This is a genomic window from Burkholderia sp. FL-7-2-10-S1-D7 (assembly GCF_001524185.1).
In the GTDB taxonomy this organism is placed as follows: domain Bacteria; phylum Pseudomonadota; class Gammaproteobacteria; order Burkholderiales; family Burkholderiaceae; genus Burkholderia; species Burkholderia diffusa.
This window is the reverse complement of sequence record NZ_LOWY01000030.1, coordinates 115344-168581: the sequence shown is the minus strand read 5'-3', so window position 1 is coordinate 168581 and position 53238 is coordinate 115344. Positions and strand designations below refer to the sequence as shown.

The following is a 53238-nucleotide window of genomic DNA, read 5'->3' as shown; positions in this document are numbered from 1 at the left end:
CACGTGCGCTTCGCGCAAATGCGGTGTCGTGCCGTCAAACATCATCGCAAGCATGCTCGCCTCCCTGCGCGACCGGTTTCGCGCGCTTCGCTTCCCAAGCGTAGTCGTCGAAGACCGCCTGCGTTGGACCCGATGAAGGGCGCTTGACGTGGGTCAACGGCCGCCGGACGGTTGCTGACACGATGAAGTGGCATGACGCCGCCCGCGCGGCAACCTGGAGATGATCGATGATATCCGTTCCCCCGCTTGCCGCAAGCGCCCATCCCGACCATCAGTTGAGGGAGTTGCTGGGCTACGCGGTGCTGGCTCCGTCCAGCCACAACTCGCAGCCGTGGCGCTTCCTGGTCAACGGCGCCACGATTTCCTTGTGCGCGGATCGCGTTCGCGCGCTGCCCGTGGTCGATCCGTTCGATCGCGAACTGATCATCAGCTGCGGCGCGGCGTTGCTCAACCTGCGCGTCGCGCTCGATCACGCCGGGCTAGCTCACACGATCAGCACGTTCCCTTCCGAAGTCGACCCCGATCTCCTTGCGACGGTCCGGGTCTGCGACGACGGTTATTCCGATGCGTCGCTCGGCGCGCTGTTCGATGCAATTCCTGACCGCGTCACGACGCGCGCCCCTTTCGAATCGACGGCCGTGCCGGACGAGATCCAGCAAGCGCTGATCGAGGCCGGTGTCGCGGAAGGCGCCGACGTCGCGTGCGTCGACTCGATCGCGCATCGCGCACGCGTCGCGGAGCTGGTCGCCGAGGCCGATCGTCAGCAGTTCGCGGACCCGCGCTTCAGGCGGGAGCTGGCGAGCTGGATCGATCCGCGCCGGCGCGTCGACGGCATGCCGGCATTCGCGGCAGGCGTGCCGACGTTGCTGGACTTCGCCGCGCCCGTCGTGACGATGGCGGTACGGACTTTCGATCTCGGCAACGGGCTGGCCGCGCTGCATCACCAGCTCGTCGGCGCATCACCGTTGATCGTGTGCATCGCGACCGTGCGCGACGATCGCGAAGCGTGGCTCGCCGCCGGCCAGGCGCTGGAGCGCATCCTGCTCGTTGCGACGCGCGCGGGCTATACCGCGTCGTACCTGAACCAGCCGATCGAGACGGCCGGGTTGCGTGCCCATCTATGCCACATGCTCGGACTGCGCGGCCAGCCGCAGTTGCTGCTGCGCGTCGGGCGCGGTCCGCATACGCCGCATTCGCCGCGTCGCCCGCTCGACGAAGTGATCTCCTTCTCCTGATCCCGACGAGGAAACGAACATGAGCATCATGCGTTACGCCGCCCTCTGCGCGATCGCCGTGACGGCCGGCATGGCCGGCATGGCCGCCGCGCAGACGACCGTGCCCGAGCCGACCGAGCTCGTCAACGCGCAGCACTGCATGTTCTGTCATACGCAGGACATGACGTTCCTCGGGCCGTCGTTTCACGAGATCGCCGAGCGGTACCGCGACGATCCGCACGCCGCCGCGGAACTGGAGACCAAGCTGCGCGTCGGCGGTCGTGTGCATTGGGGCGACACGCCGATGCCGGCGGCCATCGATCGCGGCGGGCCGCTGTCTGCCGACGACGCGCACCTGCTCGTGCAATGGGTGCTGAGCCAGTGACCGTCGCACGGCGCTTCCGTTGATGTCGACCACCGTCAAACGCGCTCCCGCCGGCAGGGCAAAAAGCAACGCACGCCGCCGTCCCGCCCCCGTCGCGACGATCGCGAAGGCGCGCGGCAAACAGCTACGCACGAAACCCGATGCCGTCGGCCGCAACGATGGCACCCAGCACATCTCACGCCGCACGCGGCGCACCGCCAACATCCCGGACCGCACCCCGGTCAACGACGATGCGACCCTTCTGGAGGGGTCTGGCATGCGCGGTATCCGGCTGCAATTCGATTACTGGAAAGCCGAGGAGCGCCTGCAGAACGAGCGGATCGGCCATGCGGTCGTGATTTATGGCAGCACGCGTATCGTCGCGCCGTCGGTCGCTAACGCGCGGCTGGACGAAGCGAATCGCCTCCTCGCGGAGCGTCCGTACGACCCGAGCCGGCGGCGCGCCGTCACGATTGCCAGCCGGCTCGTCGAATTCAGCGTGTATTACCGCGTCGCGCGCGAGTTCGGGCGCATCGTCGCCCATGCCGACCGGTGCACGCGCACCGCGCGGCTGGCCATCGTCACCGGCGGCGGCCCCGGCATCATGGAAGCCGCCAACCGCGGCGCCTACGAGCGCGGCGCCCCGAGCATCGGCTTCAATATCGAGCTGCCGCGCGAGCAGGCGCCGAATCCGTACATCACGCCGGATCTCTGCTTCCGGTTTCACTATTTCGCGATCCGCAAGCTGCACCTGCTCGAGCGCGCGAAAGCGGCCGTCTTCTTCCCTGGCGGCTATGGCACGTTCGACGAGCTGTTCGAAGTGCTGACCCTGCTGCAGACGCACAAGATCGCGCCGCTGCCGGTCGTCCTCGTCGGCGAGGCGTACTGGCGCCGCGCGGTCGACCTGGCGTTTCTCGCGGATGAAGGGATGATCGACCGCCGCGATCTGGAACTGTTTACGTATTGCGAATCCGCCGCGGCGATCTGGCACGCGATCGGAAGCTGGTATGCGCGGCGCCGGGAACGCGCGCCGGCTCGCTGCAAGGCGTCTTCGAAGCGACGCGCAGTGTAGGAATCCGCCGACGACGCGGGCGTGTTTCCTACCGCGACTTCGGGGCCGGCTGATTGAATCGGGGGAGCGCGGCAACGATACTGAAACCACGGATACCGGCCGACCGGCACACCGATCGCACAACAACCAGGAGAGACGTCATGTCACACGCCGACTATCGTTCCGATTCGGAGATGCGGGCCGCCGCATCCGACACGTCCGACACAGCCGCGCTCGACGCGGTGGCACTCGTCGCACTCGCTCGAGACGCCGGCATGCTCGTGATACTCGACGGGCAGATCGGGCGCGAGCGGTACGAAAGCGTGACGGGATCGATCGCCACACTGGCCCGCTTCGCACAAGCGCTGCAGCTGTCCACGCTCAAGGTGGTGTGATGCCCGGCGTCGTGGCGTCGTGCGACGGCCCCTGTCGCTGCGCGGTTTCACGCGTCTGTTCGGGGGCGGCCACGTTCCGATGACCGCCTGCCTGTCGGGGCAAGGCACCCCTTTCGCCCCGACCTTTCCGCGGTGAAGCCGCGATGAACCGCGCGTTATCCGGACGGATCACCCGCATGCTCCCGGGTGTAGCGCTGCTCGCGCACTATCGTCGAGCGTGGCTTTCGCGCGACCTGTACGCGGGGATCGCGCTTTCGGCCGTCCTGGTGCCGGTCGGCATGAGCTACGCGCAGGCAGCCGGGCTGCCCGCCATCACGGGCCTCTATGCGTCGATTGCTGCATTGCTCGCCTATGCGCTGCTCGGCCCGAGCCGGATTCTCGTTCTCGGCCCGGATTCCGCTCTGGCGGCTTTGATCGCGGGTGCCATCGCCCCGCTTGCCGCCCATGATCCGCAACGCGCGATCGCGCTTGCCGGCGCGCTGGCGCTGTCGGCCGGCGCGATCTGCATCCTGCTCGGCGCGCTCGGTCTCGGCTTCGTCACCGATCTGCTGTCGCGCCCGATCCAGTACGGTTACCTGAACGGCATCGCCATCGCGCTCGTGGTCGGGCGGCTGCCCGAACTGTTCAGCATGCCGGTGTCGGGCAGCGACGTGTTTTCCAGCGTGCCGCACATCGTGCATGCGTTCGTCGACGGTCGCTTTTCCACCGCTGCCGGTTTGCTCGGCGTCGGAGTGCTGGCGGCCATCATCCTGATCAAACGCGTGACGCCGCACTGGCCCGGCATATTGATCGCCGTGCTGGCGGCAACGCTCGCCGCTCGCCTGCCGTCGTTGCACGGCGTCGCCACGGTCGGCGCGTTGCCGGCCGGCATGCCCGCCCCGCGCCTGCCGGCCGTCTCGCTTGCCGACGTGGGCGCACTTGCGTCCGGCGCGATCGCCGTCGCACTGGTGTCATTCGCCGACATCAGCATGCTGTCGCGCGCGCTTTCCGCACGGGCAGGCGATGCGCCGGACCGCAACCAGGAGCTGATCGCACTGGGCGCGGCCAATCTGCTCGCCGGCGTGACGCAGGGCTGCGCGGTCAGCAGCAGCGCGTCCCGCACACCGGTCGCGATCGCCGCGGGCGCGCAAAGCCAGGTCACGAATGTCGTCGCGGCCGCGTGCATCGCGATTCTGCTCATCGGCGCGCCGATGCTGCTCACGTTCGTCCCGCGCACGGCGCTGGCCGCTGTCGTGATCTATGCGGCGTTCGGCATCGCCGACGTGCGCAGCGTCGTGCGGCTATACCGCATGCGCCGTGGCGAATGTCTGATTTCGATGCTGTGTTTCGCCGGCGTGATCGGCATGGGCGTCGTACCCGGCATCCTGCTCGCCAGCGCGCTGTCGCTGCTGTCGTTCGTCTGGCGGGCCTGGCATCCGTACGACGCGTTGCTGGGCCGGCTGACGGGCGTGCGCGGCTATCACGACGTCGCGCGGCATCCGGACGCGGTGCAAACGCCCGGGCTCGTGCTGTTCCGCTGGGATGCCCCGCTCTTCTATGCGAACGTCGAGATCTTCTGCGAGCATCTGCTCGCGGCGATCGCGCGAGCGGCGGATCCGGTCACGCGAATCGTGATCGCCGCCGAGCCCGTCACCGACATCGACGTCAGCGCCGCGGACCGGCTCGTGGCACTGCACGCGGAACTCGGGGAACGCGGCATCGCGATGAATTTCGCGGAGATGAAGGGGCCGGTGAAGGACCGCCTGCGCGCCTACGGCCTGTTCGACGTGTTCGGTGAGGCCAGCTTCTTTCCGACCGTGACCGATGCGGTTGCCAGGCATGTTCGGCAGCCGGCGCGACATGCGCGTGGCTGCAAGAGGAAGCGCGCGCAGCGCCGGCGCGTCTCGCACAAGACGCGGTAGACGACAGTGGCGCGAATCGATGTGGCGCTCGCCGCATCGCGCGACGGGGCCGATGCCTTCGTCGACCCGCCCCGCCCACCGCTTCAGAGCGTGAAGGTGTTCGACTTCTTCATCTCGATCCACGTCATCCCGGCTCGCAGCGCATCGATCGCGGCTTCGCGCTCGGTTGCATGCGTCCTGCTGTGCGCGAACGTTCGCTCGCAAGCGCCGTCCGGCGAGTTGAGCGTCACGTGGATCCGGCAACAGAACCCGCCGGATTCGGCCGCGACCGTCTCGATCGCGACCGACCAGTCCGCTTCGTGAAGTTCGCCCGTAAGTGTCATCCGACCGCCCTCCTGACTCGCCGCGAATCGCACATCCGCCAGCCGGACTTACTCGACCACCAGATCATCGACGACGGCGCGCACGCCGCGCGCCGACCACGCGGCACCGCGCACGGCCTTGCGCTCGGAAAACGAGCCGACCTTGCCGGACAGCCGCACGGTGCCGTCGTGCACGTCGATGGCGATGTGCTTCGCCTCACGCTCCGCGTGACGCATGATCGCGCGCTTGATGTTCCCGCCGATGTCGTCCGCACCGACCGTCCCCTGTACCGCGATGTGGTCGGTCACGCCCGTCACGCTGCGCATCTGCGAGATCGTGCGCACGGCCAGGTGGCTCTGGTACGCCCAGTCGACCTTGCCGGACAACGTGATCCAGCCGCGTTCGACCTGCACCTTGACCGCGTCGTCATGCAGCCCGACCGTCCAGTGCAGCACCGAGCGCACCGCTTTTGCGATGTCCTCGTCGGTGCGCACGTCGTCGTCCGGCAGATGCACGGTCATGTCGACGACGAGCGCCTTGACCCCGGCCACGCGGTTCGCCGCGCGCTCGATCGCCAGTTTCTCCGCGTAGCTCGGCGGGTGCCCCGAAAGCGTCACGATCCGGTCGGTCACCTCGACGCCGATGCGTGTCGAATCGATCGACGGGTCGGACTCCAGTTCGTCCTGGACATCCTGCTTCAACTGCTTGTCGGTTTTCATCGTCTGCTCTCCTGTGAGCCGCGGCGTGCCTGTGCGCCGCACGTAGCCAGATTTGCACACGCGCGGCACCCGATCGCTGATGCAAGTCAACGGATGCCGCGCGCCGCACATCGTGTGCCGGCCGGAACGCCACTTGACGGAAGTCAAGCCGCTACGGCCCGGCCGTCTTATCGTGAGATCGCCGATGCGCGACGTTCCAGGCACGCGCACTCACGCTTCAAGGAGACTCGAATGACCGAACAGCAGCTGTTGGCCTATTCGCCGGCGCCCGTGATGCAGCCGGCGCCGCCCGAGGGCGACTCGCCGGCGATCGTCGATCTGCCGCGCCCGATGCTCGACAACGACGTGCCGCTGATGGCGGCGCTCGCGACGCGAATGAGCACCCGCGAATTCGCCTCCACACCGCTCCCGCCGATGACACTCGGCACGATGCTGTGGGCAGCGGACGGCATCAACCGCCCGGCGAGCGGCGGTCGTACCGCGCCGTCCGCGCACGCATTCAATGAAATCGACATCTACGTCGCGCTGCCGTACGGGGTCTATCGCTACGATGCGCCCGCGCATCGGCTCGTGCTGAAACACGCGGTCGATGCACGCAACCTCACGGGCTATCAGGACTTCGTCGGCCGCGCGCCGCTGGATCTCGTCTACGTCGTCCGGACGGGCGCGATCCTCGACATGCCGCCGCAGCAACGCGACGTGTTCTCGGCGATCGCGGCCGGCGCCATCGCCCAGAACGTCTCGCTGTATTGCGCGGCGGCCGGCCTCGGAACGGTCGTGCGCGGCTGGATCAATCACCGCACGCTCGCCGACGCGCTGCGACTGAACGAGGACGAGTTGCCGATCCTCGCGCAGACGGTCGGCTATCGGACCGGCAGTACGCCATCGCATGCGTGAGGGCACATGCTTGCGTTCCGACGAAACGGCGCGCGGATCGCTCCGCGCGCCGGATCCTCCCGATGGGCGATGCGTGCCTGCATCGCCCGTTGCCCGTCGTCCGATCAGCTGATCGTGAGTTTCTTCTGCCCGATCTGCGCCTTCTTCGGCAGCGTCAGCGACAGCACGCCATCCTGATACGCCGCCGTCGCGCTGGCATCATCGATGTCGCCGGGCAGCGAGAACGAGCGGCTGATCGCACCGCTGTAGCGCTCGCGCCGGATCACGCGTTCGCCGTTCTTCTGTTCGGTGTTGCGCTCGATCTTCGCGTTGATCGATACGGTATTCCCCGTCACCTGGACGTCGATGTCGTCCTTTGCGACGCCGGGCAGTTCCGCTTTGACCGTATACGTCTTGTCGTTTTCGGTGACGTCGATCTTCATCGACGCAAGGTCGGGCTCGTCTGCCAGTGCCATGCCGCGCAGCGGCCTGAACAGCCCCTGGAACAGATCGGATACGGGTTCCATCGAAAACGGATCGTAACGCGTCATGTTGCTCATGGTTCGTACTCCTCATACGGTGACATGCGACCGGCGCTCTCGTCCCGACAGCATCGGCCGCAATGAAGATCGGATGGCGCGACACCACATGCCGCGCATGGGACGAATGATCTTTGGAAATACAGCGTACCCGCCCGCCCCGGCACGCGCTTGATGCGCGTCAAGGGTGGCGGTCGATTACGTACAGAACCGGAAATGGCCGCTGTGGAGCAGGATCGGCCGTCCGCCGATTTCCTCGAGCAGGCGGCGGGCAGCGCGCTCGATGGCGGGACGATGGCGCGCAAAGGCGTCGACGAGATCCTGCTCGCGCGGCGACGCCGCGCGGAAGTGGTCTTCCAGCGCGGCCGAGGTGATCGCGCAGCGCACGCGGCGACCTTCGACGAGCGCCGGAAAGCTCAGCGCGGAATCGAGGTCGCAATACGTCGGATGTTCGGAAGGAAACGATATCTGCATGATGATCACCTGGACAGGTGGCGCACTGGCCCTAGGCCGCGACCGTGGCGTGTGACGCATCCTCGCTGCGCACGAGCATGACCGCGCAACTCGATGCGCGAAGGAAGCGTTCGGCGACGCTGCCGAGCACCAGCCGCCGGACACCGCGTCGACCGTGCGTGCCGACCACGGCCAGATCGATCGAATGATCGACGACGTAGCGCTGCAGGCGCTCCGCGACGTCCTGACCCAAATCGGTCTCGATGATTTCCGTCTCGCCGTTGACTGCCGCGCGCGAAATCGTCCGGTCGGCGTCCCGCAAGATCGCGGCGCCATGGCGCCGGATCTCGTCGAGCAACGCTTCCGTCTCCATGCGGCGGCTGTAGGCGAACAGCGTGGATGTGTCGACGACGAACACGGCAAACAGGCGGGCGCCGCATAACCTGGCCATCCTGAGGCCTTCGTCGAGCGCCTGATTCGCCGAAGGACTACCGTCCGTGGCAACCATGATATTCGTGTACATGCGAACCTCGCGGATAAAGCGACGCGCCGGCGGCGTCCGGATTCGCTTCCATCATCGGTGCTCGCCGCAAGCAGGCGTTGACCGAGGTCAACGGTTTGGAGCCGCTACGAAACCGGCACGAGAAGAAGCGGGCGGCCGTTGGCCGGCATCCGGCCGACCGAGAGGCGATACGCCGCATTGCCGAAGGCTGACGGCATCTGCCGCTAGCCCGGCGGTTTCTCGTCTGACCGAAAGCCTTGCTCGATTTGAAGGATTTTTCTGGCGCACACATCGTATTGCCATCCCGGGCCGCCGTTGCTGTCATACATGCCCTTGCACATCGCCTTGAGCCGGATCACCGAGCCGCCGCCCGATTCCGCGCGTGATGCCCAAAGATAGACTTCTCCACCCAGATACGGTTGCGCCGTTTCGATCTGGTCCGCACTGAATCGCGTGATTCGGGTTGACGAATGATCCTGGACGTAGCGCCGCGTGCGGCTCCACGCACGGTCGCACTCGGACGGGGTCGAACACTGCAGCGACGCCGCCTGACGCATCGCAAGCAGTTGCGTCTCCGTCGACCTGAAGGCCGCGAGCTGGTCCGATCCTGCACACGCACCCAGCGCAAGCACCACGCCAACCATCAACATCCGTCTTTTCATCGCCAATGCCTCGCGGGGCCGTGAGTTCCGCTCGCAACGGAACGGCATGATCGCGCTCGGCATCAAGCCACCGTATCGCGACTGGCATGCGGCATTTCGCATGCAGTCACGCGCCACATTGCGCAAGCGCTGAATTCAACTGTATTGCCCCGCCACCGAACGCCGTTGACGTGTGTCATCGGACGCGTTCGCGCGCGACGGACAGCGCATCATCGCGGCCCGTGTGGAGGCGGCGGCCGGCCGACGCAGCCCGCCCTCCCAGTAAGCCCTGCTTGACGGACATCAAGTCGAAACATGCGTGGGTCGGCTGCAATAGGGGTCGTCGAATCGGCGACCCTTGGCCGGTCAACCCGATCCAGTGACATCGAGCTGGCGAGAATGTGCCATGCCCGATGCTCGTTTCGAACCCACTCCAGCGGGTGCGGCAACCCGAACGCGCGCCCGTATAACCGATCCGTTCATCATGCCCCGATCGCCGCATGTTCCGTTCGCGCTGAGTCGCGGAGATGCACGACGAAAGTCGACGCAATTCGATCGCGCAATGCGCCGACCCGCCACCTATCCCCACCCCGCGGGCCGGATCGAGCGGATCGAAACCCATCTGTCCGTCGTTTATCTGGCCGGGCGCTACGCGTACAAGCGCATCAAGCCGGTGCACTTCGCCTTCGTCGATCTCATGCGGCCCGCACTGCGGCGCCGCTGCGCGCTCGCGGAGTGCACGCTCAATCGGCCGTTCGCCGGCCCGCTGTATCTGGGTGTCTGGCCGCTCGTCCCGCACGGCCGGCGATGTGCGTTCGCTGCACCGGTGCCGACCGGCGGGCGCCGACGCCGACGCCGGCAGCAGACGGTGCCGGGCGAGTACGTGGTACGCATGCGCCGGTTCGACGCGCGGGCGATGTTGTCGGTTCGCAGCGCATCGCACGACGACGGTCTGGCGGATGCGGACGCCCTCGCCGATACGCTGGCCCGCCATCATCTGCACGCTTCGCGCCGTCCGCCACGCGGCCATCCCGGCAGCGCAGCGAGCGTCGCCGCCCAGTGCCGGCCCTTGCTCGACACGCTCGACGTCACGGTGCCGGACGAATCCGCGCTGCGCGCCTGGTACGAAGCCGAACTGACCCGCATCGCACCGCTGCTCGCCGATCGGCATGCGCTCGGCTTCGTGCGCGCGTGCCATGGGGACCTTCATCTCGACAACATCGTCTGCTGGCGGAACCGGATCCTGATGTTCGACTGCATCGAATTCGACGACACGCTGCGCTGGATCGACGTGGCGAGCGATCTCGCGTTTGCGCTGATGGATTTCTCCGCTCACGGACGCGCGGATTGTGCCCACCGCCTCCTTTCCGGCTGGCTGGCACGCACGGGCGACCATGCTGCACTGGGCGTGCTGCCGTGCTACTTCGTCTACCGTGCGCTGGTACGCGCGCTGACCGCCCGACTGCGCGGTGACGAAGCGGCGCGCGCCGGCTACTTGCGCATTGCGTCGGCGATGGCCGATGCACGACGCGAAGCGCAACCGGTGCTGCTCCTGTGTCACGGGGTTTCCGGCTCGGGCAAATCGCTGGCCAGCCGGGCACTGGCCGCGCAACTCGGCGCCATCCGGTTGTCCAGCGACGTCGAGCGCAAGCGCGTGGCCGGTGCATCGGCCGACACCCGCCTGTCCCCCGGCGCGTATTCGGACACGGCGATCGACGAGATTTACGAAAGGCTGCTTTCGGAGGCGCGCGTGGTCCTCGACAGCGGCTACACGGCGATTGTCGACGCGACGTTCCTGCGCCGGCACAACCGTGCGGCGTTCGTCGCCCTCGCCGCACGGCTCGGCGTGCGCGTCGCAATGCTCGATTTCACCGCGAGTCGGGCAACGCTCACCGCGCGTGTCGCTGCCCGGGCGGCGCGCGGACGCGATGCCTCCGATGCCGACACCGCCGTGCTGGCCCGGCAGATCGAGCATGCCGACCCGCTCACCGAAGCCGAGGCCGCGATCGCGATTCGTTTCGACACCGATTGCGATGCCGCGGCGTACGAAAGCCGCGCGTTCTGGGCGCCGTTAATCGCCACGCTGCGCACGTGAGCGCGCGGGGCGAATGCCTCGGGCAAACGGCCCGGCCGCGCCGGGCGCCGGCCCCGCAACGTCACGCGCGGAAACGCTGCTCCTCGATCTGCTGCAGCTTGCCGACTTCCACGACGCCGCCGAGCAACCCCGCGAGATGCTCGACGATATCGTCGAGCGTCACGATACCGACGAGGCGGCCTGCATCGTCGACGACCGGCAGTCTCCGAATGCCCGACCGACGCATCTCCTCGAGCGCGACGCCGATCTCGTCCGTGTCGGACACGACGACGAGACCCCGCGACATGATCTGGCCGGCCTTCACCTCGCCCGGATCGTCGCCGCGGGCCATCACCTCGATCACCAGGTCGCGGTCGGTAACCAGGCCGATCGGAATGGCTTCGCCATCGCGGTACTCGATCACGACGATGTCACCGACATGCGCGTGCCGCATGCGATCGGCCAGTTCAAACGCACTGCATTCGGCCGTGCACGATTCGACCGGTTGGGTACTGATTCTTCCGATGTGCATGATGAGGCTCCCATTGCCCTTTGCATGGACGGTACGCATGCGCACCGCGCCGCGGCGACGCATGTTTCCCGAGTTCAGGGTAAGCGCGGCGCCCCGGGCCGGCTTGACGCACGTCAACCTGCCGCTCGCCGTCGGGGCCTGACGAGGCGCGGACGGCGAGGCGGCGACCGTCCATGATCTGCCTCAACGGCCACGCACGTGCCACCGATAACGTGACGTTATGTCGTGCAATTCGATTCCGGCCGCACCGCTGGCCGGCAACGCCACATCCGTCCCGCGGATTCCGTCGCCATGACCTACGCATTGATTCTGGTGAACTTCGCCGTGTTCATCGCCGAGGCGACCGGCTGGCCGGTGCTCATCGATCTGTTCGCGCTATGGCCGCCCGCACGACCGGGCGTGCCGGCGACACCGGATTTCCACGTCTGGCAGTTGCTGACCTACAGCGTGCTGCATGCCAGCCTCGCCCATATCGCGTTCAACATGTTCGGGCTCTACATGTTCGGACGCGACGTCGAACGCGTGCTCGGGCGCGCGCGCTTTCTCGCGCTCTATCTGGCGAGCGTGCTGGCCGGCGCGATCACGCAACTCGCGGTGATCCAGGCCCTGCCGCCCAGCAATGCACCGACCGTCGGCGCGTCGGCCGGCGTTTTCGGCGCGCTGATCGCCTATGCCGTGCTGTTTCCGAAACGACGCGTCGTGCTGCTGTTTCCACCGGTACCGATGCCCGCATGGCTCTTCGCGACCGGCTATGCGTTGACCGAATTGCTGTCCGGCCTCAGCGGCGACACGAGCGGTGTCGCGCATTTCGCCCATCTCGGCGGAATGCTCGGCGCGCTCGCGTGCCTCGCCTTCTGGCGAACACGCGCAAACGAGCACACGTGACGCCGGTTCCCGCCGATGGCGGGAACGCGCTTTAGATGCTGAGATATCCCTGGAACAGCCACGGTGGACCGGCTTTCTCGCCGGCCGCGCGACCGCTCGCGGCGGGCACGCAAACGCCCGAGAAACCGGGCGAGCCGTCCTGCCAGAACGACGGCACGAAGGAAAATTCGCCGTTGACCGTCACGACGAAGTCGCGATTGAACTGCGACGGCGCGAAAATCGTCACCTCGTGGAAGAACGACACAGCCTCGTCATGCGCCGTGCTGCGCGCGGCTAGCAGCCCCCGGGAGTCATAACGGGCCGGCAGCGTGTAGATCTTCCCGCCGCGCTCGACCGCCTCCGCCGGTGTGAAAACGAGTTCCACGCCCGGGTACGGCAGGCGGTAAGGCTCCCGACAGACCGGGCCGTCGGGCCCGAGCGCGAGCGGCGGATGGACCCAGAGCGAAAGCGACAGCGGGCTCGTGCGCTGGGCGAAGTATTCGGAAAGCCAGTTCATGGTCAGTCCTCCCGTGAACGGTCATTGACGTCGAGTTGCGGAGCGTGTCTGCCGGATCGACGCGGTTGCGTCGACGGTTCGTCCAGCGTCGCACGCCCCGCCGGGCGACGCTTGACGCCGATCAAGCACGCGACCGACATGCAGCCCGAGCGGTCAGCAGCCGAACGTGCGGGTATGGTCGTCGTAGTCGAACAGTCCCGCGTGGCGGCCCCAGTCGATCACGACCCGCAGCGCCTGGTCCGCGCTGCGCGGATCGAGATGATCCTCGAGTTCGAGTTCGAAACGCTCGCGCGGCGCGCGATGCCCTTCGCGTTCGCCCAGCACTTCGTCGATATGCTCGGCGAGCGGCACGAACCGGACGACATGCTCGCGAAACAGACGCCGCCGGGCATCGTCGTCGCTTTGTACGAACACGTGGCCCGCGGCACTCAGCCGGATGGTCCGGTCGTGCCATTCGGCAAACGCGAGCAGATGGAGCGCGGCCGCCGTCGAATACAGCGCGTCGGTCCGGAGCGCGAGCGCCGATGCAATCGTGCCGAGCAGCGCCCGCCGCGCACTACCTCCGCATGGTGCTCCACGACGCCTCTCCCCGCCGATGATGGCGGTTCATCTTCCCGGGCGGGGCGGCCGGCAGGCTTGACCTGCGTCAACCGCCCGGCAATGCGCGGCGCCACGATTGCAGCGAGTCCTGCCGCGCAACGGCCACCGTTCAGGAGCATCCGGATGACACCCGTTCCGGCTACGCCATACCGCACCGACGAGCGCGCCTGCGTCGGCTCACGCGGCGGGGTACGCGTTCGCGAGCGCCTCGACGAACGCGTCGAGGCGCTCCGGGGCGAGCCGGTTGATGCCGGCCGCCCCTTCCCGGCCACCGCCCTCCGGAAATGCGCGACAAAGACGATCGGCGCCATACGGTGCGGCGATGGGCGCGCGAACGCTGACGGTGTACCCACCCGAGGCCGACAACGTCAGCACCGCGTGAGCGCGTGCTGCGTCGCCCCGCGCGAGCCGATTGGCGAAAACGCCGCGCACGCGACGCGCCCAGCGCGTGGCCGGGAGGATATAGACATCCGCCCCCGGCAGCGCGATGTTCGGGCGCTGTCGCTCCGCACGCGCGATATCGCGCCGCCGGTTGGCATCGAGCCGCCGCGCGAGGGGCGACCTCGCAAACTCGAGCGGGTTCGCATATTCCCGCACCACCGCATACACGGCCAGCGGTGCCATGAGGAGATCGTCCGGGCGATCGCCGTAACCGTTGTAGTTGACGGATTCGCCGAGCACCTGCAGACAGTAGGCATCGGCATCCGTCAGGCCGCAGGCGGCGGCGAGCCTGCCGGCCACGCCGAAGAGATTGTCGCCATAGGCACCGACCACCGCCCAGAGTCGCTGCCGGCCCGCCAGGTACCGGTCGACGATGATGCTCGTGCAGGTGTCCGGCGCCGTGTCGATATGCGCGTGAAGGTGCGGATGAGTGGGCACGGCGCCGGGCATGTGGTGATCGAAATAGTCGACGTCGACGCCGCGCGCCAGCAACGCATCGAGTGCCGCGTGGTTCGCGTCGAGCGAAACGTCCAGGACCGTGACGATGTCGCCTCGGGCGGCCGGCACGCGCGCGAGCAGCGCGATGTCGCGCTTGGGGCCGGTCACGAGCACCGACTCGGCCGGCATCTCGAGCCGGAGTTGCTGAAGCGAACAGATGCCGTCCGCATCACCGTTGAACACGTCAAAGCGCGTCATGATTCGCAACGCCCGATAACTGCATGAATCGAGGTAGCCATGCCATGGAACAACTCCCTTTCAGCCTATTTGCCTTCGCCTCGTGTCGCGCCTTCGGTGAACGAATCGCGGCCCGTCTCGGCGTCACGCTCGCCGCGCACGAGGAACGTCCGTTCGAGGACGGCGAACACAAGACGCGTGCGCTTGTCAGCGTGCGCGGACACGACGTCTACGTCGTGCAGTCGCTGCACGGCGAGCCAGGCAGTTCCGTCAACGACAAGCTGTGCCGGTTGCTGCTGTTCATCGGCGCGTTGAAGGACGCGTCGGCCGCACGCGTTTGTGCGGTGACGCCCTACCTGTGCTACTCGCGCAAGGACCGCCGGTCTCAGCCGCGCGATCCGGTATCCACGCGCTATGTCGCCACGTTGCTCGAAGCGGTGGGCGTCGATCGCGTCGTCACGATCGACATCCACAACATCGCGGCGTTCCAGAACGCGTTTCGCTGCCCTACCGAGCATCTCGAGGCGAACGGCATGCTGGTCGAATGGTTCGCCGGGCAAGCCGGCGACCGGCCGGTCGTGGTCGTATCGCCCGACGCAGGAGGCGTGCGGCGAGCCGAGGATTTCCGTGCACGGCTGGAAGCGCGCATCGGGCGCCCGGTCGACGCGGCGTTCGCCGGCAAGCTGCGCAGCGGCGGCGTCGTGACACCCAAGCCGATCGTGGGCGAGGTCGCCGGCCGTTGCGCCGTCATCGTCGACGACCTGATCGGAACCGGGACGACATTGGCCCGCACGGCCGAGGATTGCCGCACGCTCGGCGCGCAATCCGTCTATGCGGTCGCGACGCATGGGATGTTCTTTGAAGACGCGGCCGACCTGCTCGGCGGCGACTCGCTCGCCGGCATCGCCGTGACCGACACGGTGCCGCCCTGGCGCGTGCCGGCCGGGCCGCTCAGGGACAAGCTCGCGATACTCGACAGCGCGCCGCTGTTTGCCGAGGCGATTGCGCGTATCCATCGCGGCGGCTCGCTCACGGACCTGCTGCGGCGCTGACGTGGCTTGCCACCCATGTGAGCTCGCAGTCGTCAGCGTGCCGCCGGGCGAGCGCGATGTACGTGCTCGCCCGATCGCGCCAGACCGGCGTCGCCCTGAATGCGGGCTCGCGCAGGTGCCACGCGGCGAGCCGCGCGCGCGTCATGGCCCGGCAGCTCTGGTAGAAATTCACGCATCCGTCATCGACATCGTCGCCGCTCGCGGAGTGATAGGCATTGACGAGCGCGTCCGCAAAACCCGGTGCGCCGAGACGCTCGCATTCGAGCGCGAGAAAGCCGACCTCGTCGGCCGCATCCTGGACTCTCAGTCGTCTGCAGAATTCGAGGCAATCGATGATCGCGACCGGATCGTCGATGCAGACGTGTTCGGGACGCAGATCGCCGTGCCCTTCGACGACATGCCCCTGTCGCACACGCAGGTCGAAGCGCGCGGCTTCACAGACGAGCAACGATCGTTGCCGTGCGCAGAGCGTCCGCACGGTATCGGCGGACTGGCCCGCGATCGGCTTGCACAACGCGCGTTCATTGGTGTCGATCGTGCAACGCAGCGCTTCGCGATAAGCCGCACCGTCGATTCGCGCGGGTGCCAGGGTATGGTAGAAGGCGCTCAGGCGAGCCGCGATGCGACACGCGTCGCCTGCCGTAGCCATGCCACGCGACAACACGCGGTCGAGCATGCGTGCAGCCGGCAGGCGCCGCATCCTGACCAGCCAGTCGACGATTTGGCCAGGTCCGTCCGCATGCAGGCAACCGCGGGCGTCGACGACGAGCGGCACCACGTCGAGATAGACGTCGGCCGCAAGCCGACGGTTCAAACGCACCTCCTCGCAACAGAAGCGATGGCGCGCGGCCATCGTTCGAAAATCGAGTTGCGGCGCGCGCACGGGCTTCTTGAGCTTCCACGCGTACCGGTCCGTCAGGAATACCCACGACATGTGCGTCTCCACGGCCTCGACCGATCTCGTGCCGTCTGGCCAGGCTGCGGGCATGCGTAACGCGGACACCTTGTCGCTCAGCGTGATCGCGCGACCGACCGGGATAGGGGCATCGTTCATGCCGCTTGCTGCCCCGCGTGCGTGTCCGTCCTGGCATTCTCCTGCGCGACGAGTGTCGACAGCGCCGGAGAAATCGCCGGCTGCAGCGGCATGACGGGCATCAGTGCATGCATCGGGTCGGGTAGCGTGGACAGTTCGCGCATTGCGTGAATGCGGCTCTCGCCGAGCGTGGGGGCAGCGAGTCGCGCCCCTCCGATCATGACGGGCCGCAACAGCGGGGTTCCGTCGATGTGTTCGCCGTCGAGTCCGATGCTGTCGGCGGCGATTCGCCCGTCCGGGCCGTATTCCCGAAACACCTGCTTGCTGCCGGGCAGCGTGGCCTTGCCCTCCGAGCGTTTGCAGCGCGCCCGGCCCGCATACTCGACGAGCTTGTACGCGCAGTCGAGGCACGGTGCGTCCGCCGATGTACTCATCTGTGTGCCGATTCCGAAACCGTCGATCGGCGCATGCTGGTGGATAAGCTCCAGCAGCCGGTTTTCGTCGAGATTGCCGCTCGCGAAGATCGTCGCGTCCGTCAGGCCGCCGTCGTCGAGAATCGCGCGCACGTTGCGCGCATGCGCCGCCAGATCGCCGCTGTCGATCCGGACCCCCTTGATGCGCACGTTCTCGGGCGCAAGCCGCCGCGCCAGTTCGACGACCTTGTGCGCCGCGTGCTCCGTATCGTACGTATCGATCAGCAGCAACGCGTTATCCGGCTGCGATCGCGCGAAATGCTCGAACGCGAGCGCTTCGTCGTCATGCGCCTGGACGTATGAATGCGCCATCGTGCCATAGACGGGAATGTCGTAACGCAAGCCGGCGAGCAGGGTCGCCGTGCCGGAGAATCCGGCAAGGTAGCTGGCCCGCGCGGACAGCATCGCCGCCTCCGCGCCATGCGCGCGCCGCAGGCCGAAGTCGACCAGCAACCTGCCATGCGCGACGAGCGTGGCGCGTGCGGCCTTGCTGGCAACCAGCGTCGCGTAATGAAGCAGGTTCATCACGCGACTCTCGACGAACTGCGCCTCGCGAAGCGGCGCCGTGATCCGCAGGATCGGCTCGTCGGCGAAAAACACCGTGCCTTCCGGCATCGCGTCGACGGAGCCCGTAAAGCGGAAGTCGGCAAGCGACGCGAGGAAATCCGCTCGCAAGCGCCCGGTCGCGGCCAGTCGCTCGAGGGCAACGGCCGTAAAGCACAGGCCCTCCAGATAGTCGAGCACGTGCGCCAGTCCCGCCGCCATCAGGAATGCCCGATGCTCGGGCAGCGCCCGTACGAAGAACTCGAAGCTGGCCATGTCGTTCATTCCGACATCGAACGCGGCCTGCATCATCGTCAGTTCATACCAATCCGCCAGCAGCACGTCGTCGGCGTCAGCGTCCGGCCAGGATCCGTTCATCATGTGCCCTCCCGCGTCGCTCGCGCGCAATCGTGCGGCCGGTATCCGGCCGCTTCGTTGCAGACAAGCGTCGCTTCCGTCATTGCGGCGCGGCCCCCGGAGTCGATGGAACCGCGGTCCACACGCCATTACACGACGCGACATACGGATAGTATCCGCGCGGGTCGTTGCAGTAGTACCACGCGCGAGCCGGCGGCAGCCGGGCCGGGGTCGGTGGCGGCCGCTGCACGACGATCGCAGGCGGAATGTAGGTCGGATACGGATACATCGGTTCCGGATAGATGTACCAGTATCCGTCGACGATCCACCACCACGCGTAACGCCCGCCGTGCCATTCCTGCACCCATCGACCGCGCTGCCATCGCGCACGCTCCCTCGGCGCGAAGTGGCGAAAGTCCCGCCCGTGGAAATCCCCGCCGTGGACATCCTGGCGGGGTACATGGCGAGCATGCTGGGCATGTGCCGGCTGCGTCGGCACGCAGCACGCCGACGCGCACAGCACGAGCACGCGGCATGCGCGTCTGAGCCTGTTCATGGTCGTCATTCTTCGCGGAGATGCGATCCATCGTATTGAGGCCGTGCCGCGCGGCTTTGACCGGGATCAACGCGTGCCCGCGGCCCGGCGGGATGCCGGCGATGCCGCATTCGCAGGCCTCGGGTCATGCCGCGCGCGCAGGGTTCGTGTCGCCGCGCTCGCCGGTTCGCATGCAGCGCAGATGACCGTGAGCACCGCCGTCGGTCAGTACGTGAAGGTGTCCGATTTCTTCATTTCGACCCACGTCATTCCGCTGCGCAATCCCTCCAGCGCTGCTTCACGCTCGGTCGCGAATACCCGGTGATGCGGAAAGACATGCTCGCACTTGCAGTCGGGCGAGCGGACCATCACGTGGACACGGCAGCGGTAGCCGCCGGTCGCAACGTCAACCGTTTCGATCGCCACGGTCCAGTCCGCCGCGTTCAATTCACCGGAAATCGTCATGATTACCCCCTTGCTTGCCGTGCGAGCGCATGCCGCTTCCATCATCGGTCGCGCCACGTCGCGAAGCGCGATGACGATATCCGGCCCGCCGCCGCAAGATCCATATCGGGCCGGCGACGAGGCCCAGGATCGCGGCCCACAGCAGAAGCACATAGCCGAACAATTGCCAGAATTCACCGACCCGCTGCTGCAGGATCCAGGTGCGGTACGACGCGACGTCGCTCGCGGCATCCGGATACGATGCGCGATAAACGAACAGCGGCAGGCAGACGTCGTATTCGGGAATCGGTGTCATCAGCAGCGATCCGGCCGGCCGCGCACTCACGCCCCCGCATTCCGGCGCGGTCATGCCGGTCAAGACACCGGTGCTCACCGGATGGTCGTGGATCGCCCCGAGCCACGTCGTCGCGCTCGACAGCAGCAGGCAGAGCCCGATTGCGCCGAGCCACCAGCGCATCGGCGTGCGCGGACCGGTATGCCGGCCGCGTGTCATGGGATCGCGCGCGTCCGAGGGGCGCATCGCACCTGCATCGAGACCGCCGCTGCGTCATGCACGGCGCGACGGAAGCTGGCACCGACCGGATCAGCCACGCTGTTTCTCCTCGAAATACGGCTGGCGGGCCGCCACGAGCCGCAACTCATCGAGCAGCGCCGCGGCAGCGCGCAGCAGATCGTCGAGCGAGACGATGCCGATGAGTTCGCCGTCGCCGCCGACGACCGGCAATCGACGGACGCCGTGCTGGCGCATCCGCTTCGCGAGCAGCCAGATGTCGTCGTCGGCGTTCGCGGTCGCGACGGGCGCCGTCATGATGTCACCGACGAACAGCGAGCCGGCCTGCGCATCGGGGCTGACCACCGTCAGCACGATGTCGCGATCGGTCACCATGCCGACCGGCACGCGTCGCCCCTCCTGTTCGCGCACGACGATCAGATCGCCGACGTGCGCGTCTCGCATCATTTCCGCCGCCTCGACGACGGTTGCTCGTGCCGAACACATGGCGACATCACGGGTACAGAGCATCGCGGCATTCATGTTCGTTCTCCCGGCCGGGGCAACGCGGACCATCGATCGATGTCCGCCGCCGCCCGAACCGTCATGCAACGGTAAGTTGATCGACCACGTCGCGCACGCCCGGCGCCGACCACGCGGCATCGAAGGCAAGCCGCCGTTCGCTCAGCGAGCCCACCTGGCCAGTCAACGTGACGTAGCCGTCCTGGACGGTAATGGCGACGTGTGCGGCCTCCTCCGTTGCATGCCGAATCAAGGCCGCCTGGATCTTGCCCGCGATGTCGGATTGCGTCGGATGCGGCCGGACATGGATCTCGTTGATGATCCGTGTGACGCCGCGCAGCCGCTCGACGGCCCGCTCCGCCTCCTGCATCTGATAGCTCCACATGACCTCGCCAGACAGCGTCACGCACCCGTTCTCGACCGTCACGTGCACGGCCTGCTCGCCAAGCCCCGCATCCCACATCAGGAGCGAGCGCGCTGCAATGGCGACGTCCTCGTCCGAGCGACGCTTGCCGTCGTCCGTTTGCACCTCGAGTTCCAGCACGATGCCGCGCACGCCTTCGATACGCTCGACGGCCTTGCGCACCGCGACCTTTTCCAGATAGCTGGCGACGTGCCCAGTCAACGTCACGATGCGTTCGTGCACTTCGACGCCGATGCGCACCGCATCGATCGACGGATCCCACTCGAGTTCCTGCTCGACGTCCCGCTTCAGGTCGCTGTCGCTTTTCATGGCCATCGACTCCTGTCCGCAATCGATGAAGACAACGGTAATTCCCGCTGCACCGCGTGGAATTGATACAGGTCAGCGCGCGGCGTGGTGCGCGATCGCGGCCGATCTCTCCGCCGCGATCGCGCGAAACGCAATCGTGACACCGACGTTGCGCTCTTGCCTGGTGCGATCGCCTCTGGCGAGTCGCAACACCATCTGGCGCCCGTCGGCCGATAGGCTGGCGGGCGCCTCGGCAAGCGATGCTGCATCCAGTCGAACGAGACCGCGATCGACGAGGTAGCGCAGGTCGACGGGGTCGCCCTGCTGGCGAGCACCATCAGGATCGCGATTTCGTGCGGACTCAGCAGCCGTTCGCCATCGGCATCGATCCGGTCATGCCGGTGCGGGGTAGCAGCCGACTCGCTCGGTGCCGAGGCTTCGGAACGGGAAATGATCTGGCGATTCGACGTGTTCGTAAACAAGGCGAGCATGATGGTGTCCGTATCATGAACGTGAAGACGCTGACGGCACGGCACATGTCGAGGTCGACATGCGAGAACATCAATATTCGCTCCTGCCGGGCAATCGGTCTTGACGCAGGTCATCCAGCAGACCCGAGCGATCGAAACGCTCTCCGTTTCGTCTGATGCAAAGCCATCGAAACACCGATGCGCGTGCCTCGCGGAACAGGACCGGATTGCTTGCCGGGTCGACGCGTCGAACTTCCCGTCGCCAGGTGCGGCGTGAAATCCCTCCCTGGCAATACCACGCGGCGTATTGATACAGGGAAGCATCCTCGCGATGCGCCTGCATGGCGACCTCGACGTCGTGCTGGTGCGCAAGTTGCGCGCGCCATGGCAACCGGGACTCGCGATTGGCGCGACCCTGATTGCCGCGCTACACGCGGCGCGCATGGGGCACCCGAGACTGCTCGTCTGCGCGGTACCGGTGGCCTGCGCCCGAGGCCTCGATGAAGTCCGCCCCCATGCCGACGAGGTGGTATGCATCGAACAGTCCGACGAAGCCTTCTCGGTCGGCGCGTTCTATCGATCGTTCTCTCAGGTGGACGACGACGAGGCCGTCGCGATACTGGCAGCGGCGTCCCGGTCTCGGGCCGGAGTGTGCACGGTGCCCCGCTGACAGAATGGCAGGCACTCGCGCTGCTGAGGCCATCGAGGCCGATATGCCGAACGGTCCTGACTGCTTTGGTTGACCGCCATCAACGTTCGCGCGCGACATCGCTCATAGATTTCAGGAAGCACGCGGAGCCATCCGTTCCGCCAATCCGGACGCCACCCATGCCAAACGAAACCGAAGCTCGCCGCGCCTTGCTCGTGCACCTGGGCAGCATCCTGCGAACGCTCAGTTGCGTGCTCGAATACGAGCCGGATGACAGGACGCTAGATTCGCTGCTGACCGCGCAGCCGATACTCGCGGACATTCCACTGCTGAATCAGGTGTTCGCGCACATGACCGTGCGTGAATTCACGCGCGCGATCCTCCACGCATACTGTCTGTGGCCGCAGCTGTTGCTCGACGAGCCGCTCGATCGCGATGCCCTCGCGGAGCCCGTATGCGCGTGGCTGTTCTCCGGCAATCCGGGAGGCTGGGCACGGTATGTCGCGTCGCTCCGTGCCGAGATTCCGTGGTTCGGGCAAGGCATGGGACCGTCTTCGTCGTCCGCCAGACGACCGGCTCGCACATCGCCGGTCGGGTGATTGCCGTCCTTCCCTTGCTCCGTCACGGGGCGACACCTTGGGGATTCGTCATGCCTACCTTTGTCATGCTTACACGCCTGTCGCCGGACGCAGTCAAGACGCCGGACAAACTGGCCGAGCTCGAGCATCACGCCGTCCACCGATTGCAGAAGACGTGCGGTCAGATCGAATGGCTGCACAATTTCGCATTGATGGGTCGCTATGACTATCTCGACGTTTTCACCGCCCCCGATCTGGACACCGCCTTCAGAATTTCCGCCGGCATGCGCACGCTGGGCCACGCGAGCGTCGAAGTCTTCCCTGCCCTGGAGTGGAAAGCGTTCAAGGCGTTGATGGCCTCGGTCGACTAGGCCGGCCGGCCAGGCCCCCGAGCGGTTCCGTCGCGTTGGACGCGAGCACGGCGAGCGCCGCGCTGCGGCCTAGTTCGAACAGCGCTGCAATCGATGTATCGGAAAAATCGAAGTCGCGCGCGAAAGTGCCCCTGGCTCCGACCTGGCCATCCAGCGCGATCCTGAAGATCCGTACGGGCGCACGCCCCCCCATCAGCCGGATGTATTCCGGGAGTTGTCGCATGCGCGCCGCCGTTTTGGGATCGAGCTGGTTGGTTATGCGTTCGACGAGATCGCGAAAGTCGTTCGCGTTTTCCTCGAACCGCAGGTCGTTACGAACACGATCGGCATAGACGAGCTCGTCGCGCCGCAGCATGACCTCGATCAGGTTCGACGGCAACGGGCGCGACCCTGAAAACAAATCAACGACAAACACGCGCCCTGCTATCCGCCCGCACCGTTCGATCACGAGATCGAGCGGCGAGTTGCTGATGATGCCGCCGTCCCAGTAAGCGCGGCCGTCGATGCGCGTCCACGGCATCGCGGGCGGCAGACTGCCGCTGGCGAGCAGGTGCTCCGGTGTGATGCGATCCACATAGCTGTCGAAGATGCGCCGTTCCCCGCTCTCCACGTCCACGGCTCCAAGCAGCAGGCGCGTCGCGCTGCCCGCCAGTGCGTCGAAATCGACATGCCGGCGCAGTAGCGCGAGCATTGGTTGCGTGTCGTAGCAGCTCGTCCACCATGGCGCAAGGCCGAACGGCGGAATCCCGTCAAGAAACCAGTGCGGCCGAAGGAAATTCGGAACGCCGAACAGCGCGATATGCCACGCGAGAAACGCATGTCCCGCATAGGCGGACGATGGCACGCCCACCGGACTCCTGATCGACAGTTCGCGCCAGAATGCGTCGAGTGCTTCGGCCGCATGCCCCGGATGGCTCGCGGCGATCGCGCCGTTGAACGCGCCGATCGACACGGCCGCGATCACATCGGGACGGACGCCGCGCGCCTCGAGCGCGGCGATCGCGCCGCTTTCGAATGCGCCGAGCGCACCGCCACCCTGCAGGATCAGGACCGTTCGCGCGGGCAGTTCGCACAGCCGCAATTCGTCGTGCGTCGCAGCCTCGACTTGCGCGCCGAGGTTGACCCGATGGCGGATCGCCTCCTCTGCGGCGGTCATTTCATCCGCGCGCACACCGATCGAGAACATCGCGCGCAGGACATGATGTCTCAGATAGAGCAACGAGTACGGAGCATGCGGGAATCGGCCCTGTTCGACGACTTCGGTCGCATCGGCAGCGTTGCCGAGGAAGTTGTACGGTACATCGAATACGCTTCCGTAGAAAATCGATACATCCCGATAGGGCAAGCGCGCACCGCGCATGTTCCTGGCGGCCAGGCGACCCTGACGCACCGCGTTGTCCCAGTGCTCGATACGCCTCTGCACGCCGAATACCGGATCGTGAAACCGCGCGACGTCGCCGGCCGCATGGACGTCCGGATCCGATGATTGCAGGCATTCATCGACAAGCACGCCATCCATTATCGCGATGCCACTGCCCGCGAGAAACCCGCAGTTCGGCTCGACGCCCACGGCAATCACGACGAGGTCGCATTCGATGACGCGGCCGTCGGCGAGCACGGCCGCCTCGATCGATTGCTTTCCGATGAAGCGCTCCACCGTCATTCCGGTTCGAACGTCGACGCCGCGCGTCGCACATAACCCGGCAAAGTGATCGGATAGCCGAACGGAATTCAGCCGCGGTAACAGCCGCTCGCAGCGTTCGACGAGCGTGACCTCCAGACCGCGCTCGCGCAGCGTGGCCGCCGCCTCGAATCCCGTGAAGCCGCCGCCCACGACAAGCAGGCGTCGTTGGCGCGCAGCGTGGGCGCGAAGCACAAGCGCGTCGTCGAGGTCGTGAAGGTGACCGATGCCCGCCAGCGTTGCCCCCGGCACCGCCAGACTGCGTGGCGACGCACCGGTTGCAATCAGCAGTTTGCCGTACTGTATCGCGGAACCATCCTCCAGCCTGACGACATGCGCGCCGCAGTCGACCGACGCGACCCTCGCCCCCAGAAGCAGGTCGATCCTGCGCATCTCGTAGAACCCCGCCGGGTGTATCGCGATTGCCGCCGGGGCGAGGTTTCCTGCGAGAAATTCCTTTGTCAGCGGCTGTCTTTGATACGGCAACACGTGTTCGCCGCACAGGATCGCGATGCGAGCGGACGGATCTTCGCGCCGCAACGCATGCGCCGCGGATACGCTGGCAATGCCGCCGCCAACCAGCAGATGATCGTAGTCGCGCTTGCCCCCAGACCGCGCCGTCACGTTGCCCGCTCCGCGCTCAAGTGCCGTTCGCGGGCGGCAAGCCGGCGGTCGATCGCCCGCGCAAAACGGGCAAGCTTCCGAGCGGCCAGGCCGCGACCGATATCGCGCCCGGAAATCGCGCACGTCGCGATCGGCCTTTTCCGCGCCAGCGCCTGCATCTGCCCGAATGCTGTCAGGTCGCCGCGCAGGCCCATCGTGCAGAAGAATGCGGTCGCGCGCAGTTCGCTCCCGTGCCGCGCGAGCCAGGTCGAAACCGGCGTCGATGCGCGGCCCGCCCAGACCGGTGTGCCTATCACAACCGCATCGTATGCCGACGGCGAAGAGGCAGTCGGCCGCAGGTTCGCGGCACGATCGCGGATCACGTCCGCGAGCGAACGCAGGAAGCCGACGGCCCCCGCCCGCCGCCGATCGTCGGCTTCCTGAAGCCGTTCGCAATCCGCGTCGAGTTCCGAAGCAAGCCGCCGCTCGACCGCCGCCGTCGTTTCACTGCGCGAGTAGAAAACGACGAGCATGCTTCGAGACGTGTCCATGTTCCACTCCGTGCATCCGTCCGGGATCCGTACACCAGCTTATGCACCGGCGATCGGGGCGATGCTGATGCAGGTCAACCCGTCGCCGCACGATCCGGCGACAGTAGGCTTGTCCGAATTTCACGCGACTTCCCGCCCATGCGCCATGTGGTATGACCTGATCGAACAGCAACGGCAATGGTTGCGAACGTGGGACACGGCGGCGCGGTTCACATGCGGCCTTTGGCCCGATGCCGCTTCGTCGTACTACACCGATCTGTTCGAACCCCTGCTCGACCTGCAGCCCGACGCGCCACGGTTCGCCATCGAGTCGATCGACGTGGGCGACCGTCGCGTCGACCTCGACGAAACGATCGTCGCGCACACTCCGTTTTGCACGCTGCGCCGCTTCTCGCACGCGGGTACGCAACGCGTGATCCTGCTCTGCGTGCCGCTGGCCGGCCATGTGGCCGTGATGATGCGGGAGACGGTCGAGACCCTGCTGGCCGACGGCGACGTCTGCATCACCGACTGGATCAATGCGCGCGATGTGCCGCGCGACGCGGGCCGATTCGGCCTCGACGAATACGTGTCGATGCTCGACGGTTTCATCGATACCCTGCTTGCGGACGCGCGACCGGTGCACGTCGTCGCAGTCTGTCAGGCGACGTTTCCGTCGCTCGGCGCCATCGCGCTGCGCGCACAACGCGATGCCGCGGTGCCTGCGAGCCTGACGTTGATCGGTGGCCCCCTCGATGCCCGCATCAATCCGAGTGCGCTCGGGATCGCGGCCCGCTCGCATTCGCTCGACTGGTGTCGCGCCACGCTGATCGATACGGTGCCGCACGGCTTCGCCGGATACGGACGACAGGTATTTCCGGCCTATCTGCAGCGTGCCGAGATCGCGCTCGCCTATCCGCAACACTACGTGGCGCTGGTCGATCGCTATCGACGAGCGGTGTCGAGCGGCGACGCCAACGCACTCGCAACCGCACGCCGCGCGCTGCGGGAATACCTGACGCTCCTCGACATGCCCGCCGAGTACTTCCTCGATACGGTCGACATCGTGTTCCAGCGGGCATGCCTGGCAAACCGGACTTGGCACGTTCACGGCCAGCGCGTCGAGCCCGCCGCACTGCGCTCGATCGTGTTGCTGACCGTTGAAGGCAAATGCGATGCCGTCACCGGTGCCGGCCAGACCCATGCCGCGCTGGCCATGTGCAGCAGTCTCGCAGCGAATGCGCGGCAACGCGTCGACATCGACGATTGCGACCACTACGGACTCTTTACCGGCGATCACTGGCGCACCGACGTGCATCCTGAACTGCAGGTGGCATTCGCTCGCTCGGAAGATGGCCGGCCGCGCACGGGCATGGCGTGACGCTGCGTTCATTCCGATCCGGTACGGTCGTGTGCGCACCGCCACGCTCGGGAATCGGTCGGTCCAGCCGAATCCTGCCGAGCGCCGGATCTGCTGACCTTCCAGGACGGCACGCGGCGCAATGCGACCGCGCGGGAATGGCGTGAATCGCGACACGCGCGGCGCGAACTGGCGCGCACATTGCTGCGTGCCCGCGAGGCCGAACGGACCCGTCTCGCTTCCGATCTTCACGAAGGGCTCGCGCAGGATTTGTTCTCGCGATATGGCATGAAGATTGATACCGAACCGAGACCGGTGTGGACGCCGCGGCAGCCTCCGTCCTTTATCGGATCGCACGGGACGCGCTCGAGTACGCGAGGCTGCGCGTGCCGGTCTCGCGCATTTCCGTGCATTTGCTGAAATCCGGCGGCTTCGTCAGCGTGACGATACGAGAGGACGGCGCGATCGACGATGCGTTCGGCAGCGGCGAACGCTCGTCGGCGCTCTTTTCGATACGCGAGCAGGTCGCGAGAATTGGCGGCGACGCAGACTGGATACGGCTCATTCCGGCGACGCACGCTCACCGGGCGCAGCCTTTTCCGCGACGGCCATGCGCCGCTTGACCGCGATGAAGCTGTCGGGGCTGACGGAAACCGAGTCGATGCCGCACGCCACGAGAAAATCGACGAATGCCGGATGATCGCTCGGCGCCTGGCCGCACAAACCGACCTTCGCGCCCGCGTTGCGGGCGGACTCGATCACGCGGGCAATCATCCACTTCACGGCTTCGTTCTGTTCGTCGAACAACCCGGCCAATTCCGCCGAGTCGCGGTCTACGCCGAGCGTTAGTTGAGTCAGATCGTTGCTTCCGATCGAGAAGCCGTCGAAGCGCTGCGCAAACTGGCTCGCCAGGATGACGTTCGACGGGATTTCGCACATCACATAGATCTGCAATCCGTCTTCGCCGCGCTTCAGGCCGTTGGCGGCCAGGACCTCAAGCACGCGGTCCGCCTCGTCGAGCGTCCGGCAGAATGGGATCATCACGACCACGTTCCTGAATCCCATGCTATTTCGCAGCCGCGCGATGGCCCGGCATTCGAGCGAGAATCCGTCACGGTAGCGCGGCGAATAGTAGCGTGACGCGCCGCGAAATCCGAGCATCGGATTTTCTTCCAGCGGTTCGAACTGCGCGCCGCCAACCAGATGCGCGTACTCATTCGTCTTGAAGTCGCTCATGCGGACGATCACCGGCGCGGGATGACAGACCGCCGCGATACGCGCGAGGCCATGCGCCAGCCGGTCGACGAAATAGTTCGACGGGTCGTCGTACCCCGACGTCAGGGCAGCGATCTCGCGCTTCGCATGCGCGTCCGTCAACGCATCGTAGTGGGCCAGCGCCATCGGGTGGGCCTTGATATGGTTGCTGATCACGAACTCCATGCGTGCGAGCCCGATTCCATCGGCGGGCAGTCGCCACCACCTGAACGCTGCGGCCGGATTCGCGAGATTCAGCATGACCTGCGTACGGGTGGCCGGCAGATCGGTCAGGTCGATCGCCTCCACCTGGTATTGCGCGATGCCTTCATACACAAACCCGGCCTCGCCCTCCGCGCACGATACCGTCACTTCCTGCTGATCGTGCAGCATGCGGGTCGCATTGCCGGTGCCGACGATGGCCGGCAATCCCAGCTCGCGGCTCACGATCGCGGCATGCGACGTGCGGCCGCCATGATCGGTGACGATCGCCGCGGCGCGGCGCATCACCGGCAGCCAGTCGGGATCGGTCGTGTGCGTCACCAGTACCGCGCCGTCGACGAATCGCCCCATGTCGTGCGGACTTTCGATCACGCACACGCTGCCGGCCGCGATCGCCTCGCCGACACTGACGCCGGTGAGCAGCTTGCGGCCGGTCTGACCAAGTCGGTAGGTCTTGATGGCGCTGGATTCGCGCCGGGACTGCACCGTTTCGGGACGTGCCTGCACGACGAACAATTCTCCGCTTACGCCGTCCTTTGCCCACTCGATATCCATCGGCTGGCCATAGTGCGCCTCGATCGCGCAGGCCCACTTCGCCAGCGCCAGGATGTCGCGGTCCGCCAGCACGAAGGTGGCACGCTCGGCTTTCGAGGTCGGCACGTTTCGGGTCGGTGCATTCTCGTCGCGCGCATAAATCAGCTTGCATGCCTTGCCGCCGAGCGTCTTGCCGATGACCGGTGTGCACGCCGGATCGCCGAGCAAGGGCTTGAACACCTCGTATTCGTCCGGGTCCACGGTGCCCTGCACGACATTCTCGCCAAGCCCCCATGCCGCACTGATCAGCACCACCTTGTCGAATCCTGTTTCCGTATCGAGCGAAAACATCACGCCGGCCGCGCCGAGGTCCGAACGCACCATCCGCTGCACGCCGATCGACAGCGCGACGCGCAAGTGATCGAAGCCCTTTTCTTCGCGGTAGGAGATCGCGCGGTCGGTGAACAGCGACGCATAGCATCGGCGGCACGCCGCGAGCAGCGCACGCTCACCGCGCACGTTCAGATAGGTTTCCTGCTGGCCCGCGAAGCTCGCGTCGGGAAGATCCTCGGCGGTCGCGCTCGAGCGCACGGCGACATCGACGTCGTCTCCGCCGGCCTGCCGGCACAGTTGCCGATACGCGTCCCGGATCGCGTCCGCGATGTCGTCGGGCCAGTCTCCACGGAGGATCGCCTGCCGAATCGACGCACCGGCCTCGGCGAGCGCCATCTTGCGTGCGCCGAATGCCTCGAGCGTGCTGCCGATGGCTTGCCTCAATTCGTTTTCATCGATGAATCGCCAGTAAGCGTCCGCTGTCGACGCGAACCCGGGTGGCACGCTCACGCCCTGTGCGGACAGGTTGCCGATCAATTCGCCCAGCGACGCATTCTTGCCGCCGACGCGCGCCACGTCGCCGCGCCGCAGGTCGTCGAACCATACGACGTACGCATTCTCGTGATCCATGACGAGCCCTCCGATGGCCGCGGCCGAGTCGCGAGCGACAGGCGCGGGCCGGCATTGGCCGGCGCTGTCGGCCGAACACGTTCATCCTGACCCGACGCTTCGGCGTCTCACGTGACCTGCATCAAGAACGGCGGCCGACGCGCGAACGGTGCTGCCTCGCGCGCGGCTTCATCTCCGTGGCCGGGCGGCATTGACGGTGCAAGCCGCGCTGAGGCCGATCTCACGCCTGCGGGGCGACATGCGTCCGTGTGGATATCCGGCTCGGGATGATCGATCGCCTCCTGAACAATGGCGTCTCGGATTCCTGTCTACCGATTTCGCGGCTGACCGAGCCCCCATTTCACTGAAAGAACTTCGAAAGCCACCCCGGTGCCGCCGCACGATCGAAAACCACGTGCGTTTCCGGGCTGAACGAGCCAAATTCGAGCCCAAGCTGCGTCGCCAGCAGCGTCAGCGCCTGGCTCGTATGAAAGGAAATATGCCCGTTGCGCGGCACGCAGTACCACCATTGCTCGATCCCACGCGCAAGGATCTCCGGCGTGATCAGGGACGTCTGAAACAGCAGTGCGCTGGCGGGCCCCTGCACCGGACGATATCGGCGAACAGGCTGCGGGGATCCGGATGATGCTCGAAGACTTCGAACGACAGGATCGCATCGAATCGCCCCTGCGGCGCGACGGGATCAGCACACCGGCCAGGACATTGATCGGCAATACTTTGCAACTGCACGCGCGCTGTCGAATCGAGTTCAGATCGGGTTTTCCGGCCTGAGCGGTGTGTGGTCGAGTCCTTGTCGTTCGCTGATCGCTGCCGCTCAAGCCGCCCGACGCGCGTCGCCGGCGTACCGCGCCGTGCCGCGTCGCGCACGATACCCGGTTTCCATCGAACATTTGTTAAATAGCTTGAATAGCCGGTAACCGGTCGACAATTTGCTTTAACATCCGGCCACACGATCGACCATGGCCTCCGACACGGACCGCGGTCGCCCTTTCAGCCGCTCGCAAACGGGTGCGGCTTTCATTCGAACGGACGGACGACCATGCTCCAATCACCGGGAGACTCCTTCGTCGGCGGATCGCTCCTCGGCCTGTGCGTCGAGGTGCCGCTCGCCGTGCTTGTTTCGCTGATGATGCATGGCGTCGACTGGAACGGTCCGCGCATCGCGATGCTCATCGCGACACCCGTGTTGATCGCATGCACCGTGCTGCTGACCCGTCCGGTGGCATTCAGCACGGTATGGAAGCACAAGCGCTCGCCGTTCGAGCTGGACGACAATGTGCGCGCATCCATCTACGGCCGGCTGACCGGCATCGCGCTCGGCCTGGTGTTCGGCATCATGGTCGCGACGACGTTTTCCTGATGTCAGGCGTTCGCGCGTCGCGCATCGGCCTCGCGCCGCGCGGCACCCTGTTGCATAAGAACATGCTCCCCCCGTGACCAGGCGCGCGTCCATCCGACGATTCCATCGATCGATAGGACCGCGAGCACCGGTCGCCGCGCGTCGCACGGGGTGCGCGTAAAGTTCTGAGCATTTGGCCGTCGGGCGCCAGGCATGACGCCGCGATCCGGCGCCGGGATTGCGCCGCGCCACCCTGATCGCACATCCGTCCTGCGATTCGAGGCAGAATTTACAAACGCACTGTCATCCGGCACCGCCCGCGCATGCCGGGCTCGTGCCGCACGGCCCTCGGACCTGGGGGCGCGCGCGGCACGCGGCTTGCTCGCGACGGCCCGGATATGGCCGCGGCACGGAATCACCGGCCGCCAACGGCATTGTCTGGTCGTGAGCGATGAAAACTGCATCTCCCCTGCTGGAATCGGCACCGATGCGGGCCGATCACTTCGTCCAGTTCTACGAGTCCGATGCGCAGCTCGTGTCGGAAGTCGCACTGTTCGCGGCCGATGCGCTGCGCGCGGGTGGCAGCGCGATCGTGATCGCGCGACCCGACTGCCTCGCGGCGGTGCACGAACGCCTGCGCACGCTCGGCGCACCGATCGGCCACGCGGCCCGCGAGCGCATCTTCATGTCGAACGCGCAGACGCTGCTCGACAGCTTCATGGACGGCAACCTCCCTGACCCCGCGCGCTTTCGCCGCTCGATCGGCACGATCGTCGAAGCGGCGGTCCGCGCCGGCCGACCCGTGCATGTGTTCGGCGAAATGGTCGCGCTGCTGTGCGCGCAGGAGCGGTACGCCGGTGCGCTGCGGCTCGAAGCGCTATGGAACGAGCTGATCGAGCAACATCGCTTCTCGCTTTACTGCGGCTATCCGGGCGACGTGTTTCCAAGCGTCGAGCAATCGGAAACGTTCCGCCATGTATGCGCGCTGCATCGCCGCATCCTGCCCGACGCATCGCTGCGCAACGACGAAAACGAGCTGCACCTGACACTGGCGTTGTCGCAGCAGCGCTCGCGCGCGCTGAGCGAAGAGATCCGCCGTCGCGAGGACGCCGAGCAGCAACGCAACGGCGTCCTGATGCACGCGCCGTTGCCGATCGCGCTGCTGTCGGGCGCCGCACACCGGATCGTGCTCGCGAATCACCGCTTCTCCGAGTTGTGCGGCCGGACCGACATCGTCGACCAGCAGCTGACGTCCGTGCTACCCGGCGGCGATACGCCGGCGATCGTGCACGCGCTGGAAACCGCCCGCACACTGGGCCGCTCGACGACGATCGGCGAGCACCGCGACCGGCCCGAGCCGGACGGCGCCCGCGTGTACCGGCTGCATTTCAATCCGCAACCGCTCGCGGACGGGCTCGGCGTGATCGTCAGCGCGGTCGAGGTGACCGAGCACGTCGCCGCGCGCGAGAAGCTCGTCGCCGCGAATGCCGAGCGCGACCGGCTGCTCGGCGAACTTCGTGACGCGAATCAGGCGAAGGATCAGTTTCTCGCGGTGCTCGGCCATGAGCTGCGTAATCCGCTGACGCCGATCTCGCTCGCGCTGGAGCTGATCCGCCATCGTGACGGCCAGGCGACGCCGGACGAGATCGCGATCATCCAGCGGCAGCTCGATCACATGGTCCGGCTGATCGACGATCTGCTCGACGTGTCGCGCATCACGCGCGGCAAGATCACGCTGAAGAAGGAACCCGTGCAGCTCGCGGACATCGTCGACCGCGCGGTCGAGGTCGCGAGCCCGCTGCTCGAGCAGCGCCGTCACCGTCTGCATGTCGATACCGATCCGGACGCGCGCTGCCACGGCGACGCGGTGCGGCTGTCGCAGGTCGTCGCTAACCTGCTGACCAACGCGGCGAAATACACGCTGCCGGGTGGCGACATCGCGGTGCGCGCGGCCCGCGGCGCCGACGGCACCACGCTCGTCGAGGTAAGCGACAACGGCGCCGGCATTCCGCGCGACCGCCTCGACAGCATTTTCGAGCCGTTCTACCGGCTCGACGGCGACGCGAAGCAGGCGCACGGCGGCCTCGGTATCGGCCTCGCGCTCGTGCGCAGTCTCGTAACCCTGCACGGCGGCACGGTGCGCGCGGACAGCGCCGGACCGGGCTGCGGCAGCACGTTTACGATCTCACTGCCCGAGTACCGGCCGAAAGCCGTGGCAATGGCCGCGCCGCAGCAGCCGCACGGCATCCTCGACATGGCGCCGGGCCGCACCGGCCGGCGCGTGATGCTGGTCGACGACAACGAGGATGCCGCGTCGACGCTCGCGCAATGGCTGCGCGAGGCTGGTCACGAAGTCGCCGTCGTGCACGACCCGGTAACCGCGCTGGCCGCGTACCGCGCTTACCGTCCCGACGTCGCGATCCTCGACATCGGGCTGCCGGTGATGGACGGCTATGAGTTGCTGAGGCGGCTGAAGGCGATCAACGAGGTCACGCCGTGCATCTTTCTCGCGCTGACCGGCTATGGCCGAAACGCGGATCGCGAACGCTGTCTCGCGACCGGGTTTCTGGAGCATTTCGTGAAACCGGTCGACCCGGCCGCACTCCATCTCGCGATGAGCCAGCCCGGAACGAACGGCGATTCGCACGACGGCGCCGGAGCGGAAGCCGGACGCTGAACGGGGCACGGGACACCGGGCACGCAGCCAACCTACGCTCGGAAAGCGTCGTGCGGCTTAGTTCTCCGTGGAACAACGGATCGACGTCAGGCCAGCCAATTCGGCGATCCGGATCAGTTGAGGCAGCATCGCATCGGCGTTGGCCGGTTCGCGCCAAGCTACGAACAGTTCCTCTTCGCGCACCGCACGCGCGGCCGTTTCGCGAAAACCGCGCGTGCGGCACGCGAAGCCAGCGTCGCGCAGCCCGGTCGTCAGCCGCTCGCGCGCCGGCGAGCCGAATTCGTACTCGATCGTGATCAGTGCCGTCCTGACGCTCCGCACGCGCTGCTCGACCAGCCGCAGCGGCCACACGACGAGGAGTCCGAGTACGACCCCGAGCGCGCCGAGCAACAACTGGCCGCCACCGATGCACAAACCGACCACGGTCACGAACCACAGCGTCGCGGCTGTCGTCACACCGGATACGAGGCCATCGCGATGCAGGATCGCGCCGCCGCCGATGAAGCCCATCCCGGTCAGGATGCCGAGCGGCAGGCGCATCGGGTCGAGCACCGAGAACGCGCCCTGCGGCTTGCCGGCCTGCAGCAGCAACGCATTGACCTGAAGCATCGACAGGCACGCGGCAAGGCAGACGAGGATCGTCGTGCGCAGCCCGGCCGTCTTGCCGGATTCGCTGCGATCGAGGCCGATCAGCCCGCCCGCGATCAGCGCGAGGGCGATCCTGACGAGGACCGCATCCCACTGAAGTACGACCGGCATCGGCTCCATGCGCGCCTCCCTCCCAATCCGTCATGTGTGACGCGTCGCGGTGCGGCCGCGGGCGGCGCTTGCGGGGCGCAAGGTTCGGGCCCGACCTGTGTGTCGAATGACGGTCGCGCGCCGCGTGGGCCTTCGACGACGACGTTGGCCCGCTGACCGTGACCGCCGCCGACGGATAACCGTCGGCTCCATACATCGTCGCCGGCCTGGCCGGTCGACACTTTTTCCGTATTCGGTCGGATACGACGGTGGCTTCAACATACAGCTCCACGATCTTTTGTTCCCGATCGGGTACGAAACGACGTCCCGAGTCCTTTTACCGCACCTTCGTTTCTGTACGGATACGAAATGATGCCCAGGCCGTCGAGTTGTGCAATACTGTTCCCGATCAGATACGAAGTACGGAGAACGTCATGTCGGAGTCCCAGTCCGTCGACACGATCGGCGCGCTCGCCCACCTCATCCGCGCGGCGCGGCTCCAGCAGGGGTTCACGCGCGACGAACTCGCGAACGCGACCGGGCTGTCGCCGAAATTCATCAGCCAGGTGGAAGCCGGCAAACCGACCGCGCAAATCGGCAAGGTCATGACGCTGCTCGGCGAGCTGGGCGTGCGCCTGTACGCCGAGTCATCGGTCGAGATTTCGGAAGCCACCGCGCTGAAGGCCGCGCAACGCCGCAGGAGCAGCCATGGCGGCTAGAAAGCTGATCGCCTCCGCCAACGGCGAGCGCATGGGCACGCTGACCGACGACAAAGGCATCTGGTCGTTCGCATACGACCCGCAATGGCTCGCGTCCCCGACCGCCTATCCGCTGTCGCCGGCGTTCGCGCTGCGCGCCGGCACCTTCACCGATACGTCGACCGATCGCCCGGTCCAGTGGTTCTTCGACAACCTGCTGCCGGAGGAAGGCATGCGCACGTCGCTCGCGCGCGAGGCGAAGGTCGATGCCGCCGACGCGTGGGGCCTGCTCGCGTACTTCGGGCGCGAATCGGCCGGCGCGCTGACACTGCTGGCCGACGGCGAACAGGAAGCGCCCGGCAGCCTGCAGCCGCTGCCGCTCGACGAGCTCGAACGCCGGATCCAGGCAATGCCCGAGCGCGCGCTGACGGCCACCGCACCCAAGCGCATGTCGGCGGCCGGCGCGCAGCAGAAGCTGCTGGTGGTGCTGCGCGGCAACGCACCCGACTACGCGCTGTACGAGCCGGTCGGCAGCGAGCCGTCGATGCACCTGCTCAAGCCGGACATGCGCGCGGCCGGCTACCCGCACTCGGCGATCAACGAATTCTTCTGCATGAAGCTCGCGAAGAGGATGGGGCTCGACGTGCCCGACGTGCACTTCCTGCGCGCGCCGTCCGCGTGCTACGTGATCGACCGGTTCGACCGCGACGTCGCGTCGGCGCCGGCCGGGCGCGTGCATACGATCGACGCGATGCAGCTGCTCAACTACGACCGCGGCTTCAAATACCAGCGCGCGAATGCGCAGGAGCTTGCCCGCGCGATCGACCGCACCAGCACGCGCGCGCTGGCGCGCCTGTCCGTATTCCGCTGGACCGTGTTCAACGTGGTGGTCGGCAATGCCGACGCGCACCTGAAGAACCTGTCGTTCTTCGTCGACGCGCGCGGTTACCGGCTTGCGCCGTTCTATGACATCGTGAGCACGGTCGTGTATCACACGCCAACGCACCGGCCCGACCATCGTGGCGATCATTGGCCGCACTGCGAACTGACGATGCCGCTCGGCACCGCGACGCGGTTCGTCGATATCGATGTGGATGCGCTGATCGCGTTCGGACAGGCAATCGGGCTCAGGGACAAGGCGGCGGAGAGCGAGCTGCGGCGCTTTCTCGAACCGCTCGATCGCCACGTCGCGCAGACGCTCGATGACGTGCGGGCAATCGCGCGCCCGGACGCCGGAGAGACGCGGTTGCTGAATTCGATCGCGGCGATGCCGATCGCCGAGATGGGGCGCGCGCTTCGGCGGACGCGCGATTGAGCAGGGATGCGCGGGCGGCGTCCGCCCTGCATCCTGCTCCGATCTCGTCCGGGACTTCGACGCCCGCGCGTCACGCACCTCGATACCGCAGCGCCGTCCCTTCCGACCGAACGTGCCAGGCGGCGAATTCAACAGCGACATTCATTCGCATCGACGTTGTCGGGATAAGTATTCTTATCACAACGCCTCGATTTTTCATCAAAACTCAACCGTGAGCGATTACCGTCGGGCTATTGAATCCCTCCTGCCCTCGCACCGTACTTGCCGCACATGGCACGACGAAGCGCGAAGGCACGCAAAGACACGGGGCAACAACGGCTAGTCAAGCCCTTTGCAAAATGTCCATCGCCCGATCGGCGTCGGCCTGCGAGTCGAGCGCGAGATAAGCAATGAACTGCGAGCCAAGCACGGCCGCGGATACGCCGCGGAGATTGATCCCGCCGTCCGACAGCTGCTGGGTCAGCTCTGCGATGATCCCCGCTTGATCCAGTCCCATCACACGGATGGAGTACAGGCGCGAGGTGGCATTGAATCCCGCCTGCGTGGCAGCACGGATCTCCTTGTCTCCCTGCAGCGGCGCGACAAACACGACCCCCTTGCCTGGTGCTTCCGGTGTGCGCCGGGCGACAACGAATTGCAAATCCGCGCCAGCATCCCGCAACGCGTTCAACACGTGCGCAAGACCGCCCGGCTTGTCCTCGATGGTGGCCGCCCAAACGTCAACGCGTTCGACGATCAGTTGCATGGCCCCTCCAGAAAATCGGACCTCAATGAAGACAATGTATGTCGCGCATGAGCGGCGAGCAAGTCCGCTTACGCGAGGGGCGGCGTGCAGGTTTTCCTAGGAATCCGATGTTTTCTTCGAGTAGGGTCGCAGCCCGAGCCTGACCGCCTGCCGATGCCGCCATTGAAGCAGTTCACCGTGGAACTCATCGGATGATTTCCCGGACGTTACCCGCAATGATCCTGATTGAAAGGTTCTCGCTGCGTGCCAGAACGGTCGGCCATCCGGTAGATCGTCGGTCGCTGTAATAGGCAACCGGTACGCTTGATGCAAATGCGACGGGAAGGCGAGACCATAGCCACGGCGTCTCATCGACGCGAGAATTTCCGATCGATGGACGAATACCCGATCGATTCGAGGCGCCAGACTGTACGTCGCTTGCCGACGGTATCGCCGGACGCCCCCAGGGCCGCGACTCCACAACATGAACGATGTTTGAATCAACGCGGCCGTGCGATTCCTGAGCGACGTCGACAAGAACTATTTCCGATTTTTCTGGAACGTCTGCCCGGCTGCTGTAATCGAAACGCTTCCGCGACCGTTCCTCGGATAGCGCACGAATCCAGCGCCGATGAGCGCTCGGGTAATGGACCAGCCAAGCGCGGGCATATCGCGACCATAACGAATATCGGAAAGGCGCTCGAGCGCCCAGATCGCGGATGCCGAAATAGTCGGAACCGTCGAAGTTTCCTCATCGCTCATGGCGTCTCCAAAGATCTGATCATGGTCAAATCTGCCAAATGAAAGCCGCAATGAACGCTGCCCCTGCCTGCCAGCAGCGCGCGATGCAGGACACAGACCAAGACGGCGCGCTGACCCTGCGCGTGGGCTGTGGTCACGAATGGGCGGCCAGCGCCGGCACCTAATCCACAGACGATTCGGTCGCGCTGCTCAAGGACTTGCGCATGAAGGGTTCGTCGATCACGCTGGAGATGGGCACTGGGGACAAGGGCATCAGCCTCGTCGGCGGAGATCGCGAAGTCGATTGCAAGACCGACATGGGCGGCTTCATGCTCAACGCGTGCTTTCTCAAGAAAATGTGACGTCGTGCGCCCACCGACGGCGAACCCGCTTGTCGTGGCTGTTCGCTGCAGGCGCCCCCACCCGCAACTTGACTACCCGGATCGATCGAGCATGGAGCATGACCGAACATCCCACGATGCGTTCGTCGAATTCCTGTCGACCCCGCTGCATGACGGACGACCGTACGTCTTGGAGACGCAGCACGCAATTTCGCTGCACTTCGATCACCAGGCTACCCAAAGCTTCATGTCACTGCGCACGCCCGACAAACTGGCGCTCGGCTATACGCGAACCATGATGGGATGTCTGCTGCTGCACCCGGCCGCCGGACATATGTGCATGATCGGGCTCGGGGGCGGTTCCTTGGCAAAGTACTGCTACCGGCATCTGCCCAGCGTGACCATCGACGCGATCGAAATCAATCCGGAAGTGATCGCACTACGCGACGTGTTCAGGATTCCGGCGGACGACACTCGATTCAAGGTGATATGTGCAGATGGCGCGGAGTACGCGACACGGGAAGAGGTCCACGCCGACGTGATCCTGCTGGATGCCTTCGTCGCGGAAGGCATGCCGAGCCGGTGTGCGGATATCGCGTTCTTTACCGCCTGTCACGAGCGATTGAGCGATTACGGAGTGCTCGCGATCAATCTGCCGGACGACGACCCATCGCTGCCCGCTCACATCGAGCGCCTGGGCTGCGTGTTCGGCCCTTCGTATGCGGTTGTCCGATGCAACGACGACAGCAATTTCGTCGCCTTCGCCTGGAAGGGGTCGATTCGTTTGCCATCGAGGCAAGTTCTGTTCGAACGCGCGCGCTCATTCGCGTTTGCTGGCGAACTCAAGCTGTCGTCAACCGCTCGGCGCATGAAAGAGGGAGAACGCCTCGATCCAAAGCGGTTGACCTGGCATGCGCAGGGGCATGCACACTGGGAAATCGACGCCTAGACGGCTTGCGAGCTCAGCCCGCGCTTCGCTTCACCCGCTTGGCGAGCGCGCTTTTCGTCCTGTAGCTCACGCCGTGTTGCTCGAGATACTCGCGAATCAACTGCCGCACGACTTGCGACGGCGTCAGGTCTTGCTCCGCGCAGAGCATGTCGAACGCTTCTTTCTTGGCGGGATCGATCAGGATGGTCAAGCGTGCGGTTTTCGTTTCCATTGCAGGATAGAGTCGGCAAATATGCTAATCAAATTGTAATGCACCGGCCCTTGCCTACCGCACCGGAAAACCTTCGGCACACGCGTGTTGATCCGGCTCGGCGACCGGCTCACGACCTGCGGTCAAGCCGATAGAGATATTCAAGCACGTCGTCGACAACGGGCACGATCGCCAGCGTGACGAGCGCCGCGGCAAGCGGCACGGTCGACACGTAGCCGACACGCTTGAAGCCGATTGCGCCGGCCAGCCCGCCGACGAAGAACGACGCCAGCATCGTTGCGTGAATCCTGAGCTTCGCGCGGTTTGCGATCACCGCATGCGCATGCACGTCTGCATTCGAGCGATTCCAGTAAAAGAGTTTGCCGAGCTCGATGCCGAGGTCCGTCACGATGCCCGTCATGTGTGTCGTGCGGATTTCCGCCCCCGACAGCTTTGTGATCATCGCGTTTTGCAGCCCCATGATGAAGCACAGCAGGATGACCGTGACCGGCATGAAGAACGCTTCCCACAGCGCGAGATGGCTGCCGAGCAGCCCGAACAGGAGCAGCAGCGCGGCCTCCACCAGCAACGGCAGTACATACTGACTCTGCAGGCCGCGGCGGCGTCCCCAGTTGACGAGCACCGCCGAGCAGCCGGCGCCAACCAGAAACGACACGAGCGAACCAACCCCGGCCAGCACGAGCCGGACGTCGCCAAGCGCCGTCTGATCCGCAATCGCCGACACGATCCCGCTCATGTGGGACGTGTATTGCTTGACCGCGAGGAAACCGCCGGCATTGGTTGCTCCGGCAACAAAGGCAAGCGAAAACCCGAGCTGGCGGTTCGCGGCCGCGCTGCGGTGTTTTCCCGTCAGGCCTCGGAAGTACTGCGCTGGCATAGGATCTTCCCTCATTCGCCCGGATCGGGGGACAACGACGCCCTGGGCGGAACCCGGAGCGCCGCGACAAACCGCCACGCGCGCCCGTTCCATCCGAGGATTTATGAGATTTTAATGATAACGGCATTATCATACCTTGTTATCGGGATTGGTCTTTCGGTGTCATAATGCGCGCAGGAATACGTCGCGGCAGATGCGGCCATTCCAACCACGTCGTCCAACCCGAGCGTACTGGAGACATTCCGGATGGCACCCATGCCGGTCGTCCATTTCGTCCTGCTGGCCGTGGCCGCGTGGCTCGCGGTCGGTACGCTGGGGCTCGGGGCGCTGCGTCGCACGCGACTGGTGGCCCACGGCCTCTTTCCGCTCGGCGCGTTGGTAGGACTGCTCGCCGGCGCGGCGGGCCTCGCCGGCATCTTTGCCGAACCGTCTGCGGCGGTGCTGCCGATCGGGCTTCCCGGCCTGCCCTTTCATCTGCGTCTCGATCGCTTGTCCGGCTATTTCCTGTTCGTGCTCGGGCTCGTCAGCACGGGGATCGGCGCCTTTTCAGCCGGCTATTTCCGCAAGGGTGAAGGATCCGCGCCCGGGTTGATCTGCTTCGAATACCACGTCTGCGTCGCAAGCATCGCACTGGTGTTGATCGCAGACGACGCGTACGTCTTCATGGTCGCCTGGGAGACGCTGACGCTATCCGCGACGTTTCTCGTGATGACCAACCACCGGATCGGCGAGATCCGTCGGGCCGGATATCTGTATTTTCTGATCTCGCACGTCGGTGCGCTCGCGCTGCTGCTCTGCTTCGGCATTCTGCAGGCGCGCACCGGCGACTACACCTTCGCCAACCTGCGCGCGCAGTCGCTGGATACCTTCTCCGCGTCGTTCGCCTTCCTGTTCGCACTTGTCGGGTTCGGCGCGAAGGCCGGGATCTTCCCGCTGCACGTGTGGCTGCCGGAGGCCCATCCCGCGGCACCGTCACCGGTTTCGGCGCTCCTCAGCGGCTTCGTGCTGAAAGTCGGCCTGTATGGCCTGCTGCGCACCCTGTTCGACCTGTTGCACGTGCAGATCGCATGGTGGGGCGTGCTGCTCCTCGTGCTGGGCATCAGCACCGCGCTGCTGGGGGTGGTGTTCAGCACCATCCAGACCGACATGAAACGCCTGCTCGCCTATTCGTCGATCGACAACGTCGGCCTGATGATCGTCGCGCTCGGTCTTGCCGTGCTGTTTCGCGCATACGGGATGTCGAGCCTGTCCGCGCTCGCACTGACCGCGATGCTCTACCAGATCGTCGCGCATGCCGCATTCAAGAGCTTGCTGTTCCTGGGTACGGGCGCCGTCCTCCACGCCACCGGCGAGCGCAACCTCGGCAAGCTCGGCGGACTGATTCGCTTCATGCCCTGGACCGCATGGGCGGTGCTCGCGGGTGTCGCGGCGAGCGCGGGCTTGCCGCCGCTCAGCGGTTTCGCGGCCGAATGGCTGTTGCTGCAGAGTTTCCTGTTCGCGCCAGGCTTGCCGGATTCGGTGCTCGCCATGACGGTGCCGATCGCCGCCGCGCTGATCGCCATGTCGGCCGCGCTGGCCGGCTACACGATGGTCAAGTTCTTCGGCATCGTGTTCCTCGGGCAACCGAGAGAAGCGAAGCTGAACCGCGCCCGCGATGCGAACACGTGGGAACGGCTCGCGTTCTGCTGGTTCGCGACCGCCAGCGTGCTGCTCGGGCTGATGCCAGCGCAGTTCGTCAAGCTGCTGGATCGGGTCACGCACACGCTGGTCGGCGCCGGCGTCGGCGCGGACAATCACGGCTGGCTGCTGTTCGCGCCCGTGTCGGCCGCTCGCGCGAGCTACATGCCGGCGGCTTTCATGTTGTTCTTCATCGCATGCTGCGGACTCGCGTGGGTGCTGGTGCGGCGTTTCTATCACGGCCGGCTGAGACGCGCGGCGCCATGGGGCTGCGGCTTCCCGTTCACGACCGCGCGAATGCAGGATACGGCGGAAGGATTCGGGCAGCCGATCCGCGAAATCTTCGCACCGTTGCTGCACATCGAGCGGCAATTGCCGTCGCCATTCGACGCACAGCCGGCCTACCGGGTGTCCGTGACCGATCGCACCTGGTCCGCGCTCTACCTTCGCATCGCGGCACTGACGCAACGCGCTGCCGACTTGGCGGGCCGCCTGCAGACGGGCAAGATCGCGGTTTACCTGACATACAGTTTCGTCGTGCTGATCGTCCTTCTGATGCTGGTGAGACGATGGTAACCCTGTCCGGCGTCATCTCGCAGACTCTCGAAATCGTGATAGCGATCGCGGCCGCGCCGTTGCTGACGGGCTGGGTCAACCAATGCCGCGCCTGGCTTCAGAACCGGCGTGCGCCGTCCATCTGGCAACCGTACCGGATGCTCCACAAGCTGTTCAACAAGGAATCGGTCATCGCGCACGGCGCAAGCGCCGTGTTCCGCGGCGCGCCCTATGTCGTCTGGGCCGCCATGACGCTCGCGTGCGCGATCGTGCCAACCCTGTCGACCGAGTTGCCGCTGTCGCCCGCCGCCGATGCAATCGCGCTCGTCGGCCTGTTTGCGCTCGCGCGCGTCACGCTGTCCCTCGCGGCGATGGACGTCGGCACGGCGTTCGGCACGCTCGGCGCGCGCCGCGAAATGCTGATCGGCTTCCTCGCGGAGCCGGCGCTGCTGATGGTGCTCCTGTCGGCCTCGCTGATCACGCAGTCGACGCTGCTGACGAGCATCGTCGCGACACTCGGCCGCGGCGAGCTCACGATCTATCCGAGCCTGGCGTTCGCCGGCATCGCGTTCACGCTGGTCGCGCTGGCCGAAAACGCGCGGCTGCCGGTCGACAATCCGACCACTCACCTCGAGCTCACGATGATCCACGAGGCGCTGATCCTTGAATATTCGGGGCGGCACCTTGCCTTGATGGAGTGGGCGGCAAGCCTCAAGCTGTTCGCGTATTCGTGCATCGGTCTCGCGTTGTTCGTGCCGTGGGGCATCGCGAATGCGGGCGATCCGGTTGCGCTGCTGCTGGCCGTGCCAGTGCTCTTCGTCAAACTGGCGGCAGGCGGCGCCACGCTCGCCGTGGTCGAAACGGCCAACGCGAAGATGCGCATCTTCCGGGTACCGGAATTCCTGGCGACCGCCTTCCTGCTGGCCGTGATCGGCATGCTCGTCCATCTGCTGCTGGGAGCATGAATGCACGCCTACGCGACACAACTGATCAATTTCCTCGCGGCCGTGCTGCTGATGCTGTCGTTCGCGATGCTGAGCCAGCGCAGGATCCTGTCACTGATCCATCTGTACACGCTGCAGGGTGTCGCGCTCGTGTCGGCGAACCTGATCCTCGGCTTCGTCACGGACGACGTGCACCTCTACGTGTCGGCCGGACTGACGCTCGTGCTGAAGGTCGGCGTGATCCCGTGGTTCCTGTATCGGCTCGTTCGCAGGCTCGACGTCAAGACCGACGTCGAGCCGCTCATCAATATCCCGACCACGCTGCTGATCGGCATCGTGCTCGTCATCATCGCGTTCAATGTCGCGGCACCGATCAGCCAGCTCGCGACATCGGTCGCACGCGGCACGCTCGGCATTGCGCTCGCGTGCGTGCTGCTGTCGTTCATGGCGATGATCACGCGCGCGAAGGCCATTCCGCAGGTGATCGGCTTCCTGTCGATGGAAAACGGGCTGTTCTTCGCGGCGGCTGCCGCGACCAACGGCATGCCGATGATCGTCGAGCTCGGCATCGGGCTCGACGTGCTGATCGGCATCCTGATCCTGGGCATCTTCATGTTCCAGATTCGCGAGCAGTTCGACAGCCTGGACATCCATCACCTCGAGAACCTCAAAGATGAATGACGCCCACGTCGTGCTCGCCGTGCTCGGCCTGCCGCTCGCGGGAGCGGCGTGCCTCGCCTGCGTGCGGCCGAGCCGGGTCGCGCGCCATCTGAACATCGGCTTCAGCTTCCTGACGTTCGCGGCAACGCTGGTGCTTGCCGCGCGCACCGTCGAGCACGGCCCGTCGTTCGCATTCGGACGCGCGTTTTTCGTCGATCCGTTCAATGTCTATCTCGTGGCGCTCACGGCGTTCGTCGGCTGGACGACATCGCTGTTTTCCCGGCCCTACATGCAGATCGAGGAAGCCCGCGGCAGGATGACCGCCGCGCGCATGCGGCTCTATCACAGCATGTATCAGCTCTTCATGTTCGCGATGCTGCTCGCGCTGCTGACCGACAACGTCGGCGTGCTGTGGGTCGCGATGGAAGCCGCAACGCTCGCCACCGTATTGCTCGTCAGCGTCTACCGCACCGCCGCGAGCCTCGAAGCCGCATGGAAATACTTCATCCTGTGCGGCGTCGGCATCGCCCAGGCGCTGTTCGGCACGATCCTGCTGTATCTTGCCGCGAGCCGGCAACTGACCGACGGCGACGCGCTGCTGTGGACGAGCCTGGCCGCGATCAGGACGCAGCTCGATCCGACGATCGTGTCGATCGCCTTCGTGTTTCTGCTGGTCGGCTACGGCACCAAGGTCGGCCTCGTGCCGATGCATAGCTGGCTGCCGGACGCGCACGCCGAAGGTCCGACGCCGATTTCGGCGGTGCTGTCCGGCCTGCTGCTGAACGTCGCGCTATATGCGGTGCTGCGCTGCAAGGTGCTGGCCGACGGCGCACTCGGCAACGGCCTGCCGGGGCGATTGCTGGTCGGGTTCGGGCTCGTGTCGGTCCTGATCGCGTCGTTCTCGCTGTTCCGGCAGAAGGACGTGAAGCGCCTGTTTTCGTACTCGTCGATCGAGCATATGGGCTTGATGACGTTCGCGTTCGGGCTCGGCGGCCCGATCGCGACGTTCGCCGGGTTGCTGCACATGACGGTCCATTCCCTCGTCAAGTCGGCGATCTTCTTCGCGGTCGGTCATGCCGCGCAAAAGGCCGGCACGCAGGCGATCGACGGCATTCGCGGGCTGCTGCAGGTCAGCCCGACGGTCGGCTGGGCATTGATGCTTGGCACGCTTGCCATTCTCGGGCTGCCGCCGTTCGGCGTGTTCGCAAGCGAATTCCTGATCCTGACGACGGCGATGAACGCGCTCCCGTGGACCGCGCCGTTGCTGCTGCTCGGGCTCGCCGTCGCGTTCGCGGCGATCTTCGCGCGCGTGCAGCGGATGGTGTTCGGCGAAACGACGACGGCCACGCCGCTCGAACACCGGCCGGCGCTGCTGCCTGTGTTCGTGCATCTGGGGCTTGGCCTGATGCTGGGTCTGTACGTGCCGCCCTATCTGGCGATGTGGTACCGTCAGGCGGCAACGATGCTGGCAGGATAAGCGATGCGACTCGACTTGATTCAGGCGGACGGCTCGACTCGCCTCGGGCACGAAGCAGGCCAGGTGCCGGCTACCGTGGTTGACGTCGACGAAGCGCGATGGCTCGACATCGCGCATGCCGCGCGAACGGACCGTAGCCGGCTCATTGCGATGTGGGGCACCGAAACGCCCGAGCGCGTATTTTCAGTCAACGCGGCTTACGAATGCGACGATGGCGTTCTGTGGGTACGTCTCGCGACAGGGCCGGAACCGCGGGCCGACGGCGACTATCCCGATCTCGCGGGCGTGTTTCCCGCCGCAACGCGCATGCAGCGCGCAATTTTCGACCTGACCGGCCTGCGCGAGCGCAACACGCGCGACACGCGCCCGTGGCTCAATCACGGTAACTGGCCCGGCGACTACTTTCCGCTGCAAAAGCGGGCAACCGGAATCGAGCGATTCGAATCGAACGAAGCGGATTATCCGTTCGTGCAGGTTGTCGGCGACGGCGTGCACGAGATTGCCGTCGGGCCGATTCACGCGGGCATCATCGAGCCGGGCCATTTCCGGTTTTCGGTCGTCGGCGAGAAGGTGCTGCGGCTCGAGGAGCGGCTCGGCTATGTGCATCGCGGCGTCGAACGGCTGTTCGAACGGACGGCCGCGTCGAACGGCCATCGCGTTGCGGGCCGGGTCGCCGGCGACTCGACCGTTGCGTTCTCGTGGGCCTATTGCATGGCACTCGAGCAGGCGTGCGGCACAGCCGTGCCGGCGCGTGCGCTGGTTCTGCGCGCACTCCTGCTCGAGCGCGAGCGCATCGCCAATCACCTCGGCGACCTCGGCGCGCTCGGCAACGACGCCGGATTCGCGTTCGGTCTCGCGCAGTTCTCGCGGCTCAAGGAGAACTGGGTACGGACCAACGGCGAAATCTTCGGGCATCGATACTTGATGGATCGAATCGTGCCCGGCGGGCTGGCCGTCGACATCCATCCCGATAACGCAGCGACCCTCACCGAACAGTGCGAACGCATCGCGCGCGAAGTACACGTGATGCGGAATATCTACGAGGAGCAGTCCGGGCTGCAGGACCGGTTTCTCGGCACCGGCCGATTGAATGCCGACGTCGTCGCGCATTTCGGCGTGCGCGGCATGGCCGCACGCGCCAGCGGTCAGACATTCGACGTGCGCGCGAACCTGCGGCCTGCCCCTTACGGCGATCTGGCCGTCAAGGCGGCAAGCGACCCGCGTGGCGACGTCGCCGCGCGGGTCGCCGTGCGGTTTGCCGAAATCGACGAATCGCTGCGCCTGATGGGCGAACTGCTGGCAAATCTTCCGGAAGGGCCGATCGCCGTCGGCGTCACGTCCGCGGCGGCGCCATCCAGGGGAATCGGCTGGGTGGAGGGCTGGCGCGGCGACGTATTCGTCGCGCTCGAGCTGGCATCAGGCAATGCCATCGCGCGATGCCATTGCCACGATCCGTCCTGGCAGAACTGGCCGGCGCTCGAGCACGCGATCATTGGCAACATCGTTCCCGATTTCCCGCTGATCAACAAATCGTTCAATCTGAACTACGCGGGGCACGATCTCTGATGTGGCAACTCATCCGTCAATTCGCGCGCACTGAATTTCCCGACGAGCCCGTGCCGAGCACCGAAGCCGCCTGGCGACACGAGGCGCAGCAGATTCGTCAGGACATTCTCGACCTCCTCGGCCGCGCGTTGTGCATCCGGCAGATCGATGCGGGTTCGTGCAACGGCTGCGAACTGGAGATCCACGCACTGAACAATCCGTACTACAACATCGAAGGGCTCGGGATCAAATTCGTCGCCAGCCCGCGCCATGCGGACCTGCTGCTCGTGACCGGCCCCGTCACGCTGAACATGAAGGCAGCCGTGCTTGCCGCGTACGAGGCGACGCCGGCGCCGAAGCTGGTCGTCGCAGCCGGCGAGTGCGCGTGCACGGGCGGCATTTTTGCCGACAGCTACGCTGTGTGCGGCGCCGTTTCGTCGGTCCTGCCCGTCGATGTGACCATTCCTGGATGTCCGCCGCCGCCGATCGATCTGCTGCGCGGCATTTTGACGGCTTGCCGATCACGCTGATACTGAAGCGGATGCCCGTGGCAATCCTTCCGTCGGCAATACCGCGTTTGCTGCGGCGGCGAGGGCGAATGCCGCGCCTCACCGCCCGATCGGCAGCCCCGTCGGCTCGATCCATCCGAGCCGGTATGCGATCAGCAGCGACAGAAACAGCGTGATCGACAGCCCGACGCGCGCCGCGAGCGACCACGCCATCCGCTTGCTGCCGCCCCGGTCGTGATTCATGAAATACAGCGCGAAAACCAGGCTTCCGATAATCATCACGAAAGCCACCGAAACCAGCGCAATCTTCATTGTTGATGTTCCTCCAGGCCTGAATCGGCCTTAAGCAGTTCGGCCAGTCTTTGCCGCTCGGCGGCGACGTCGGCAACGCCTGACGCCGGCCAGTCCAGCGCCACGCCATTACCCAGCGAATCGCGCACGAGCGTCTGGTAACGCCGGTCGCTGATCCGGCCCTGCTCCATCGCTTCCGAGATTTCATGTCGAAACGGTAGCGGAAAGCTCGCGTATCCGCGCGACAGCGCCGCATATTGCCGCGCGTCGACCTCTTTCGACGACGGCGCGACTGCCCACACCACGACGGCCACGATGGCTGCGAAAGGAATCGCCGTGTAGCGGAGAACGAACTTGATCGGGGTCATGAGGCGGATAGCGACGGGCTGTGTAGTAATGGCGAAGTGACGACCAGGCAGCGCCGCAGTGACGGTGCGCGCACGCCGAGTGGAAACGAAGGCAGCCGGGTCACCGGCAGCGCTGACGACGGAGCCGCTCGGGCAAGCCGGAGCCGGCAGCCCCGGCCGATATTGTACTTAAAGCCTAATACGACCAACAGAACATGATAATCTTGTTATCACATTTTCCATGTGCTTCGAGCAACCCGAGGCTCCCGCATGTGCGGCCCGTGCGGCCGCCTCGCGCCGGTGACCGGCATCGTAACCGAGCTCGACAAGCTGTTCTACTGAATCCGGTCGGCGCATCGGCATGGATGTGCATGCGGCAATCGCCAACCGTTCGAAACCGATGGTTCACGCGATGATGTTCGCGTCGCGCTTGTCGGCGGACTCGCCGGCGCGATCGGCTTCAGGCATGTCGGCTACGTGCCCACTACGCCGCCTGCGGCCCTGCCGATGATCGACGACCTGTTCACGTGGCTCGGACGCCAGCGTTGCGCCGGTGCACGAACCGGCATGACACATTTGGCGCCGAAAGCGGATCGATTATAATTTGATTAACATATCGACCACCCCTGCCATCCCGATGGAAACCAAAACCGCCCGCCTGACCGTCCTGATCGATCCCGCCAAAAAAGAAGCTTTCGAAATGCTCTGCGCGGAGCAGGACCTCACACCGTCGCAAGTCGTGCGTCAGTTGATCCGCGAGTATCTCGACAAACACGGCGTCACGTACAAGACCAAGAGCACGCTCGGAAAACGCGTGAAGTAAGGGATGAAGTAAGCGCGGTCGAACCCGCGGCGCCGTCAGGCGCAGATTTCCCATCGTGGATGTTCGCGCGCGCGCCAGACGAGCCGCGCGGGATCGATGCACTCCCCTGCCTTCATGCGCCGAGCGGTGGACGAGAGTTTGAGCGCGCCCGCCGAGCCGAATCCCAGCGCGCGCTCGAGCAGGATGCGCAGCGACGGCAGCGGGTTGCCGTTCTTCCACGCGAACGCGATGAAGTTGTTGTCGTCGCCGCACGGCACCAGCGCGCACGAATCGTCGAACACCGCACGCAGGTGCTCGAGATGCCGCGGCAACGCGGGATCGTCGTCCATGAAGTTGATCGCGAGCACGCCCGTTTCGCTCAGCCGCGCACGGCACGCGTCGAGAAACGCGGTGCCCGTGCAGCGGCCCGGCGTGCCATCGGCGACGAACGCGTCGTGCAGGATCACGTCCGCCTGGACGTCCGGCCTTGCGACGTAGTCTGCGCCGTCCGCGCAGATCACCGCGAAGCGTGCGTCGTCTTGCGGAATCCTGAACACGTCGCGCAGCGCGATCACGTCCGGATTGATCTCGACCGCGTCGATCGCCGTATCAGGCAGGTGCCGATAGCAGTACTTCGCCAGCGATCCACCGCCGAGCCCGATCATGCAGATACGCGCGGGCGCCGGCTGCAGCAGCAGGAAACCCATCATCACGCGCGTATAGCCGAGTTCGAGACTGACCGGATCCTTCAGCGACATGAAGCTCTGCGTGCCGAAGTGATCGAAGTGCAGCGACACCGCCTGCTTCGTCTCGAGCACGAACGGACGGCCGTCGTTCAACGGCGCCGCCAGGAACTGCAGGAATGCGTCATAGGAAATTCGATCCTCGCTCATGCTCGACAGGCCCGGTTGATCGGAGAATCGCTCGTACCGCGTGCGGTCATACCTTCTTCAGGTAGCAGGCCTTCAGCATGAAGCCGCCCATGTCGGTCTTGCAATCGACTTCGTGATCGCCGCCGACGAGACGGATGCTCTTGACCTTGGTGCCCATCTTCAGCGTGATCGACGACCCCTTCACGCGCAAATCCTTGATCAGCACGACCGAATCGCCGTCCGACAGCACGTTGCCATTCGCGTCCTTGACGACGTCGCCCGCCGGTTCGTCGCCCGCTTCGGCGCCGGCGCCAGCCGACCATTCATGGCCGCAGTCCGCGCACACGGTCAGCGTGCCATCCGGGTAGGTGTTTTCCATCGCGCATTGCGGGCAGGCGGGGGCGGCGTTCATTGCAGCTTCCATTCGGTGGGAGTTCACGTCAATCGATAAAAAAATGCCGGACACGCAAGCACGTGGCCGGACCGCGCGCCGTGCTGCCCCGTCGACACATCGGCCGGACAGCATGTCACGCACACAACATTATAATACAATACACATAAATACGTTGCTGTATTATAATCGTCAACTTTCGATCATTCGCCGGACTTGATGGCGGCTTCGCTGAGGATGTCGACATGTTCGAGATGAATGACGCACCGATGCCTGGTGTACAACACCCGGCACCCCGTCGGGAAACCGCGCTCCGCGTGGTCCCGCCGTGCTGCCGGTCGGCCGTTGCACGCCGTTCCGGCGACTTTCCCCGAGGTTGATCCGCATCGTGGCAACCGTCGTCTACGTTGAAATCGGCCCCGCCTGGAGCCGCAGGCGTGCGATCGCGTCGTGTGACGCGATCGTCGCGGCGGCACACCGCTTCGAAAGCGACATCCTGCTGCTCGCCAACGGGCTCAGCGGCAGCGCGAAGGACGCAACGGCCATCGCGGCGCTACAGATGCATGGCGGCACGTCCGCGCAGGTGCTCGCCACTGGCCCCGACGAGGATGCCGCGCTCCAGGCGTTGCTGCCCCTGCTGCAGGCGGGCTGACGCTGCGTCGCCCGATCCCACGGCCTCGTGCCGTTCACCCTGAATCACTACTCCCCGAGGAAGCGATGAACGACAACGTCACGTCCAACACCCCCAACCTGTCGGCCTCCGCGATCTGGGCGCTCGAGCGTCTCGCCGATGTGCGCTACGGCCGCGATGCGCCGGCGCTCGGCTGGTCGGTCGAGCAGGAACTCGTCGGCGCGGGCTTCGTCAGCCATTCCGCGAACGGCCGATCCGGCGCGTCGATCACCGCGCACGGGCGCAGCTTCCTGAAAAGCCGCAAGTAGAAACCGCCCGGGACGGGCGCGATGCGGCTACGCGGTCGCCAGCCCGTGCCGGAATCATCGGACGACGGCAAGCCGGACGATGCGACTGCATTCCCCGCCGCAGACGGGGATTTGCGGCCGCGCCGCAGTTTCCGCGGTATCGTACGGGACCCAAGCGCGGCGCACTGCGCCGCCTTCCTTTCCTCATGGAACGCCCGATGACACTCAGCGCCCTGCCGCCCGTCACGTCCCCACCGGTTCTCGATACCCCCCGCCTGATCCTCGAAGGCCACCCGCTCGGCGACTTCGACGCGCTCGCCGCGATGTGGACCGAGCCGACCGTCGTCGCGCACATCTTCAACGGCAATCCGTCGACGCCGCGTGACTCGTGGATGCGGCTGCTCGCGTATCGCGGACTGTGGCCGCTGCTCGGCTACGGCTACTGGGCGATCCGCGAGAAGTCGTCGGGCCGCTACGTCGGCGATCTCGGCTTCGCCGACTTCCATCGCACGGTCGAGCCGTCGATTCGCGGTGTGCCTGAAGCCGGCTGGGCGCTCGCGAGCTGGGCGCACGGCAAGGGCTATGCGACCGAGGCGTTGTCGCATGCGCTCGGCTGGCTCGATGCGCAGCACCGGTTCGAGCGCAGCGTGTGCCTGATTGCACCGACCAACGTCGCGTCGATCCGCGTCGCGCAGAAGGCCGGGTATGCCGATCCGGTGCGGATTCGCTTCAACGACGCCGATTCGCTGCTGTTTTCACGCGCGTGCCGATAAGTGCGATGTCGCGCACCGGCCGCTTCGTCGCGGCTAAGGTGCGTGGACCGTCTGCGCCGGCGGTCGGCGAACGCCGTCGGCAACGGGGATGCCGAGCGTGAAAAACGGTGCGTGCATCGTTGACGTGTCCGGAATGACGCGGTACGGGATCCGGCCGCTCCCCTGCAAGCGCAGTTTCTGCATCAGCGTCCGGCGACACCGCTTTGCCGCGTCGCGTGCTTATCCGTGTCGCGGGCGGGCGCGCGATTGACCGTTAGTTGCACTCGCGAGATCACACGTCCAGGTCTCGACCGCCGGATTGCGGCGCTCATCGCCGGTCATGCCAGCGCGATCCGGATCGTCGTCGAAGCCGCGCGGCCGGCGCCCGGCACGCACGGACCCGTGCAGCGGATGCCGGCGATGCGCGGCGCGCTGACGAGCAGCGGGATCGCCGCCGTGGTCAGCTATGTGCGCGGCGCGTGGGGAAATCGCACCGCACCGGTGTCAATAGCACGTGCGGCGATTGCGAGCGGCGATCCGGCGATAGATGGGCCGCACGTCTGCATCCGATGCGTGCGGCAAGCGGTGGGATCGTGTCGTCTCACCAGCAGCGGCAGCGGCTATCCCCGCAGCACGGCAACCGCCTTGATTTCGACGATATAACCGGGCGCCCCGCCGAGCATGTGCGCGCCGACCGCGGTCCACGCCGGCCGCGGATGCGCATGCAGATAGCGGTCGCGCACCGCCATGAACAGCGGCAGGTCGCGCATGTCGGTATGAAAGGTCGTCAGGTCGACCACGTCGTCGAGCGATGCGCCGGCCGCCTCGAG

62 protein-coding genes and 3 pseudogenes (2 of these 65 running past the window's edge) are annotated in these 53238 nt (G+C 65.9%); 32 read left to right on the top strand and 33 right to left on the bottom strand.

What is annotated here, in order from left to right; all coding sequences use genetic code 11:
• Positions 1 to 54: the 5' portion of a zinc-dependent alcohol dehydrogenase family protein gene (locus tag WS75_RS13960; RefSeq protein WP_059680974.1), read on the bottom strand. Its footprint begins 936 nt before the window's first position; only the first 54 of its 990 coding nucleotides appear in the window; its start codon is at positions 52 to 54; its stop codon lies off the left edge, out of view.
• A gap of 173 nt (positions 55 to 227) precedes the next feature.
• Between WS75_RS13960 and WS75_RS13955 the strand changes: the two genes are divergently transcribed.
• The 5 genes from WS75_RS13955 (at position 228) to WS75_RS13935 (ending at position 4925) form a co-directional block, all read left to right on the top strand.
• Positions 228 to 1235 carry an Acg family FMN-binding oxidoreductase gene (locus tag WS75_RS13955; protein ID WP_059680973.1) on the top strand — a complete coding sequence of 336 codons (1008 nt, stop codon included), beginning with the start codon at positions 228 to 230 and terminating at the stop codon, positions 1233 to 1235.
• 19 nt (positions 1236 to 1254) lie between these two features.
• A complete protein-coding gene (locus WS75_RS13950; protein ID WP_059680972.1) occupies positions 1255 to 1599 on the top strand; it encodes a c-type cytochrome in 345 nt (114 codons plus the stop codon).
• A 22-nt stretch (positions 1600 to 1621) separates the two neighbouring features.
• Complete coding sequence (locus WS75_RS13945; RefSeq protein WP_059680971.1) at positions 1622 to 2650, top strand: LOG family protein; 1029 nt, start codon at positions 1622 to 1624, stop codon at positions 2648 to 2650.
• Positions 2651 to 2823: 173 nt separating this feature from the next.
• Positions 2824 to 3024, top strand: coding sequence for a hypothetical protein (locus WS75_RS13940; protein WP_257129382.1), 201 nt, complete (start codon positions 2824 to 2826; stop codon positions 3022 to 3024).
• A 143-nt stretch (positions 3025 to 3167) separates the two neighbouring features.
• The gene (locus WS75_RS13935; protein ID WP_059680969.1) at positions 3168 to 4925 is read left to right on the top strand and encodes a SulP family inorganic anion transporter; all 1758 of its coding nucleotides are present in this window, start codon (positions 3168 to 3170) and stop codon (positions 4923 to 4925) included.
• Positions 4926 to 5008: 83 nt separating this feature from the next.
• Here WS75_RS13935 and WS75_RS13930 read toward each other — a convergent pair whose 3' ends face one another.
• Together WS75_RS13930 and WS75_RS13925 are read right to left on the bottom strand one after the other, a co-directional pair.
• Positions 5009 to 5248 carry a hypothetical protein gene (locus WS75_RS13930; protein WP_059680968.1) on the bottom strand — a complete coding sequence of 80 codons (240 nt, stop codon included), beginning with the start codon at positions 5246 to 5248 and terminating at the stop codon, positions 5009 to 5011.
• A 48-nt stretch (positions 5249 to 5296) separates the two neighbouring features.
• The gene (locus WS75_RS13925; protein WP_059681061.1) at positions 5297 to 5947 is read right to left on the bottom strand and encodes a BON domain-containing protein; all 651 of its coding nucleotides are present in this window, start codon (positions 5945 to 5947) and stop codon (positions 5297 to 5299) included.
• Between the two features lie 231 nt (positions 5948 to 6178).
• On the opposite strand from WS75_RS13925, the gene WS75_RS13920 reads away from it, so the two are divergent.
• Entirely contained in the window at positions 6179 to 6844 is a 666-nt protein-coding gene (locus WS75_RS13920) for a nitroreductase family protein (protein ID WP_059680967.1), read from the top strand.
• Positions 6845 to 6948: 104 nt separating this feature from the next.
• On the opposite strand, the gene WS75_RS13915 is transcribed toward WS75_RS13920, so the two are convergent.
• The 4 genes from WS75_RS13915 to WS75_RS13900 form a co-directional block, all read right to left on the bottom strand.
• Positions 6949 to 7383: an Hsp20/alpha crystallin family protein gene (locus WS75_RS13915; RefSeq protein ID WP_059680966.1), complete on the bottom strand. Its 435-nt coding sequence runs from the start codon at positions 7381 to 7383 to the stop codon at positions 6949 to 6951.
• Positions 7384 to 7560: 177 nt separating this feature from the next.
• Positions 7561 to 7836, bottom strand: a complete 276-nt coding sequence (locus WS75_RS13910; RefSeq protein ID WP_012218261.1) for a DUF1488 domain-containing protein — start codon at positions 7834 to 7836, stop codon at positions 7561 to 7563.
• A gap of 31 nt (positions 7837 to 7867) precedes the next feature.
• A complete protein-coding gene (locus WS75_RS13905) occupies positions 7868 to 8338 on the bottom strand; it encodes a universal stress protein (protein WP_059680965.1) in 471 nt (156 codons plus the stop codon).
• Between the two features lie 203 nt (positions 8339 to 8541).
• Positions 8542 to 9042, bottom strand: a complete 501-nt coding sequence (locus tag WS75_RS13900) for a hypothetical protein (RefSeq protein WP_257129374.1) — start codon at positions 9040 to 9042, stop codon at positions 8542 to 8544.
• A 400-nt stretch (positions 9043 to 9442) separates the two neighbouring features.
• Between WS75_RS13900 and WS75_RS13895 the strand changes: the two genes are divergently transcribed.
• Positions 9443 to 11053 carry a bifunctional aminoglycoside phosphotransferase/ATP-binding protein gene (locus tag WS75_RS13895; protein ID WP_059680963.1) on the top strand — a complete coding sequence of 537 codons (1611 nt, stop codon included), beginning with the start codon at positions 9443 to 9445 and terminating at the stop codon, positions 11051 to 11053.
• A gap of 61 nt (positions 11054 to 11114) precedes the next feature.
• Here the strand turns inward: WS75_RS13895 and WS75_RS13890 are convergent, their stop codons facing one another.
• A complete protein-coding gene (locus tag WS75_RS13890; protein WP_059680962.1) occupies positions 11115 to 11564 on the bottom strand; it encodes a CBS domain-containing protein in 450 nt (149 codons plus the stop codon).
• 291 nt (positions 11565 to 11855) lie between these two features.
• Between WS75_RS13890 and WS75_RS13885 the strand changes: the two genes are divergently transcribed.
• Positions 11856 to 12449 (top strand): rhomboid family intramembrane serine protease, encoded by a 594-nt coding sequence (locus WS75_RS13885; RefSeq protein WP_059680961.1) that lies wholly within the window; start codon positions 11856 to 11858, stop codon positions 12447 to 12449.
• A gap of 31 nt (positions 12450 to 12480) precedes the next feature.
• On the opposite strand, the gene WS75_RS13880 is transcribed toward WS75_RS13885, so the two are convergent.
• The 3 genes from WS75_RS13880 to WS75_RS13870 all read right to left on the bottom strand — a co-directional run bounded on the left by WS75_RS13880 (position 12481) and on the right by WS75_RS13870 (position 14682).
• Positions 12481 to 12945 carry a hypothetical protein gene (locus WS75_RS13880; protein WP_059680960.1) on the bottom strand — a complete coding sequence of 155 codons (465 nt, stop codon included), beginning with the start codon at positions 12943 to 12945 and terminating at the stop codon, positions 12481 to 12483.
• 153 nt (positions 12946 to 13098) lie between these two features.
• On the bottom strand, positions 13099 to 13476 hold the full coding sequence (locus WS75_RS13875) for an AAA-associated domain-containing protein (RefSeq protein ID WP_373558505.1): 378 nt from the start codon (positions 13474 to 13476) through the stop codon (positions 13099 to 13101).
• 246 nt (positions 13477 to 13722) lie between these two features.
• Positions 13723 to 14682 (bottom strand): hypothetical protein, encoded by a 960-nt coding sequence (locus tag WS75_RS13870; protein ID WP_059680958.1) that lies wholly within the window; start codon positions 14680 to 14682, stop codon positions 13723 to 13725.
• A gap of 44 nt (positions 14683 to 14726) precedes the next feature.
• On the opposite strand from WS75_RS13870, the gene WS75_RS13865 reads away from it, so the two are divergent.
• Entirely contained in the window at positions 14727 to 15713 is a 987-nt protein-coding gene (locus tag WS75_RS13865) for a ribose-phosphate diphosphokinase (RefSeq protein WP_059680957.1), read from the top strand.
• Here the strand turns inward: WS75_RS13865 and WS75_RS13860 are convergent.
• The 3 genes from WS75_RS13860 to WS75_RS13850 form a co-directional block, all read right to left on the bottom strand.
• Positions 15691 to 16767 (bottom strand): hypothetical protein, encoded by a 1077-nt coding sequence (locus tag WS75_RS13860; RefSeq protein ID WP_059680956.1) that lies wholly within the window; start codon positions 16765 to 16767, stop codon positions 15691 to 15693. The two genes, WS75_RS13865 and WS75_RS13860, sit on opposite strands and share 23 nt — an antisense overlap.
• Positions 16764 to 18140, bottom strand: coding sequence for a nicotinate phosphoribosyltransferase (locus tag WS75_RS13855; protein WP_059681060.1), 1377 nt, complete (start codon positions 18138 to 18140; stop codon positions 16764 to 16766). The genes WS75_RS13860 and WS75_RS13855 overlap by 4 nt, the downstream gene beginning before the upstream one ends.
• A gap of 79 nt (positions 18141 to 18219) precedes the next feature.
• Positions 18220 to 18675: a hypothetical protein gene (locus WS75_RS13850; RefSeq protein WP_059681059.1), complete on the bottom strand. Its 456-nt coding sequence runs from the start codon at positions 18673 to 18675 to the stop codon at positions 18220 to 18222.
• On the opposite strand from WS75_RS13850, the gene WS75_RS33540 reads away from it, so the two are divergent.
• Entirely contained in the window at positions 18674 to 18979 is a 306-nt protein-coding gene (locus WS75_RS33540) for a hypothetical protein (RefSeq protein WP_156429775.1), read from the top strand. The genes WS75_RS13850 and WS75_RS33540 overlap by 2 nt on opposite strands.
• A gap of 123 nt (positions 18980 to 19102) precedes the next feature.
• Here the strand turns inward: WS75_RS33540 and WS75_RS13840 are convergent, their stop codons facing one another.
• From WS75_RS13840 to WS75_RS13825, 4 genes are all read right to left on the bottom strand, one after another.
• On the bottom strand, positions 19103 to 19612 hold the full coding sequence (locus WS75_RS13840) for a hypothetical protein (RefSeq protein ID WP_257129373.1): 510 nt from the start codon (positions 19610 to 19612) through the stop codon (positions 19103 to 19105).
• A 90-nt stretch (positions 19613 to 19702) separates the two neighbouring features.
• Positions 19703 to 20152 (bottom strand): CBS domain-containing protein, encoded by a 450-nt coding sequence (locus tag WS75_RS13835; RefSeq protein ID WP_059680954.1) that lies wholly within the window; start codon positions 20150 to 20152, stop codon positions 19703 to 19705.
• A 61-nt stretch (positions 20153 to 20213) separates the two neighbouring features.
• A complete protein-coding gene (locus tag WS75_RS13830; protein ID WP_059680953.1) occupies positions 20214 to 20864 on the bottom strand; it encodes a BON domain-containing protein in 651 nt (216 codons plus the stop codon).
• Positions 20861 to 21334, bottom strand: a complete 474-nt coding sequence (locus tag WS75_RS13825; protein WP_257129372.1) for a hypothetical protein — start codon at positions 21332 to 21334, stop codon at positions 20861 to 20863. The genes WS75_RS13830 and WS75_RS13825 overlap by 4 nt, the downstream gene beginning before the upstream one ends.
• Before the next feature lie 310 nt (positions 21335 to 21644).
• Here WS75_RS13825 and WS75_RS13820 point away from each other — a divergent pair, with 310 nt between their 5' ends.
• The 3 genes from WS75_RS13820 to WS75_RS13810 all read left to right on the top strand — a co-directional run bounded on the left by WS75_RS13820 (position 21645) and on the right by WS75_RS13810 (position 22911).
• On the top strand, positions 21645 to 21983 hold the full coding sequence (locus WS75_RS13820; RefSeq protein ID WP_257129371.1) for a hypothetical protein: 339 nt from the start codon (positions 21645 to 21647) through the stop codon (positions 21981 to 21983).
• 158 nt (positions 21984 to 22141) lie between these two features.
• On the top strand, positions 22142 to 22561 hold the full coding sequence (locus WS75_RS13815; protein ID WP_059680951.1) for a hypothetical protein: 420 nt from the start codon (positions 22142 to 22144) through the stop codon (positions 22559 to 22561).
• Between the two features lie 50 nt (positions 22562 to 22611).
• A complete protein-coding gene (locus WS75_RS13810; protein ID WP_059680950.1) occupies positions 22612 to 22911 on the top strand; it encodes a GYD domain-containing protein in 300 nt (99 codons plus the stop codon).
• On the opposite strand, the gene WS75_RS13805 is transcribed toward WS75_RS13810, so the two are convergent.
• Both WS75_RS13805 and WS75_RS13800 read right to left on the bottom strand, forming a co-directional pair.
• Positions 22883 to 25216, bottom strand: a complete 2334-nt coding sequence (locus tag WS75_RS13805) for an FAD-dependent oxidoreductase (RefSeq protein WP_059680949.1) — start codon at positions 25214 to 25216, stop codon at positions 22883 to 22885. The two genes, WS75_RS13810 and WS75_RS13805, sit on opposite strands and share 29 nt — an antisense overlap.
• Positions 25213 to 25746, bottom strand: coding sequence for a flavodoxin family protein (locus WS75_RS13800; RefSeq protein WP_059680948.1), 534 nt, complete (start codon positions 25744 to 25746; stop codon positions 25213 to 25215). Before WS75_RS13800 ends, WS75_RS13805 begins: the two co-directional genes overlap by 4 nt.
• 145 nt (positions 25747 to 25891) lie before the next feature.
• Between WS75_RS13800 and phaZ the strand changes: the two genes are divergently transcribed.
• Positions 25892 to 27106: a polyhydroxyalkanoate depolymerase gene (gene phaZ / locus WS75_RS13795; protein WP_059680947.1), complete on the top strand. Its 1215-nt coding sequence runs from the start codon at positions 25892 to 25894 to the stop codon at positions 27104 to 27106.
• 322 nt (positions 27107 to 27428) lie between these two features.
• On the opposite strand, the gene WS75_RS33535 is transcribed toward phaZ, so the two are convergent.
• The 3 genes and pseudogenes from WS75_RS33535 to WS75_RS13780 form a co-directional block, all read right to left on the bottom strand.
• Positions 27429 to 27650: a hypothetical protein gene (locus WS75_RS33535; RefSeq protein WP_059680946.1), complete on the bottom strand. Its 222-nt coding sequence runs from the start codon at positions 27648 to 27650 to the stop codon at positions 27429 to 27431.
• On the bottom strand, positions 27647 to 30058 hold the full coding sequence (ppsA, locus tag WS75_RS13785; RefSeq protein WP_059680945.1) for a phosphoenolpyruvate synthase: 2412 nt from the start codon (positions 30056 to 30058) through the stop codon (positions 27647 to 27649). Before ppsA ends, WS75_RS33535 begins: the two co-directional genes overlap by 4 nt.
• Positions 30059 to 30398: 340 nt before the next feature.
• Positions 30399 to 30706, bottom strand: a pseudogene (locus WS75_RS13780) (methyltransferase domain-containing protein).
• On the opposite strand from WS75_RS13780, the gene WS75_RS34120 reads away from it, so the two are divergent.
• From WS75_RS34120 to WS75_RS13770, 3 genes are all read left to right on the top strand, one after another.
• Positions 30680 to 30829: a hypothetical protein gene (locus WS75_RS34120; protein WP_179948902.1), complete on the top strand. Its 150-nt coding sequence runs from the start codon at positions 30680 to 30682 to the stop codon at positions 30827 to 30829. The pseudogene WS75_RS13780 and the gene WS75_RS34120 sit on opposite strands and share 27 nt — an antisense overlap.
• Positions 30830 to 31097: 268 nt before the next feature.
• Positions 31098 to 31418 carry a hypothetical protein gene (locus WS75_RS13775; protein WP_059680944.1) on the top strand — a complete coding sequence of 107 codons (321 nt, stop codon included), beginning with the start codon at positions 31098 to 31100 and terminating at the stop codon, positions 31416 to 31418.
• Between the two features lie 466 nt (positions 31419 to 31884).
• On the top strand, positions 31885 to 34074 hold the full coding sequence (locus WS75_RS13770; RefSeq protein ID WP_059680943.1) for a hybrid sensor histidine kinase/response regulator: 2190 nt from the start codon (positions 31885 to 31887) through the stop codon (positions 34072 to 34074).
• 57 nt (positions 34075 to 34131) lie between these two features.
• Here WS75_RS13770 and WS75_RS13765 read toward each other — a convergent pair whose 3' ends face one another.
• Positions 34132 to 34842 (bottom strand): MgtC/SapB family protein, encoded by a 711-nt coding sequence (locus tag WS75_RS13765; RefSeq protein ID WP_059680942.1) that lies wholly within the window; start codon positions 34840 to 34842, stop codon positions 34132 to 34134.
• 404 nt (positions 34843 to 35246) lie between these two features.
• On the opposite strand from WS75_RS13765, the gene WS75_RS13760 reads away from it, so the two are divergent.
• Positions 35247 to 35531 carry a helix-turn-helix domain-containing protein gene (locus tag WS75_RS13760; RefSeq protein WP_059680941.1) on the top strand — a complete coding sequence of 95 codons (285 nt, stop codon included), beginning with the start codon at positions 35247 to 35249 and terminating at the stop codon, positions 35529 to 35531.
• Positions 35521 to 36825, top strand: a complete 1305-nt coding sequence (locus WS75_RS13755) for a HipA domain-containing protein (RefSeq protein WP_059680940.1) — start codon at positions 35521 to 35523, stop codon at positions 36823 to 36825. Before WS75_RS13760 ends, WS75_RS13755 begins: the two co-directional genes overlap by 11 nt.
• 322 nt (positions 36826 to 37147) lie before the next feature.
• On the opposite strand, the gene WS75_RS13750 is transcribed toward WS75_RS13755, so the two are convergent.
• Both WS75_RS13750 and WS75_RS32070 read right to left on the bottom strand, forming a co-directional pair.
• Entirely contained in the window at positions 37148 to 37570 is a 423-nt protein-coding gene (locus tag WS75_RS13750) for an ACT domain-containing protein (RefSeq protein WP_059680939.1), read from the bottom strand.
• A 519-nt stretch (positions 37571 to 38089) separates the two neighbouring features.
• Positions 38090 to 38311 (bottom strand): hypothetical protein, encoded by a 222-nt coding sequence (locus WS75_RS32070; protein WP_082729588.1) that lies wholly within the window; start codon positions 38309 to 38311, stop codon positions 38090 to 38092.
• A 50-nt stretch (positions 38312 to 38361) separates the two neighbouring features.
• Between WS75_RS32070 and WS75_RS13745 the strand changes: the two are divergent.
• Both WS75_RS13745 and WS75_RS13740 read left to right on the top strand, forming a co-directional pair.
• A pseudogene (locus WS75_RS13745) lies at positions 38362 to 38652 on the top strand (PhnA domain-containing protein).
• 91 nt (positions 38653 to 38743) lie between these two features.
• Positions 38744 to 39580, top strand: coding sequence for a hypothetical protein (locus WS75_RS13740; RefSeq protein WP_059680938.1), 837 nt, complete (start codon positions 38744 to 38746; stop codon positions 39578 to 39580).
• A 13-nt stretch (positions 39581 to 39593) separates the two neighbouring features.
• On the opposite strand, the gene WS75_RS13735 is transcribed toward WS75_RS13740, so the two are convergent.
• Together WS75_RS13735 and WS75_RS13730 are read right to left on the bottom strand one after the other, a co-directional pair.
• Entirely contained in the window at positions 39594 to 39791 is a 198-nt protein-coding gene (locus WS75_RS13735) for a ribbon-helix-helix protein, CopG family (protein ID WP_059680937.1), read from the bottom strand.
• 109 nt (positions 39792 to 39900) lie between these two features.
• Positions 39901 to 40668 carry a YoaK family protein gene (locus WS75_RS13730; protein ID WP_059680936.1) on the bottom strand — a complete coding sequence of 256 codons (768 nt, stop codon included), beginning with the start codon at positions 40666 to 40668 and terminating at the stop codon, positions 39901 to 39903.
• Positions 40669 to 40914: 246 nt separating this feature from the next.
• On the opposite strand from WS75_RS13730, the gene hyfB reads away from it, so the two are divergent.
• The 6 genes from hyfB to WS75_RS13700 are packed head-to-tail and all read left to right on the top strand — an operon-like array spanning position 40915 to position 48056.
• The gene (hyfB, locus tag WS75_RS13725; RefSeq protein WP_059680935.1) at positions 40915 to 42921 is read left to right on the top strand and encodes a hydrogenase 4 subunit B; all 2007 of its coding nucleotides are present in this window, start codon (positions 40915 to 40917) and stop codon (positions 42919 to 42921) included.
• On the top strand, positions 42915 to 43865 hold the full coding sequence (locus tag WS75_RS13720) for a respiratory chain complex I subunit 1 family protein (protein WP_059680934.1): 951 nt from the start codon (positions 42915 to 42917) through the stop codon (positions 43863 to 43865). Before hyfB ends, WS75_RS13720 begins: the two co-directional genes overlap by 7 nt.
• Positions 43866 to 44525 carry a hypothetical protein gene (locus WS75_RS13715; RefSeq protein ID WP_059680933.1) on the top strand — a complete coding sequence of 220 codons (660 nt, stop codon included), beginning with the start codon at positions 43866 to 43868 and terminating at the stop codon, positions 44523 to 44525.
• Entirely contained in the window at positions 44518 to 45981 is a 1464-nt protein-coding gene (locus WS75_RS13710) for a hydrogenase 4 subunit F (RefSeq protein WP_059680932.1), read from the top strand. Before WS75_RS13715 ends, WS75_RS13710 begins: the two co-directional genes overlap by 8 nt.
• A gap of 3 nt (positions 45982 to 45984) precedes the next feature.
• Positions 45985 to 47547, top strand: a complete 1563-nt coding sequence (locus tag WS75_RS13705) for a hydrogenase large subunit (protein ID WP_059680931.1) — start codon at positions 45985 to 45987, stop codon at positions 47545 to 47547.
• A complete protein-coding gene (locus WS75_RS13700) occupies positions 47547 to 48056 on the top strand; it encodes an NADH-quinone oxidoreductase subunit B family protein (RefSeq protein ID WP_059680930.1) in 510 nt (169 codons plus the stop codon). Before WS75_RS13705 ends, WS75_RS13700 begins: the two co-directional genes overlap by 1 nt.
• A gap of 78 nt (positions 48057 to 48134) precedes the next feature.
• On the opposite strand, the gene WS75_RS13695 is transcribed toward WS75_RS13700, so the two are convergent.
• Complete coding sequence (locus WS75_RS13695; protein ID WP_059511443.1) at positions 48135 to 48347, bottom strand: DUF2909 domain-containing protein; 213 nt, start codon at positions 48345 to 48347, stop codon at positions 48135 to 48137.
• Positions 48344 to 48694, bottom strand: a complete 351-nt coding sequence (locus WS75_RS13690) for a hypothetical protein (RefSeq protein WP_059511444.1) — start codon at positions 48692 to 48694, stop codon at positions 48344 to 48346. Before WS75_RS13690 ends, WS75_RS13695 begins: the two co-directional genes overlap by 4 nt.
• A 616-nt stretch (positions 48695 to 49310) precedes the next feature.
• Between WS75_RS13690 and WS75_RS13685 the strand changes: the two genes are divergently transcribed.
• Positions 49311 to 49496, top strand: a complete 186-nt coding sequence (locus WS75_RS13685) for a ribbon-helix-helix protein, CopG family (RefSeq protein ID WP_059680929.1) — start codon at positions 49311 to 49313, stop codon at positions 49494 to 49496.
• Between the two features lie 35 nt (positions 49497 to 49531).
• Here the strand turns inward: WS75_RS13685 and WS75_RS13680 are convergent, their stop codons facing one another.
• Together WS75_RS13680 and WS75_RS13675 are read right to left on the bottom strand one after the other, a co-directional pair.
• Positions 49532 to 50368 (bottom strand): hypothetical protein, encoded by an 837-nt coding sequence (locus WS75_RS13680; protein WP_059680928.1) that lies wholly within the window; start codon positions 50366 to 50368, stop codon positions 49532 to 49534.
• 46 nt (positions 50369 to 50414) lie between these two features.
• Entirely contained in the window at positions 50415 to 50759 is a 345-nt protein-coding gene (locus WS75_RS13675) for a zinc ribbon domain-containing protein YjdM (RefSeq protein ID WP_031401187.1), read from the bottom strand.
• A gap of 367 nt (positions 50760 to 51126) precedes the next feature.
• Here WS75_RS13675 and WS75_RS13670 point away from each other — a divergent pair, with 367 nt between their 5' ends.
• The 4 genes and pseudogenes from WS75_RS13670 to WS75_RS34550 form a co-directional block, all read left to right on the top strand.
• Complete coding sequence (locus WS75_RS13670) at positions 51127 to 51390, top strand: HPr family phosphocarrier protein (protein WP_059681058.1); 264 nt, start codon at positions 51127 to 51129, stop codon at positions 51388 to 51390.
• A gap of 65 nt (positions 51391 to 51455) precedes the next feature.
• The gene (locus WS75_RS13665; protein WP_059680927.1) at positions 51456 to 51677 is read left to right on the top strand and encodes a hypothetical protein; all 222 of its coding nucleotides are present in this window, start codon (positions 51456 to 51458) and stop codon (positions 51675 to 51677) included.
• 197 nt (positions 51678 to 51874) lie between these two features.
• A complete protein-coding gene (locus tag WS75_RS13660; protein WP_257129369.1) occupies positions 51875 to 52429 on the top strand; it encodes a GNAT family N-acetyltransferase in 555 nt (184 codons plus the stop codon).
• A gap of 318 nt (positions 52430 to 52747) precedes the next feature.
• A pseudogene (locus WS75_RS34550) lies at positions 52748 to 52955 on the top strand (cytochrome c); the annotation flags it as partial.
• 73 nt (positions 52956 to 53028) lie between these two features.
• Here the strand turns inward: WS75_RS34550 and WS75_RS13655 are convergent.
• Positions 53029 to 53238, bottom strand: partial view of a RidA family protein gene (locus WS75_RS13655; protein WP_059681057.1) — the 3' portion only. It continues 189 nt past the right edge of the window; the window shows 210 of its 399 coding nt (coding positions 190-399); its start codon lies off the right edge, out of view; its stop codon occupies positions 53029 to 53031.

What these genes read in the sequence shown, in the direction of transcription:
- WS75_RS13955 (WP_059680973.1), top strand. Translation starts at nt 228, where the DNA reads ATGATATCCGTTCCCCCGCTTGCCGCAAGCGCCCATCCCGACCATCAG.
- WS75_RS13950 (WP_059680972.1), top strand. Translation starts at nt 1,255, where the DNA reads ATGAGCATCATGCGTTACGCCGCCCTCTGCGCGATCGCCGTGACGGCC.
- WS75_RS13945 (WP_059680971.1), top strand. Translation starts at nt 1,622, where the DNA reads ATGTCGACCACCGTCAAACGCGCTCCCGCCGGCAGGGCAAAAAGCAAC.
- WS75_RS13940 (WP_257129382.1), top strand. Translation starts at nt 2,824, where the DNA reads ATGCGGGCCGCCGCATCCGACACGTCCGACACAGCCGCGCTCGACGCG.
- WS75_RS13935 (WP_059680969.1), top strand. Translation starts at nt 3,168, where the DNA reads ATGAACCGCGCGTTATCCGGACGGATCACCCGCATGCTCCCGGGTGTA.
- WS75_RS13930 (WP_059680968.1), bottom strand. Translation starts at nt 5,248, where the DNA reads ATGACACTTACGGGCGAACTTCACGAAGCGGACTGGTCGGTCGCGATC.
- WS75_RS13925 (WP_059681061.1), bottom strand. Translation starts at nt 5,947, where the DNA reads ATGAAAACCGACAAGCAGTTGAAGCAGGATGTCCAGGACGAACTGGAG.
- WS75_RS13920 (WP_059680967.1), top strand. Translation starts at nt 6,179, where the DNA reads ATGACCGAACAGCAGCTGTTGGCCTATTCGCCGGCGCCCGTGATGCAG.
- WS75_RS13915 (WP_059680966.1), bottom strand. Translation starts at nt 7,383, where the DNA reads ATGAGCAACATGACGCGTTACGATCCGTTTTCGATGGAACCCGTATCC.
- WS75_RS13910 (WP_012218261.1), bottom strand. Translation starts at nt 7,836, where the DNA reads ATGCAGATATCGTTTCCTTCCGAACATCCGACGTATTGCGACCTCGAT.
- WS75_RS13905 (WP_059680965.1), bottom strand. Translation starts at nt 8,338, where the DNA reads ATGTACACGAATATCATGGTTGCCACGGACGGTAGTCCTTCGGCGAAT.
- WS75_RS13900 (WP_257129374.1), bottom strand. Translation starts at nt 9,042, where the DNA reads ATGCCGAGCGCGATCATGCCGTTCCGTTGCGAGCGGAACTCACGGCCC.
- WS75_RS13895 (WP_059680963.1), top strand. Translation starts at nt 9,443, where the DNA reads ATGCCCCGATCGCCGCATGTTCCGTTCGCGCTGAGTCGCGGAGATGCA.
- WS75_RS13890 (WP_059680962.1), bottom strand. Translation starts at nt 11,564, where the DNA reads ATGCACATCGGAAGAATCAGTACCCAACCGGTCGAATCGTGCACGGCC.
- WS75_RS13885 (WP_059680961.1), top strand. Translation starts at nt 11,856, where the DNA reads ATGACCTACGCATTGATTCTGGTGAACTTCGCCGTGTTCATCGCCGAG.
- WS75_RS13880 (WP_059680960.1), bottom strand. Translation starts at nt 12,945, where the DNA reads ATGAACTGGCTTTCCGAATACTTCGCCCAGCGCACGAGCCCGCTGTCG.
- WS75_RS13870 (WP_059680958.1), bottom strand. Translation starts at nt 14,682, where the DNA reads ATGACGCGCTTTGACGTGTTCAACGGTGATGCGGACGGCATCTGTTCG.
- WS75_RS13865 (WP_059680957.1), top strand. Translation starts at nt 14,727, where the DNA reads ATGGAACAACTCCCTTTCAGCCTATTTGCCTTCGCCTCGTGTCGCGCC.
- WS75_RS13860 (WP_059680956.1), bottom strand. Translation starts at nt 16,767, where the DNA reads ATGAACGATGCCCCTATCCCGGTCGGTCGCGCGATCACGCTGAGCGAC.
- WS75_RS13855 (WP_059681060.1), bottom strand. Translation starts at nt 18,140, where the DNA reads ATGAACGGATCCTGGCCGGACGCTGACGCCGACGACGTGCTGCTGGCG.
- WS75_RS33540 (WP_156429775.1), top strand. Translation starts at nt 18,674, where the DNA reads ATGGTCGTCATTCTTCGCGGAGATGCGATCCATCGTATTGAGGCCGTG.
- WS75_RS13850 (WP_059681059.1), bottom strand. Translation starts at nt 18,675, where the DNA reads ATGAACAGGCTCAGACGCGCATGCCGCGTGCTCGTGCTGTGCGCGTCG.
- WS75_RS13840 (WP_257129373.1), bottom strand. Translation starts at nt 19,612, where the DNA reads ATGACACGCGGCCGGCATACCGGTCCGCGCACGCCGATGCGCTGGTGG.
- WS75_RS13835 (WP_059680954.1), bottom strand. Translation starts at nt 20,152, where the DNA reads ATGAATGCCGCGATGCTCTGTACCCGTGATGTCGCCATGTGTTCGGCA.
- WS75_RS13830 (WP_059680953.1), bottom strand. Translation starts at nt 20,864, where the DNA reads ATGAAAAGCGACAGCGACCTGAAGCGGGACGTCGAGCAGGAACTCGAG.
- WS75_RS13825 (WP_257129372.1), bottom strand. Translation starts at nt 21,334, where the DNA reads ATGCTCGCCTTGTTTACGAACACGTCGAATCGCCAGATCATTTCCCGT.
- WS75_RS13820 (WP_257129371.1), top strand. Translation starts at nt 21,645, where the DNA reads ATGCGCCTGCATGGCGACCTCGACGTCGTGCTGGTGCGCAAGTTGCGC.
- WS75_RS13815 (WP_059680951.1), top strand. Translation starts at nt 22,142, where the DNA reads ATGCCAAACGAAACCGAAGCTCGCCGCGCCTTGCTCGTGCACCTGGGC.
- WS75_RS13810 (WP_059680950.1), top strand. Translation starts at nt 22,612, where the DNA reads ATGCCTACCTTTGTCATGCTTACACGCCTGTCGCCGGACGCAGTCAAG.
- WS75_RS13800 (WP_059680948.1), bottom strand. Translation starts at nt 25,746, where the DNA reads ATGGACACGTCTCGAAGCATGCTCGTCGTTTTCTACTCGCGCAGTGAA.
- phaZ (WP_059680947.1), top strand. Translation starts at nt 25,892, where the DNA reads ATGTGGTATGACCTGATCGAACAGCAACGGCAATGGTTGCGAACGTGG.
- WS75_RS33535 (WP_059680946.1), bottom strand. Translation starts at nt 27,650, where the DNA reads ATGAGCCGTATCCAGTCTGCGTCGCCGCCAATTCTCGCGACCTGCTCG.
- ppsA (WP_059680945.1), bottom strand. Translation starts at nt 30,058, where the DNA reads ATGGATCACGAGAATGCGTACGTCGTATGGTTCGACGACCTGCGGCGC.
- WS75_RS34120 (WP_179948902.1), top strand. Translation starts at nt 30,680, where the DNA reads ATGATGCTCGAAGACTTCGAACGACAGGATCGCATCGAATCGCCCCTG.
- WS75_RS13775 (WP_059680944.1), top strand. Translation starts at nt 31,098, where the DNA reads ATGCTCCAATCACCGGGAGACTCCTTCGTCGGCGGATCGCTCCTCGGC.
- WS75_RS13770 (WP_059680943.1), top strand. Translation starts at nt 31,885, where the DNA reads ATGCGGGCCGATCACTTCGTCCAGTTCTACGAGTCCGATGCGCAGCTC.
- WS75_RS13765 (WP_059680942.1), bottom strand. Translation starts at nt 34,842, where the DNA reads ATGGAGCCGATGCCGGTCGTACTTCAGTGGGATGCGGTCCTCGTCAGG.
- WS75_RS13760 (WP_059680941.1), top strand. Translation starts at nt 35,247, where the DNA reads ATGTCGGAGTCCCAGTCCGTCGACACGATCGGCGCGCTCGCCCACCTC.
- WS75_RS13755 (WP_059680940.1), top strand. Translation starts at nt 35,521, where the DNA reads ATGGCGGCTAGAAAGCTGATCGCCTCCGCCAACGGCGAGCGCATGGGC.
- WS75_RS13750 (WP_059680939.1), bottom strand. Translation starts at nt 37,570, where the DNA reads ATGCAACTGATCGTCGAACGCGTTGACGTTTGGGCGGCCACCATCGAG.
- WS75_RS32070 (WP_082729588.1), bottom strand. Translation starts at nt 38,311, where the DNA reads ATGAGCGATGAGGAAACTTCGACGGTTCCGACTATTTCGGCATCCGCG.
- WS75_RS13740 (WP_059680938.1), top strand. Translation starts at nt 38,744, where the DNA reads ATGGAGCATGACCGAACATCCCACGATGCGTTCGTCGAATTCCTGTCG.
- WS75_RS13735 (WP_059680937.1), bottom strand. Translation starts at nt 39,791, where the DNA reads ATGGAAACGAAAACCGCACGCTTGACCATCCTGATCGATCCCGCCAAG.
- WS75_RS13730 (WP_059680936.1), bottom strand. Translation starts at nt 40,668, where the DNA reads ATGCCAGCGCAGTACTTCCGAGGCCTGACGGGAAAACACCGCAGCGCG.
- hyfB (WP_059680935.1), top strand. Translation starts at nt 40,915, where the DNA reads ATGGCACCCATGCCGGTCGTCCATTTCGTCCTGCTGGCCGTGGCCGCG.
- WS75_RS13720 (WP_059680934.1), top strand. Translation starts at nt 42,915, where the DNA reads ATGGTAACCCTGTCCGGCGTCATCTCGCAGACTCTCGAAATCGTGATA.
- WS75_RS13715 (WP_059680933.1), top strand. Translation starts at nt 43,866, where the DNA reads ATGCACGCCTACGCGACACAACTGATCAATTTCCTCGCGGCCGTGCTG.
- WS75_RS13710 (WP_059680932.1), top strand. Translation starts at nt 44,518, where the DNA reads ATGAATGACGCCCACGTCGTGCTCGCCGTGCTCGGCCTGCCGCTCGCG.
- WS75_RS13705 (WP_059680931.1), top strand. Translation starts at nt 45,985, where the DNA reads ATGCGACTCGACTTGATTCAGGCGGACGGCTCGACTCGCCTCGGGCAC.
- WS75_RS13700 (WP_059680930.1), top strand. Translation starts at nt 47,547, where the DNA reads ATGTGGCAACTCATCCGTCAATTCGCGCGCACTGAATTTCCCGACGAG.
- WS75_RS13695 (WP_059511443.1), bottom strand. Translation starts at nt 48,347, where the DNA reads ATGAAGATTGCGCTGGTTTCGGTGGCTTTCGTGATGATTATCGGAAGC.
- WS75_RS13690 (WP_059511444.1), bottom strand. Translation starts at nt 48,694, where the DNA reads ATGACCCCGATCAAGTTCGTTCTCCGCTACACGGCGATTCCTTTCGCA.
- WS75_RS13685 (WP_059680929.1), top strand. Translation starts at nt 49,311, where the DNA reads ATGGAAACCAAAACCGCCCGCCTGACCGTCCTGATCGATCCCGCCAAA.
- WS75_RS13680 (WP_059680928.1), bottom strand. Translation starts at nt 50,368, where the DNA reads ATGAGCGAGGATCGAATTTCCTATGACGCATTCCTGCAGTTCCTGGCG.
- WS75_RS13675 (WP_031401187.1), bottom strand. Translation starts at nt 50,759, where the DNA reads ATGAACGCCGCCCCCGCCTGCCCGCAATGCGCGATGGAAAACACCTAC.
- WS75_RS13665 (WP_059680927.1), top strand. Translation starts at nt 51,456, where the DNA reads ATGAACGACAACGTCACGTCCAACACCCCCAACCTGTCGGCCTCCGCG.
- WS75_RS13660 (WP_257129369.1), top strand. Translation starts at nt 51,875, where the DNA reads ATGACACTCAGCGCCCTGCCGCCCGTCACGTCCCCACCGGTTCTCGAT.